Here is a 55,889-nt window from a genome sequence, read left to right as displayed (position 1 = left end):
AGGTCTTCACTTCCTCGTCGCTCATCGGTGCGTAGGTGCAGATGATCAGTTGGTCGCCCAGGTGCGCGCGGCGCGCGGCGGCGCCGTTCAGCGAGATCTCGCCGCTGCCGCGTGCACCCTTGATGATGTACGTGGAGAAGCGCTCGCCGTTCTGGACGTTGTACAGCTCGATCTTTTCGAACTCCTTCATGTCGGCAGCTTCGAGAAGATTCTCGTCGATGCCGCACGATCCCTCGTAGTGGAGGTCCGCCTGCGTCACGGTGACACGGTGGAGCTTGGCGCGGAGCATGTTGCGTTGCATGGGTGATACGTCCTTGGTTGAGGCTGGGTGGGCTGCCCGCCGGTGTCCTGGCGTGGCGGCCCGGTTGGGAATCTAGGCGGCCTGCCTGACGAGCTGGCCGTCCTTGCACATCAGGCAGGCGGCGACGATGTCGTCTTCGAGGTTGAGCGTGTAGCGCGCGTCCTTGTCGACGATCAGCTTGAGGAAATCGAGCACGTTGCGCGCGTAGAGCGCCGAGGCGTCCGCGGCGACCATGCCGGCCAGGTTGGTGTAGCCGATCAGGACCACGCCGTGGCGTTCGACGACCTCGTCGGCCACGGTCAGCGGACAGTTGCCGCCCTGGGCGGCGGCCAGGTCGACCACCACCGAGCCGGGCTTCATCTGCTTGACGGTGTCTTCCTGCAGCAGCACGGGCGCCTTGCGGCCCGGGATCAGCGCGGTGGTGATGACGATGTCGGCCTGCGTGGCGCGCTGGTGCACCAGTTCGGCCTGGCGGCGCATCCAGTCTGCCGGCATGGGGCGGGCGTAGCCGCCCACGCCCTGGGCGATCTCGCGTTCCTCGTCGGTCTCGAACGGGACGTCGAGGAATTTGGCGCCAAGTGACTCGATCTGCTCTTTAACGGCGGGGCGCACGTCCGAGGCCTCGATCACGGCGCCCAGCCGCTTGGCGGTGGCAATGGCCTGGAGACCGGCCACGCCAGCGCCGAGGATCAGCACGCGCGCGGCCTTCACCGTGCCGGCGGCCGTCATCAGCATCGGCATGAAGCGCTGGTAGTGGTGCGCGGCCACCAGCACGGCCTTGTAGCCGGCGATGTTGGCCTGCGACGACAGCACGTCCATGCTCTGCGCGCGCGTGGTGCGCGGCGCGGCTTCGAGCGCGAACGCGGTGATGGCCGCACTGGCCATGCGCGCGTTGTTCTCGATATCGAAGGGATTGAGCATGCCCACCAGCACGGCGCCGGGCTTGATCTGGGCGCGCTCTGCGTCGTCCGGTGCACGCACCTTCAGCACCAGCTCGGCGCCGAAGGCATCGGCAGCTGTGCCGATGCGCGCGCCGGCGGCTTCGAACGCCGCGTCGGGAATGCTGGCGCGTACGCCTGCGCCAGCCTGCACCGTGACCTGATGCCCTTGGGCAACGTACTTCTTGACGGTCTCCGGGGTGGCGGCGACGCGTGCCTCGCCTGCCCGCGTTTCCTGCGGGATGCCGATATGCATCGTCAATTTCTCCTTTAGCTGGCGTCGTATCTGATTGGGCGGGCAGACGTCCTGGCCCGTTGGTCCACCGCGGCGCGGCGCACCAATTTTTGCGCAGCTTACCCGAAACTTACGTTCGGTGGTGACCGCATGGTCGGCGATTTGTGCGGTCGCCACGACTCATTTTTGCGGCGCATGAAACGACTCGTTTTATGCAGGCTGGATTCCCTCTTGATTCGAACATGTTGCTGCGAGGCCCAATCTTGATGCCGATTTGATGCGCCGCTCCGTATCGTGACGGGTACGCCGCTTTCCCCGCCTTTTTCGGGGAAGGGCGCCTTCAAACACCCGTCCACCATCATGATCGCTACCCGCCTTACCGCTCTCGTCCTCCTTGCCGCCCCATGCGCCACGGCGCTCGCCCAGGAGGCGGACGCTTCGCCGCACACCTTCACCGCCAATGTCACGCTGGCCAGCGAATACCGCTACCGCGGCCTGATGCAGACCAACCGTCGCCCGGCTATCCAGGGCGGATTCGACTACACCCACGCCAGCGGCCTCTACCTCGGCAACTGGAACTCGAACATCAGCTGGCTTTCGGACAGCAACGCGGAAGTCTCCGCCCCGGTGGAGATGGATTTCTACGGCGGCTTCCGCAACACGTTCAAGCTGGCCGACGCCGAATTCAACTATGACCTCGGCGTGCTCGAGTACTACTACCCTGGCGATTATCCGAGTGGCTTCACGCGTCCCTACACCACGGAGGTCTACGCCGGCATCGGCTACGGTCCCTTGTTCCTCAAATACTCGCACGCGCTGACCAACCTGTTCGGGTTTGCCGACAGCAAGAACAGCTACTACATCGACCTCACGGCCAACGTGCCGCTCAACGTGTGGGACCTGACGGTCAACGCGCATGTGGGCTACCAGGGCGTGAAGAACCTCAGCGATGCCTCGTATACCGACTGGAAAATCGGCGTGACCAAGGACTTCGGCAAGGGCCTGAGCGTGGCCGTGGCCTACCTCGACACCAATGCCAAGCGTGGCACTTATACGAATTCGCACGGCCGCTACATGGGCAAGGCGACTGCGCTCGCGTCCATCACGAAGACGTTCTGACCGGCTCGACGACGCGGCGTTGATGCGTTGTTGATACCGGGCGCCGCGATTGCTGCATCAATTTGAGACGCCGCTCCCTAGCATGGAGCCATGTTCCACAGACGATCCGCCCCGCGCGGATTCAAGCGTAATGCGACAGTCGCGACAGTCCTCGAGCCTCGCCGTTGCCTTTGCCACCGTCCCGCGCCGCCGCGCCGGGCGTGACGCCCTGCCAGCCTCCGCCGCGAGCGATGGCCACTGGATCCGTCTGCGCCTGGCGGTGGCCTCGGCGCAGGTCTTCATGCTGCGTCAGACGCTGCACCGGGCCATCGGCCAACTGGCGCGCGTGTATGTGGTGGAGGTAGACCATCGGCACGGGGAAACCACGCTCCATGTGGAAGTGGAACGCGCCGGCCGCGATGCCGCCATGCACGCCATCATGAGCGCGCTGCCGGCCGCCGAGTTCGGCGTCACGACGATGCTGGGGAGCGATCATGCCGCGCACTGACCCGGTCATTGGCGATGGCCTGTGGCTGCCGCTGGTCACGCCATTGCGCCACGGCGCGCCCGACCTGCGCGCCGCCCAGCAGCTGGCCGCGCACTATGCCGGCGCCGGCGTGGACGGCCTGATCGTGCTCGGCACCACGGGCGAAGGCGGCCTGCTGACCGAAGCGGAACGGCTGATGGTCACCGCGGCCGTGCTTGAGGTAGCGCAGGGCAGCATGCCCGTAATGGCAGGCGTGGGCGGCGTGGATACGCGCTCGGTCTGCGAGCAGGTGCGCACGCTCGATCGATTCGACCTGGCCGGCTACCTGGTCCCGCCGCCATACTACCTGCGTGTGTCGGACGAGGGCATCGCCTGGCACGTGCGCCGCGTGGCCAGCCAGACGGCGCGCCCGCTGATGCTCTACAACGTGCCGAAGCGCACCGGCTCCACGATCTCGCCCGCGCTGGCGCTGCGGCTGGCTGACCATCCGCAGGTCGTGGCGATCAAGGAATGCGACCGCGCCGGGCTGCGTGCGCTGGCCGGGCAGGATGCCCTGCGCGTGTTCTGCGGCGAGGATGCCGCGATGCTCGACCACCTGCTGGCTGGTGGCGCGGGCGTGGTGCCGGCCGCCGCCCATATCCGCCCGGACCTGTTCGTCCGGCTGCTGCAACTGGCCCGCACCGGCCGCGACGAAGCCGCGCGCGCGCTGTTCCGCCAGCTCTCGCCGCTGATCGACCTGATGTTTGCCGAGCCGAACCCCGCGCCGGTCAAGGCGGCGCTGGCGCTGGCAGGGCTGGCTCGCGCCGAGGTGCGCCAGCCGCTCACGCCGGCCACGCGCGCGCTGACGGCACGGCTGGAAGCCACCATGGCGCTGCTGCCGCCTGCTGCTTTCCCGACCTTTCCGCCTTCCCCCATGCACATTCCGACGGCAACCGGTAAAATGCCGGATTGCCTAAAAAATGTGCATCATGTCACGTGAATGGAACGCCAGCGTCACGGTTGCCGCTGTCATCGAACGCGGCGGCCGCTTCCTGCTGGTTGAAGAGGAAACGCGCGACGGCCTGCGGCTGAACCAGCCGGCCGGCCACCTGGAAGCGGGCGAAAGCCTGATCCGCGCCGTCGTGCGCGAGACCCTCGAGGAAACCGCCCACACCTTCGAGCCGCGCGCGCTGCTCGGCTGCTATATGAGCCGGGGCCTGTCGTCGCGCGACCAGGGCGACACCACCTATATCCGCTTCGCCTTCACCGGCGACCTCGGCACGCTCGATGAGGGCCGCCAGCTCGATACCGGCATCATCCGCACGCTGTGGATGACGGCCGAGGAACTGCGCGCCTGCCCCGAGCGCCATCGCACCCCGCTGCTGATGGCCTGCGTGGACGACTACCTCGCCGGCAAGCGCTTCGCGCTGGATGTGCTTTATACGCATCCCACGAGCGTGGCGACCACCACGGGAGACGCATCGTGAGCGGCAAGCGGGTGGTCGTGGGCATGTCGGGCGGGGTCGATTCGTCGGTCACCGCGTGGCTGCTCAAGCAGCAGGGGTACGAGGTCATCGGCCTGTTCATGAAGAACTGGGAGGACGATGACGACAGCGAATACTGCTCCACGCGCGAGGACTGGCTCGACGTGGTGTCCGTGGCCGACCTGATCGGCGTGGACGTGGAGGCGGTGAACTTCGCCGCCGAGTACAAGGACCGCGTGTTCGCCGATTTCCTGCGCGAGTACTCGGCCGGCCGCACGCCCAACCCGGACGTGCTCTGCAATGCCGAAATCAAGTTCAAGGCGTTTCTGGACCACGCGATGTCGCTGGGCGCCGACACCATCGCCACGGGCCACTATGCGCGCGTGCGGCAGGCGGACAACGGGCGCTTCGAGCTGCTCAAGGCGTTCGACCACACCAAGGACCAGAGCTACTTCCTGCATCGGCTGAACCAGGCGCAGCTGTCGCGCACGCTGTTCCCGCTGGGCGAGATGCCGAAGACGCGCGTGCGCGAGATCGCCGCCGAGATCGGCCTGCCGAATGCGAAGAAGAAGGATTCGACCGGGATCTGCTTTATCGGCGAGCGGCCGTTCCGCGACTTCCTCAATCGCTACCTGCCGACCAAGCCGGGGCCGATGAAGACGCCCGAGGGCAAGGTGGTGGGGGAGCACATCGGGCTGGCGTTCTATACGCTGGGCCAGCGCAAGGGCATCGGCCTGGGCGGCAGCCGCGATGGCAGTGGCGATGCCTGGTATGTGGCGCGCAAGGACATGGCCAGCAACACGTTGTACGTGGTGCAGGGGCATGACCATCCGTGGCTGCTGACGCCGGTGCTGGAAGCGGCGGACCTGTCCTGGGTGGCGGGTGAGCCCCCTGCGGCCGGCGCCGGGATGGCGGCCAAGACGCGCTATCGCCAGAGCGATGCGGCATGCCGGGTAGAAGCGGCCAATGGCGACGCGCTGAAGCTGGCCTTCGCCGAGGCGCAATGGGCGGTGACGCCGGGCCAGTCCGCCGTGCTCTACGACGGCGACGTCTGCCTGGGCGGCGGCATCATCCAGTGAAACCGGCGGCTGGCGCACATCTGGCGCCAGCCAACTGAGCCTGCGCTCAACCTGCCGAGGGCAGGGCGGTGTCGATGAACGACTGGCGCTTCTCGATCTTTTCCTGGAACGCGACGAGGTTCGGGTATTGCTCGCGCCAGCCGATGTTCGGGAAACGGAAGTCCAGGTAGGCCAGTGCGCAACCCACGGCCACGTCGGCCAGGGTGAAGTGGATGCCGGTGCACCACGGGCGCTCGCCCAGGCCCGAGGCCATCGCGGCCAGTGCGGCGTCGATCTTGGTCCGCTGGCGTTGGACCCATGACTCGCTGCGCTGGCCTGCCTCGCGCTGGGTGGTTTCCAGGCGTACCAGCAGCGCGGCGTCGAGCAGGCCATCGGCCAGGGCTTCCCAGCAGCGCACCTCGAGCCGCTCGCGGCTGCCCTGCGGAATCAGGCGGCCAACCGGCGACAGCGTATCGGCGTATTCGGCGATCACGCGCGAATCGAAGACCGCGCCACCGTCCTCCATGACCAGGCAGGGCACCTTGCCGAGCGGGTTGAACTGGCCGATGGTGGTTTCGGGCGACCAGACGTTTTCCTCGATCATCTGGTAGTCGACCTTCTTTTCCGCCAGCACCACGCGCACCTTGCGCGCGTACGGGCTGGTGTGGGACGCATACAGCTTCATGTTCTCCCCTTGAGCTTGTTATGAAGTGCATCGACGCTCTGCGGCTGCCATGGCGCCCTGGCGGGCGGCATGTCGATGGACTTCATAACAGGCTACTGGAACGGCGAGCGCGAGTATACCCGCGCCGGCCCGCGCATGCCGTGTCAATGCGGCGCTTCGCACGCTCGGTGTCGCCTGACCCATGGCGCACCGCACAGGCGCGGTGGGCGATGGTAAAATCCCGCGTTGCGCGATGCCGGCCAGCCCTTTGTGGCGTGCCGGCGGCAGGTCCGATGGCGCGCCCGGCGGCTCGCCCCGTGCGGCGCATCGGTCGCTTGAAGCCGCCCGCTTCGCCAGTCTTCGCATGGTTACCGCGCCCCCGCGGAACCCCGTCTTCCCCTCTTTCTCCCGGTTGCCAGCATGTCCACCCCATCCCTTTCGCCGCTCACCGCACTGTCTCCCATCGATGGCCGTTATGCCGCCAAGGCCGACGCGCTGCGCGAGTGGCTCTCCGAGGCGGCCTTCATGCGCAACCGCGTGAAGGTCGAGGTCAACTGGCTGATCGCCCTGGCCCAGTCCGGCCTGCCCGACGTGCCGAAGTTCTCGGCCGATTCCGAGGCGAAGCTGCAGGCGCTGGTGGAGAACTTCACCGAAGCCGACGCCGCCCGCATCAAGGACATCGAGGCCGTAACCAACCACGACGTCAAGGCCGTGGAGTATTGGCTCAAGGAGCAGGTCAAGGGCAACGCCGAGCTGGAGGCCGCGAGCGAGTTCATCCACTTCGCCTGCACTTCGGAAGACATCAACAACACCTCGCACGGCATGATGCTCAAGGGCGCCCGTGACGGCGTGCTGGTGCCCACGCTCCAGCGCGTGCAGGCCCGCCTGGTGGAACTGGCAAAGGCCAACGCCACCCAGCCGATGCTGTCGCGCACGCACGGCCAGCCGGCCAGCCCGACCACGCTTGGCAAGGAAATGGCCAACGTGGCCGCCCGCCTGGCGCGCGCCATCGAGCGCATCCAGCGCGTGGAACTGCTCGGCAAGATGAACGGCGCGGTGGGCAACTACAATGCCCACCTGTCGGCCTACCCGACGTTCGACTGGGAAGCGTTCTCGAAGCAGGTGATCGAGTCGCGCCTGGGCCTGAGCTTCAACCCGTATACCATCCAGATCGAGCCGCACGACTACATGGCCGAGCTGTTCGACGCCATCGCGCGCGCCAACACGATCCTGCTGGACCTGAACCGCGACGTGTGGGGCTATATCTCGCTGGGCTACTTCAAGCAGCGGACCAAGGCTGGCGAGATCGGCTCGTCGACGATGCCGCACAAGGTCAACCCGATCGACTTCGAGAACTCGGAAGGCAACCTCGGCCTGGCCAACGCCGTGCTGCGCCACCTCTCGGAAAAACTGCCGGTTTCGCGCTGGCAGCGTGACCTGACGGACTCCACCGTGCTGCGCAACATGGGCGTGGCGTTCGGCTACAGCCTGCTGGCCTACGAGGCCTGCCTGCGCGGCCTGGGCAAGCTGGAAACCAATCCGGAACGCCTGAACGAAGACCTCGACAACTGCTGGGAAGTGCTGGCCGAGCCGGTGCAGACCGTGATGCGCCGCTTTGGCGTGCCGAACCCGTACGAGCAGCTCAAGGAGCTGACGCGCGGCAAGGGCATCTCGCGTGAGGCGCTGCAGACCTTCGTGTCGGGCCTGGCGATTCCGGACGATGCCAAGCAACTGCTGCTGGACATGACGCCGGCCAGCTACATCGGCAAGGCCGTGGAACTGGCGAACAAGATCTGACCACGCCTGGGACCCGTAAGGGTCTGGAGCGATGTGGAAGAAGGGCTGGCATTGCGCCGGCCCTTTTTTTGCCCCTGCGACAATGCGTCACATCAAATCATTTGAATGACTTCATGAAGTTCCGCATCTCACAGCACCCGGACGAATGCCAATAATGCGAGAATTCCTGCCAGCAGGGTAGGGCGAGACAAGCCCCCGCTGGCGAATCGCCCGGTCCGGACGATCGCAAAAAGAAAAATCGAAGGGATTCACAAACATGACTTCATACGGGGTGCACAGCGTCGCGCGCAGTCGCGGCGGCAAGGGTGCCAATGGCTACACGGCGACCGCAATCGGCCTGCACTGGCTGATCGCGTTCGGCATTTTCGCGGCGTTCGGGCTGGGCCTGTACATGACCGGCATTCCAGGCCTGACGCCGACCAAGCTCAAACTCTTCTCGTGGCACAAATGGCTCGGCGTGACGATCTTCGCCGTGGCCGTGCTGCGCGTACTGTGGCGCGCCACCCACGCCGCGCCGCCTGTGGCAGCCGGCACGCCGGCCTGGCAGGCCCGCGCCGCCGCCGCCGCGCACCATCTGCTCTACCTGCTGATCCTCGTGGTGCCGCTGACCGGCTATTTCTACAGCCTCTCTGCCGGCGTGCCCGTGGTCTACCTGGGCCTCTGGAAGATGCCGGTGCTGATCGAGGCCAATACCACGCTCAAGCCGATCCTGCAGGCCGTCCACGCCTGGCTCAACTACCTGATGGCGGGCATCGTGCTGCTGCACGCGGCCGCCGCCATCAAGCACCAGGTGATCGACCGCGACGGCACGCTTGCCCGGATGATTCCGTTCCTGCGCTGAATGACATCGTATTTTCCTGAGAGGAGTGCACCGATGAAACGCATGACCCGTCCCGGCGCCATCGTCGTGGCCGCCGCGCTGGCCACGGCCGGCCTGGCCGCCAACCTGGCCTGGGCGCAGATCGACACGGCCAAGAGCACCGTCACCGCCACGGCACGGCAGATCGGCGTGCCGATGGAAGGCAAGTTCAAGAAGTTCGATGCCGCGGTCGATTTCGACCCGGCCAAGCTGGCCACGTCGTCCGCCAAGGTGGAAATCGACGTGTCGAGCTTCGAAATCGGTGATGCCGAGACCACCAAGGAGGTCAAGGGCAAGGATTGGTTCGACGCCGCAAAGTATCCAAAAGCCGTGTTCCAGTCCACCGCTATCAAGGCCGGCGCGGCCGGCAAGTACGATGTGGCCGGCAAGCTGACCATCAAGGGCAAGACCCTGGACGTGGTGGTGCCTGCCACGTACAAGCAGGACGCGGCAGGGCAGGTGTTCGACGGTGTGCTGCCGATCAAGCGCACCGTGTTCAATATCGGCGACGGCGAATGGAAGGACACTTCCGTGGTGGCCGACGACGTGCAGATCAAGTTCCATATCGTGACCCCGGCGAAGAAGGGCTGAGGCGGGCCGCGTGCCCGCCCACCGATTTTTCGCTGAATTTCGACTTTCCTCTCCAACCTTTTGACGGGAGACCCAGACATGAAGATGCGCACCCTGTTCGCGGCCGTTGCCGCTGCCTCCGCCACGCTGGCCGCCGGCGCCGCCATGGCCAACGCCGTGACCTACAACGTGGACCCGACCCACACCTACCCGAGCTTCGAGGCCGACCACCTGGGCGGCCTGTCCAACTGGCGCGGCAAGTTCGACAAGTCGACCGGCGTGGTCACGCTGGACCGCGCGGCCAAGGCCGGCACGGTCGAGATCAAGATCGACCCGTCGTCGATCGACTTCGGCAACGCCAAGCTGAACGAGCACGCCAAGGGCCCGGAAATGTTTGACGTGCAGGCCTTCCCGGAAGCCACGTACAAGGGCAAGTTCTCGAAGTTCAAGGGCGACGTGCCGACCGAGGTGGATGGCGTGCTGACGCTGCGCGGCGTGTCGAAGCCGGTGAAGCTGGAAATTCGCCAGTTCAAGTGCATCGAGCACCCGATGCTCAAGCGCGAGGCATGCGGCGCCGATGCGGTGGGCCAGTTCAACCGCGCGGACTTCGGCATCGACTACGGCGCGAAGTACGGTTTCAAGCAGGACGTCAAGCTGGCGATCCAGGTGGAAGCCGTCAAGGCCGACTAAGTCAGGCGTTTGTTACAAGACGAGAAGGGCCGGCAACATGCCGGCCCTTTTTTCGTTCCTGCCGATACCCCTCTTTATGGCGCGGAAGCATTGTTGTATGGTTTCCGGCAGCCACAGTACAATGGCTCGCCGCAGTCCCACCCTCGGGGGCGCCGCGCCTGCCACTCCCGGCGTGCGTCTGCCCCATAACCGGTCACGCGCATCGTTATGAGTATTGGCTGCATTCCCTGATTCCAGTATCCCCGCCGCAAGCTTCTTGCCTGAGCTGTACCCGGCCTGCCCCTTTGGGCGCCCCGGCCCACAGCGTTCCCTGGATTTCCCTGGCGCGATACCGTGTACTCCAAAACGCAAATCGATCCGGTAGTTAGCTTCCGCAACTCGCAGGGCGAGCAGGTGCGGGGCACGATCATCAATCTTCAGCGCAAGTCGCTGGTGATGGAAATCTACAATCCTTATTCGATCGTTCAGGTCAGCGAGGTGCTCAGTGAGCTGAGCGTGCGGATGGGGGCGAAGAACGCCTACCTCGGCAAGGCCGTGGTCATGAGCCTGGTGAATACCGGCCTGACCGCCGTGGTCTCCCTGACGCTGATCGACGAATGGCGCGAGCTGACCGACGTCAACGACGCACCGAAATCGGTCGCGCGGGAGGCCGAGCTGTTCGTGCAGGACTGGGACACCCGTTTCAATATCCGCCGCGACTACCAGATCGTGGTCAACGAGATGCGCGCCTACCTCTCGGAGGTGTCGCGCTGGGTCGAGCAGGTGGACCTGACCGAGTCGCTGCCCAAGACCGAGGGGCGGCTGCGCGAGGACGTGTTCTACGAACTGGCCTTGCCACTGATGGGCAAGGTCAAGGTGTACCTGGACTGGCTCGAAGGCGAGGCCCAGCAGGTGGACCCCGAGATCGCCCCCGTGCACCGTACCTACGCCCAGGCGGCCCTGCACCCGCTGCTGCTGCGCGCGCCGTTCGTCTATCGGACGTTTACGAAGCCGCTCGGCTATGCCGGCGACTACGAAATGGTCAACCAGATCCTGAGCGACCCGCAGCAGGGGCCGACCACGTACTTCCAGATCGTCAACACGGCGTTCCTGAAGGCGGCGGTGGCCACTGCGCACCGCAACCGGATCGACCTGCTGGTCGATTACCTGACCCGCCAGGCCGAGCGCGCGCGCGCCGAAGGCCGGCCGTTCCGCGTGCTGAACGTGGGCTGCGGGCCGGCGTTCGAGATCCAGCGCTTCGTGCGCGAGTATCCGAATCCGGAACTGCTGTCGTTCCAGCTCGTGGATTTCAGCGAGGAAACGCTCGCGTACACGCGCAATTCCATCGAGCGCTCGGCGGCTTCGGCCGGGCACAAGGTGTCCGTCGAAATGGTCCACCAGTCGGTGCATGACCTGCTCAAGCGCCGGATCTCGCCCGACGACCCCACCACGCGCACATTCGACGCGGTGTACTGCGCCGGGCTGTTCGACTACCTGTCGGACAAGGTCTGCTCGCGGCTGCTGACCTACTTCGCCTCGCGCACGCGTCCGGGCGGCCATCTGCTGGTTACCAACGTCCACTCCGACAACCCCGAGAAGTTCGGGATGGAGCACCTGCTGGAGTGGTACCTGATCTACCGCGACGAGGCCGGCATGGCCTCGCTGCTGCCGGAGAACTCGAATGCCCACCGACTCTATGTCGATGAAACCGGCGTCAATGTCTTCGCCGAAGCCGCTATCCAGTGACGCCGAGGCGGCGCCGCCTGCCCCGGCCCCGCGTGGCAACGAGCTGTACGCCGGCTACCAGTCCGAGTTGGCCGACTTCCGCCTGGCGTTCAGCCGGGGCGGCGCCTACACGGCCATCGTGCTGGTGTTGCTGGGCGTAGGGCTAGATTACGGCCAGTATCCGGACAAGCAGCTGCCGTTCGCCGTGGCGCGGATCGTGGTGTCGCTGCTGATCGCCGGGGTGATCGTGGCGCTCTACAGCAACGCCGGCCGCCGCTTCGCGCCGTGGCTGACGATGTCGTGGCTGCTACTGCCGCAGATCATGATTGCGTGGATGATCTCGCAGACCGAGGGCGTGGAGTCGCCGTACTACGTGGGCCTGAACCTGGCGATCTTCGCGTCCGGTATCGCGCTGCCGTTCGGGCTCTGGCAGAACCTCGTCTTCGGCGTGCTCTCGTACCTGCTCTATGCGGCAGCCTGCCTGCTGCACTCGGGCGGCGTCGAACCGATGGGCACCTTCATCGTCAATTCGCTGTTCCTGCTGTTTGCCGCGGCGGCCAGCGGCGTGTACACGTTCTTTAATGAACGGGCGCGCTTCATGCTGTTCCGCCTGAAGGCCGAAGTGGCCGACAAGAACACCGAACTCGAGGTCATCAACCGCAAGCTGGTCGATATCAAGGGCCAGATGCTCCAGCAGGAGAAGATGGCCGCCATCGGTACGCTGGCGGCGGGTTTGCTGCACGAAGTCAACAATCCTGTGAACTTCTGCCTGATGGCGATCGAGGTGGCCATGGAGGAACCGGTCACCAAGAACGAGCCGGGGCTCCAGGAGTGCCTGGTCGATGCCAAGCAGGGCATGCAGCGTATCCAGCATATCGTCTCCGACCTGAAGACTTTCGCCTACCGCAAGCCGGGAGCCGAGGTAGAGGGCACCCCCTTCCTGTTCGAGAAGGCGCTTGACTCATCCGTCCGGCTGACCGCGCACGAACTGCGCGGCGTGAAGGTGACGCGCGAATTGCCCGACGATACGCTCGTGATGGGCGACGAAGCGGCCATCATCGGTGTGCTGATCAACCTGTTCTCGAATGCCGCGCTGGCCATGCGCAAGGCCGGCACGCAGCAGCCGGCCATCCACACCACGGTGAAGTGGACCGACGGCCGGCTGCACGTGGCCGTACGCGACAACGGGCCGGGTATCGCGCCGGAGCATCTCGCGCGCGTGTTCGAGCCATTCTTCACCACCCGCGAAGTGGGCCAGGGGCTGGGCCTCGGGCTGTCGATCAGCTACGCGGTCATCGAGCGCCACGGCGGTGTGCTGTTTGCCGAGAGCGAACTGGGTCAATGGGCCGCGTTCAGCTTCGACCTGCCGCGCGCGGAGTGAGGGGGCAATGAGCGATACCAGCCAGCCGCGCCCGACCGTCCTCTACGTCGATGACGAGGAGATGGCGTGCAAGTACTTCGCGCGGGCGGTCGGCAACGAATACGAGGTGCTGTCGGCCACGAGTGCCGATGACGCCATGGCAGTGCTGCACGCGCATCATGCACAGATTTCGATTTTGGTGACCGATTTCCGCATGCCGGGGCGAGATGGCGGCGATTTGCTGCGTCAGGTGTCGCAGGAATATCCGCATATCGTGCGCCTGCTCGTGACGGCCTACGCCGACAAGGACATGCTGCTGAAGACCGTGAACAGCGGCGAGGTCTTCCGCATTCTTGAAAAGCCGCTGGCCGTGGCCGAGATCCGCGACGTGCTGCGGCTGGCCGGCGAGCGGAGTCGGGAGCGTGCGGTCCGTCAGCAGCGGCTGATGGCCATCGACGAGACGCTGGCGTTCCTGGCACACGAACTGAACACCCCGCTGGCGGCCATCGCCAACTTCGCGCGCGGCATTGGCTCGCGCGTGGCAGGCGAGTACAGCCCGCAGCGCAACGCCGAGATCGGCCATGCGGCCGGCGCGATGCATGACAACGCCCAGTATTGCCTGGCGGTGCTGTCGTCGTTCCTGCAGTCCGTGCGCAGTAGCGCGGGCACCGCGACGCCCAGGCCCGGTGTCGGGCAGGAGGTCAGCGCGGGCGCGCTGGTGGCGTCGCTACTGGATACCTATCCTTTTGCCGATAGCCAACGTGACTGGGTGCAAGTTGAGCTGCATGGCGATTTCCCGGTACCAACGCTGCCGAATTGCGTGGCGCTGGTGCTGTCATCCGTCATGAGCAACGCGCTGCGGGCGCTGGGCGACGTGCCCACGCCGGCGCTGCGCTTCGTGGTGGTGGCCGGCGAGCGCCCCGAGATCCGTATTGCCGACAATGGTCCCGGCATCCCCCCGGAAGTGATGGACCGGCTGCTCGTGGACCCGGTCACGACGCACGCAGCGGCCGGCGGCAGCGGCATGGGCATGATTTTCTGCAACCGCGTGATGCAGTCGTTCGGCGGCGGCATCCGCATTGCGTCGGCAACCGGCGCCGGCACCACCGTTACCCTCGATTTCCCAAATTTCAAGAATCGTATGCACAGGAGTGATCGATGAGCGAACTGAATACTACGCAGGCACCCCCGGCGATTCTGTTCGTCGATGACGAGGCCACGGCCGTCAAATACTTCCAGCGCGCCATCGGCCAGCTGGCCCCGGTGGTGACCGGCGGCTCGGTGGAGGAGGGCAAGGCCCTGCTCGACGCCCATGCCGGCAGCCTCGCCGTGCTGGTTTCGGACCAGCGTATGCCGGGCGAGTATGGCAATGAACTGCTGCGCTACGCGCGCGAGCGCTACCCGCATATCGTGCGCATCCTGACCACGGCCTATTCGGAACTGGACCAGACCGTGGAAGCGGTGAACCAGGGCCAGATCCACCGCTATATCAAGAAGCCGTGGGATATCACTGCGCTGCGCATGGAGCTGAAGCAGGCGCTGGAGCTGGCCGGGCTGCGCAAGGAGCGTGACCAGTTGCTGCGCGAGAAGCTGTCGGTGCTGCAAAAGCAGACCGTGGCCACACGCGTCGGCATGGTGCAGGCGCTGTGCGCTAGCCTGATTGGCCCCGGCCGCTTCCAGCCGGTGGAAACCTACCTGGCCGGCACCTCGCTGGCTGGCGCGCGCAACGCGGAGCCTGACTGGCAGCGGCTGGACTACGCCGACCTGGTCGGCGCGGAAAGCCAGCGCAGCGGCACGTTCGGCCACGCAGTGGGCATGCGGCTCGCCGAATTGCGAGGCCGGCTGACCGGGAAGGGCGCCGCCGACGCAGTGGCTGTCCTGGCCGAAACGCTGGGCGACAGCGCCGTGCGGCGCGACGGCGATACCGTGACCTGGCTTGCCCCGGCGGCGCTCGGCGAGTTCGTCGGCAACCCGGTGGGCGAGGCGGTTTCGGCCGGGCACGCCGACTGGCTGGCCGTTCTGCTATGGATCGAGGAGGCGGGTGGCGCGCTGCGGCTGCAACGCGAGGGCGATGCCATCTCGGCACGTGCCGGCGTGCGGACCGAGACCTTCGCCTCGGACCGCCTCGCGGTGTGGATCGAGCAGCTGTCGGACTGAGTCCGGCCATGGCAAAGAAAAAGGCGCCCGAGGGCGCCTTTTTCGTTTCCAGCGTGCCAGCCGTCAGGCCTGCGCGCCGAAGTTCGGGTCGTTGCGGTCGTTGGTATCGCCGGGTTTCTTCTCGCCCTTGATCAGGTCCTCGCGCTTCACGCCCAGCCACATCGCCAGCGCCGCAGCCACGAATACCGACGAATAGATACCGAACAGGATACCCACCGTCAGGGCCAGCGCGAAGTAATGGAGCGTCGGGCCGCCGAAGAAGAACATCGACAGCACCATCATTTCGGTCGAACCGTGCGTGATGATGGTCCGCGACATCGTGCTGGTGATCGCGTTGTCGATGACTTCGTGCGTGCTCATCTTGCGGTATTTGCGGAAGTTCTCGCGAATCCGGTCGAAGATCACGACCGACTCGTTGACCGAGTAGCCGAGCACCGCCAGCACCGCCGCGAGCACCGACAGCGAGAATTCCCACTGGAAGAACGCGAAGAACCCCAGGATGATCACGATGTCGTGCAGGTTGGCGATGATGCCCGCCACCGCGAACTTCCACTCGAAGCGGAACGACAGGTAGATCACGATGCCGGCCACCACGCACAGCAGCGCCAGCAGGCCGTCCGTGGCCAGTTCCTTGCCCACCTGCGGGCCGACGAACTCCACGCGCTGGAGCTTCACGTCCGGCGTGGCAGCCTGCAGCGCGCCCATCACCTGCTCGCTCTGCTGGGCCGAGGTCACCGTCTTGCCATCCGGACCCTTCTGCAGTGGCAGACGGATCATGATGTCGCGCGAGGTGCCGAAGTTCTGCACCTGCACGTCGGTGTAGCCAAGCTTGCCGACCTGGCCGCGAATCTTCTCAAGGTCGGCCGCCTGCGAGTAGGTCACCTCCATCACCGTGCCGCCGGTGAACTCGATCGACAGGTGCAGGCCCTTCTGCCAGAGGAAGAAGACAGCTGCGGCAAACGTCAGGAAGGAAATCACGTTGAAGACCAACGCGTGCTTCATGAACGGAATGTCGCGCTTGATGCGGAAAAATTCCATGATGTTGTCCTGATGTGTCCGTGCTTACTTGGCGACCGGCGTTTCGGTGTCCGGCTTCCAGATCTGGCCGATGGCCACGCTCTGGAGCTTCTTCTTGCGGCCGTACCAGAGGTTGACCAAGCCGCGATTGAAGAACACCGCCGAGAACATCGAGGTCAGGATGCCCAGACAGTGCACCACCGCGAAGCCGCGCACCGGGCCCGAACCGAAGGCCAGCAGCGCGAGGCCGGCGATCAGGGTGGTCACGTTGGAGTCCAGGATGGTGGCCCATGCGCGGTCGAAACCGACCGCGATGGCCATTTGCGGCGAGGCCCCCGAGCGCAGTTCCTCGCGGATACGCTCGTTGATCAGCACGTTGGCGTCGATGGCCATGCCCAGCACCAGCGCGATAGCCGCGATACCCGGCAGCGTCAGCGTGGCCTGCAGCATCGACAGCACGGCAATCAGCAGCAGCAGGTTCACGCCCAGCGCGGCCACCGAGAACATGCCGAACAGCATGTAGTACAGCACCATGAACACGGCGATGGCGCCGAAGCCATAGGCCACCGAGTCGAAGCCTTTCTGGATGTTATCCGCGCCCAGCGACGGGCCGATCGTGCGTTCCTCGATGATTTCCATTGGAGCCGCCAGCGAGCCGGCGCGCAGCAGGAGCGCCAGGTCATTGGCCGCTTCGGTCGAGTACGAGCCGGTGATCTGGAAGCTCGAACCCAGTTCCGACTGGATCGTCGCCACGGTCAGTACTTCACCCTTGCCCTTTTCGAACAGCACGATGCCCATCGGCTTGCCGATGTTCTCGCGTGATACGTCGCGCAGCACGCGGCCGCCCTGGGCGTCGAGCTTGATGTTGACGGACGGGCGCTGATTCTGGTCGAAGCCGGCCGAGGCGGACTCGATGCGGTCGCCGGTGAAGATCACCTGCTTCTTGAGAATCACCGGCGCGCCGTTGCCCTGGGTGAACAGCTCGCTGCCGAACGGCACCGGGTCGCCCGGACGCGGGTTGCGCGGCGCATCGTTGTCGGCCAGGCGGGCCTCCAGCGTGGCGGTGCGGCCGATGATGTCCTTGGCCTTGGCGGTGTCCTGCACGCCGGGCAACTGCACCACGATGCGGTCCGCGCCCTGTTGCTGGATCACCGGCTCGGCCACGCCGAGTTCGTTCACACGATTGTGCAGCGTGGTGATGTTCTGCTTGACGGCAGCGTCCTGCACGGCCTTGCGGGCCGCTTCGGTGAACGTGCCGACCACGTTGTTGCCGTCCATCGTGAACGACAGTTCGCGCAGGCTGTCTGCCAGCACGCTGCGCGCGCGGTCGCCGTCGGCGGCACTGCCGAAGCGCACGATCAGGCGCGCGCCGTCGCGGTCGATGCCGCCATGGCGGATGTTCTTGTCACGGAGCAGGGTGCGGGCATCGCCGGACAGGCTGTCCAGCTTCTTGTCCACCGCGCCCTTCATGTCCACCTGGAGCAGGAAGTGCACGCCACCGCGCAAATCCAGGCCCAGGTACATCGGCAGCGCGTGCATCGCGGTCAGCCAGCGCGGCGAACCGGACAGCAGGTTCAGCGCCACCACGTAGGTGGGGTCGGCCGGATCCGGGTTCAGCGCGCGGCTCAGCGCATCCTTGGCCTTGAGCTGGTCGTCGGTGGTGCGGAAGCGCGCCTTGACCGAGCCGGACTGGCCGGACACGTCGAAGAACACGCCGTCAGGCTGGAGCTGGCTCTGCGCCAGCACCTCTTCCACGCGCTTCTGCATGGACAGGTCGACCTTGACGGTGGCCTTGGCGGACGAGACCTGCACGGCCGGGGCCTCGCCGAAGAAGTTCGGCAGGGTATAGATGATGCCGATGGCCAGGGCCACCAGGATCACGATGTACTTCCAAAGCGGATAACGATTCATCTCTGGCCAGTCATTGCGGTTGGCGTGGCCGACGGGCGCGCTGGGGGCGCGCCGATCCGGCCGGACCGGTTGGCAAACAGCCGCCTGGCAGCCCTGGCCGGGTCCGGTGCGGACCCGCGGGCTGGTGCAGGCGGCTGCTGGGGCATGCGCACGGCAAGATGAACAGCCGTGCTGACGAACATGCCGGGAAAATCAGGCGGGTTCAGGCGCCGCATGCGTGGCGCCCGGCGGGCCCGGTCAGAGCGACTTCAGCGAGCCCTTCGGCAGCACCGTGGTCACTGCGTTCTTCTGCACGGTGACTTCGGTGCCTTCGGAGATTTCCAGCACCACGTATTGCTCGTTGACCTTGACTACGCGACCGAGGATGCCGCCGGCGGTGACGACTTCGTCATTCTTGGCCAGCGCTTCCATCATCGCCTTCGCTTCCTTCTGGCGCTTCATTTGCGGGCGGATCATGATGAACCACAGCACCGCAAACATCAGGATGATGGGCAGGAAGCTCATCAGGCCACCCGCCGCGCCACCGGCGCTGGCAGTCTGGGCAAAAGCGTTCGAAATCAGCACGTTACTTCTCCGTCACAAAGGTCTATCAGGGAATCGGGCATTCTATCACCCGTGTTTGTCCCGCCAGAGCATTCTAGGTTCGAATTGCGGGTTTGTTCGGGGTGATTTGCAGGCCCTTTTCCAGACGTTGCAGACACCCGCCAGCATTCGACCATTCCATCGCCCGAAGTTCATTCGGTTGTCTGGTTTTCAGAACATTCTCAAGCGGCGCCTACTTGGTTCCGCGCGCGCGGTGCTCGGCGAACTGACGCCGGAACGGTTCGAAGCGGTGCTCCTCGATGGCCGCGCGCATCTCGCGCATCAGTTCCAGGTAGTAATAGAGGTTGTGGATCGTGTTCAGGCGCGCCCCGAGGATCTCGCCCACGCGGTGCAGGTGGTGCAGATAGGCGCGCGAGAAGTTGCGGCAGGTGTAGCAGCCGCAGGTTTCGTCCAGCGGGCGCGGATCGTTGCGGTGGGCCGCGTTGCGGATCTTCACATCGCCAAAGCGCGTGAACAGCCAGCCGTTGCGGGCGTTGCGGGTTGGCATCACGCAATCGAACATGTCCACACCCGAGCCCACGCCGGCCACCAGGTCTTCCGGCGTGCCCACCCCCATCAGGTAGTGTGGCTTGTTGGCCGGCAGGCGCGGGCCCACGTGTTCCAGCACGCGCATCATGTCTTCCTTGGGCTCGCCCACGGACAGCCCGCCGATGGCGTAGCCGTGGAAGTCCAGTTCGGACAGCCCGGCCAGCGACTCGTCGCGCAGGTCTTCGAACATGCCGCCCTGGACGATGCCGAACAGCGCGTTCGGGTTGGCCAGGCGCTCGAATTCGTCGCGCGAGCGCTTGGCCCAGCGCAGGCTCATGCGCATCGAGCGCGCGGCCTCGTCGTGCGTGGCGGGGCGGCCATCGATCTCATACGGCGTGCACTCGTCGAACTGCATGACGATGTCCGAGTTCAGCGTGCGCTGGATCTGCATCGAGATCTCGGGCGACAGGAACAGCTTGTCGCCATTCACCGGCGACGCGAACGTGACGCCATCTTCCGTGATCTTGCGCAGTTCTCCGAGCGAAAAGACCTGAAAGCCGCCCGAATCGGTCAGGATCGGCTTGTCCCAGCCGACAAAGCGGTGCAGGCCCTCGTGCGCCTCCACCACGTCCAGCCCGGGGCGCAGCCACAGGTGGAAGGTGTTGCCGAGGATGATCTGCGCGCCGATCTCGTTCAGTTCGAGCGGCGACATGGCCTTGACCGAGCCATAGGTGCCCACGGGCATGAAGATCGGCGTCTCCACGACGCCATGGTTCAGGGTGACGCGGCCGCGGCGGGCGTTGCCATCGGTGGTCAGCAGTTCGAAATCGAGCATTTGGCGGGTCTCAGGTCAGTCCAGGCGGGTCAGCAGCATGGCGTCGCCGTAGCTGAAGAAGCGGTAGCGTTGCTCCACGGCGTGGCGGTAGGCGGCGCGGATGGCCTCCACGCCGGCCAGCGCCGAGACCAGCATCAGCAGCGTGGACTTGGGCAGGTGGAAGTTGGTGATCAAGGCATCGACCAGCCGGAAGCGGTACCCCGGCGTGATGAAGATGTCGGTGTCGCCGCTGTGGGCGGCCAGCGTGCCGTCCGCCGCCGCGGCGGATTCGAGCGCGCGCAGCGAAGTGGTGCCCACCGCAATCACCCGGCCGCCGCGCGCGCGGGTCTCGCGCACGGCCTCGGCCAGTTCGGGCGTGATGGCGTACCACTCCGCATGCATCTTGTGCTCGGCGAGGTTCTCCGTCCGCACCGGCTGGAACGTGCCGGCGCCCACGTGCAGCGTCAGGAACGCCCGGCGCACGCCCTTTGCATCGAGCCGCGCGAACAGCGCGTCGTCGAAATGAAGGCCGGCCGTCGGCGCGGCCACGGCGCCCGGGTTGCGGGCATACACGGTCTGGTAGCGGGTCTCGTCGTAGGCGTCGGGATCGTGCGTGATGTAGGGCGGCAGCGGTAGCCGGCCGTATTGCTCGATCAGGTCCAGCGCCGGCTCAGGAAAGCGCAGCGTGAAGAACTGGTCGACGCGCGGCCCCACCGTCACGGCGAAGGCATCGTCGGCCAAGTGCAGTTGACTGCCCTCGGCGGGTGTCTTCGAGGCGCGCACCTGCGCCAGCACCGTGTGGCTATCGACCACGCGCTCCACCAGCACCTCCACCCGGCCACCGCTCGGCTTCTGGCCGAAGAAGCGCGCCTTGATCACGCGGGTGTCGTTGAAGACCAGCAGGTCATTGGGGCCTAGGTAGTCCAGGATGTCGCTGAACGCGCGGTCGACCAGACGCACGGCGTCGGCACGGTCTTCCGGCGCGGTCCGCTCCACCACGAGCAGACGGCTGGCGCTGCGGTCGGGCAGGGCGGACTGCGCGATCAGCTCGGGCGGCAGGGGAAAATCGAAGTCGGATAGCGTCAACATTGCTTCAGAATAGCGGGCACGGCAAGCGGGTGGCGGCACCGGGTTAGGGCGTCGTCACAGGGCATGGGTACAATCGGCGAATCCGACATTGTAAGGCTTGGGACGTCCGCGCATCGGCCAGTCCCCCGTTTACCGCCCATATTCCCGCGCTGATGCCAGGCACCTCCACCGACTCCCTCGACCGTCGCGACGATAGCGAACCCAGCGAACCCAGCGGCTCCAACGACACGTCCCTCGGGCGTGCCCCGAAGGGCAAGCCGGCCGCGCCGGCCAAGCCGTCCTCCGCCGTGGCCCGCCTGGCCAAGCTGGGGCTGCGCCGCCCGGTGGACCTCGTGCTGCACCTGCCCATGCGCTACGAGGACGAGACCGCGCTGGAAACCATCGGCGAGGCCATTCGGCGCGCCGGCATGGGTCTGGCCGCGCAGGTGGAGGGCGAGGTCATCTCGAACGAAGTGACCTTTCGCCCGCGCCGGCAGCTGGTGGTCAAGATTGCCGACGAATCCGGCGAACTGACGCTCCGCTTTCTCAATTTCTATGGCAGCCAGACCAAGCAGATGGCCGAAGGCGTGCGCCTGCGCGTGCGCGGCGAGGTCCGCGGCGGCTTCTTCGGCGCCGAGATGGTCCACCCGCAGGTGCGCCCCGTGGTGCCCGGCGAGGCCCTGCCAGACCGCCTGACGCCGGTCTACCCGGCCACGGCCGGCATCTCGCAAGCCTATCTGCGCAAGGCGATTGGCGGGGCGATGTCCCGCACGCCGATGCCGGAGACCCTGCCGCAGGCCGTGCTGCAGGGCCCGCTCGCCCAACTGAAGCTGGCGCCGCTGGCCGATTGCCTGCGCCTGCTGCACAACCCGCCGCCACAGGAAAGCGAGGCCGCGCTGGCGGACCGTTCGCACCCGGCCTGGCAGCGGATCAAGTTCGACGAATTGCTGGCCCAGCAGATTTCGCTGCGGCGCTCGCAGGCCGCGCGGCGCGAGAAGAACGCGCCGTCGATGCCGCGTCGCGCGGACGGCCTGCTCACCAGATTCCTGGCCGCGCTGCCGTTCCGGTTGACCGGGGCGCAGCAGCGCGTGGTGGAGGAGATCGCCGCCGACATGACGCGCCCGCACCCGATGCACAGGCTGCTCCAGGGCGACGTCGGCAGCGGCAAGACCATCGTGGCCGCGCTGGCCGCCTGCCAGGCCATCGACGCCGGCTATCAGGCCGCGCTGATGGCACCCACCGAAATTCTCGCCGAGCAACACTTCCGCAAGCTTTCCGCGTGGCTGGAGCCGCTGGGCGTGCCCGTGGTCTGGCTGGCTGGCAGCCTCAAGGCGAAGGAGAAGCGCGAGGCCGCCGCACGTGTGGAATCGGGCGAGGCGCAACTGGTCATCGGCACCCATGCGCTGATCCAGGACACCGTGCGCTTTGCGAGGCTCGGGCTGTCCGTGGTCGATGAACAGCACCGCTTCGGCGTGGCGCAGCGGCTGGCGCTGCGCGGCAAGGCCGGGGAGGCGGAAACGAAAGCCGCGCCGGACAAGGTTCCGCATCAATTGATGATGTCGGCCACGCCGATCCCGCGCACGCTGGCGATGACCTACTACGCCGACCTCGATGTGTCCGTGATCGACGAACTGCCGCCGGGCCGCACGCCGATCGTGACCCGGCTCGTCAACGACGCGCGGCGCGACGAGGTGATCGAGCGCGTGCACCACGCCGCCGCCGAAGGCCGCCAGGCCTACTGGGTTTGTCCGCTGATCGAGGAATCGGAGGCGCTACAGCTCCAGACCGCGGTCGAGACGTATGAAACGCTGGTCGCCGCGCTGCCGGACCTGCGCGTGGGGCTGGTCCACGGCCGCCTGCCGCCTGCCGAGAAGGCTGCGGTCATGGGCGATTTCAGCGCCAACCGGCTCCAGGTGCTGGTGGCTACCACGGTGATCGAGGTGGGGGTGGACGTGCCCAACGCCTCGCTGATGGTGATCGAGCATGCCGAGCGCTTCGGCCTGGCCCAGCTGCACCAGTTGCGCGGGCGCGTGGGGCGGGGCAGCGCGGAATCGGTCTGCCTGCTGATGTATCAGGCGCCGCTCTCGCCCACGGCACGCGAGCGGCTGGCCACGATGCGCGAGACCACCGATGGCTTCGAAATCGCCCGGCGCGACCTCCAGATCCGCGGTCCCGGCGAATTCCTGGGCGCGCGCCAATCCGGCGAAGCCATGCTGCGCTTTGCTGACCTCAACACCGATGCCTGGCTGGTGGACTATGCCCAGGAAGCCGCCGAACTGATGCTGGCGCGCTTCCCCGAAGCCGTGGAGGCGCATCTCTTGCGCTGGCTGGGCGGCCGGGAGCACTTTTTGAAGGCGTGACGGCGCGTGAGACAGGTTTTATATGTGCCTAAGACGATACATTGCAGTGCCGATCTGACAGACGGCGCAATCGAAGTTAAAATCTATCGCCTAACCGAACCTGATAAGTCATGACGCTCACCGAACTCAAGTACATCGTCGCCGTGGCGCGCGAGCGCCATTTCGGCCGGGCGGCCGAGGCGTGCTTCGTTTCGCAGCCGACGCTGTCGGTGGCCATCAAGAAGCTGGAAGACGAGCTGACCGTGCAGATCTTCGAGCGCGGCACCTCCGAGGTGTCGGTGACGGCGATTGGCGAGCAGATCGTGGCCCAGGCCCAGCGCGTGCTGGAGCAGACCATGGCCATCCGCGAAATCGCCAAGCAGGGCAAAGACCCGCTGGCCGGGCCGCTGCGCGTGGGCGTGATCTATACGATCGGACCGTACCTGTTGCCGATGCTGGTCAAGCAGATGATCGGCACGGTGCCGCAGATGCCGCTGATGCTGCAGGAAAACTATACGAACAAGCTGATCGAGCTGCTCAAGCAGGGCGAGATCGACTGCGCGATCATGGCCGAGCCGTTCCCGGATTCGGGCCTGACCGTGCGTCCGCTGTACGACGAGCCCTTCGTGGTGGCCGTGCCGCGCGGCCATCAGCTGGCCGAGCAGCGCAGCGTCGATCCGGACGAACTCAAGCAGCAGACCATGCTGCTGCTGGGCAGCGGGCACTGCTTCCGCGACCACGTGCTGGGCGTGTGCCCGGAGCTGTCGCGCTTCTCGCAGGCCGCCGACGGCATCCAGAAGACGTTCGAAGGGTCGTCGCTTGAGACGATTCGCCATATGGTGGCCAGTGGCGTGGGCATCACCGTGCTGCCGCGCACCTCAGTGCCGGACCTGAAGCCGCGCAACGACATGCTGGCCTACGTGCCGTTCGCCGACCCGGTGCCGGATCGCCGCGTGGTGCTGGCGTGGCGCAAGAGCTTCACGCGCCTGCCCGCCATGGAGGCGCTGGCCAATGCCGTGGCGGCGTGCGACTTGGCCGGCGTGAACCGGATTGGCGATGCGGCGTCCGTGGAAGCAGTCGCCGCCTGAGCGGATTCTCACGACATCGGCATCGCATCGGCAAAAAACGGCAGGGGCGCTCCCTGCCGTTTTTGTTTGGGCCCGTCCGTGCATAGGGATTGGCTATTCAATAGGTTAAAATTATCAAATGTGAAGTTTGATAGATTTCCCTATACTTCAGCCATTGATACCCGCCTCGCGGGGCATCCACCGACTGAAGCGGAGAAACACCATGACGATGCTCGACCTTTTCGTGACCGAATTCCGGCAACTGCGCGCGGCCGCCGACGAGGGTCCGCGCAACGAGGAAGGCAGCCGCCTGCGCCGCAAGCTGGTGCGCAAGGAGATCGGCATGGGCATCGTGGCGCTGGGCGCGATGGCGATGTTCTTCCACGCGGCACAGGGTTTTGCCTTCCTCGGCACATAGACCTGATGCGATAATGGCCGCCGACTGCCCCCGACCTTGCAAATGGCGCGGGCTGGATTCCTCGTGGCGACAAACGGAGCTGAACGACCATGGCAAAGAAAAATGAGATGAGCGTGAACATCGGCATGTCCGACAAGGACCGCAAGAAGATCGCGGAAGGCCTGTCCAAGCTGCTGGCGGACACCTACACCCTCTACCTCAAGACCCACAACTTCCACTGGAACGTGACGGGGCCGATGTTCAACACGCTGCATACGATGTTCGAGACGCAGTACACCGAACTGGCACTGGCTGTGGACGCCATTGCCGAGCGGATCCGCGCGCTGGGCTACCCGGCGCCGGGCACGTACAAGGAGTACGCGAAGCTGTCGTCGATCGCCGAGGAAGAGGGCGTGCCCGACGCGACCGAGATGATTCGCAAGCTGGTGGAAGGCCAGGAAGCTGTGGTGCGCACCGCGCGCTCGCTGTTCCCGGCCATCGATGCGGCGGGCGACGAGCCCTCGGCTGACCTGCTGACCCAGCGCATGCAGACGCACGAAAAGACCGCGTGGATGCTGCGCGCGATGCTGGCCTGAGTCTGTCTCGCCAGCGCACAACGCGTCACGGCTTTCCACGCCGCGACGCGTTTTTTGTTTTGTCTCGCCAGAAGTGAACGCAGTCCCAATGTCCGAACATTCCGCCGCCCCGCCGCATCCCCGCCGTCCCGGCCGCCTCGCGCTCTACGCGCGGCTGGTGCGGATCGACAAGCCCATCGGCACCTTGCTGCTGCTGTGGCCCACGCTGTGGGCGCTGTGGATGGCTGCCGAGGGCCCGCCCGCCTGGGGCATTTTCTGGATTTTCTTCGTCGGCACGTTCCTGATGCGCTCGTCGGGCTGCGCCATGAACGACTGGGCCGACCGCGACTTCGACAAGCACGTGAAGCGCACCAGGGAGCGGCCGCTGACCGCCGGCTACATCGCCGGCTGGGAGGCATTGGTGGTGGCCGCGGTGCTGGCGCTGGCGGCGTTCGCGCTGATCCTGCCGCTGAACGGGCTGACCAAGGCGCTGGCCGTGGTGGCGGCCGTGGTGGCCGGCACCTATCCGTTCTTCAAGCGGTTCTTCGCGATTCCGCAGGCCTACCTTGGCATCGCCTTCGGGTTCGGGATTCCGATGGCGTTCGCGGCGGTGCAGGGGCAGGTGCCCGCCGTGGCGTGGCTGATGCTGCTGGCCAACGTCTTCTGGTCCGTGGCCTACGACACCGCCTATGCGATGGTCGACCGCGACGATGACCTGCGGATCGGCATCAAGACCTCGGCGATCACCTTTGGTCGCTTCGACGTGGCGGCGATCATGCTCTGCTACGCCGGCTTCCTGGGCCTGATGGCCTGGGCCGGCGCGCTGCTGGGGCTGGGCTGGCCGTATTACGCCGGGCTGGTGGTGGCGGCCGGGCTGGCCGGCTACCACTACACGCTGATCCGCGACCGCGACCGCATGAAGTGCTTCGCGGCGTTCCGGCACAACAACTGGCTGGGCGGGGTGGTGTTCGCGGGGACGGCAATCGCCTACTGGCTGAAGTAGGCGGCCGTCCGGACGGATTTCTCAGTCCTTGCCGAATTCGGCGCCCATCTCGCGGCCCCGCGCCGCCGCCGCGTGCATGGCGCGGACGAAAGCGTCCTGCATCTTGTCCGTGTCCATCGATACCAGCGCCGCGTAGGTGGTGCCGCCCTTGGACGTCACGCGCTCGCGCAGCAGGGACACCGGCTCCGACGACTCGGCGGCCAGCGCGGCCGCGCCCCGGAAGGTCTCCACGCCCAGCTGGCGGCCCTGTTCGGCGGTCAGGCCCATTTCCTTCGCCGCGCGCTCCATGGCTTCGATGAAATAGAACACGTAGGCCGGGCCGCTGCCCGAGAGGGCCGTCACGGCGTCGATCTGGTTGTCGTCATCGACCCAGACGCACTGGCCCACGGCTTGCGCCACGGCCGTGGCGATGGCGCGGTCCGCTCCGCTCAGGCCCGGCGCGGCGGCCAGGCCGGTCATGCCCATGCCGGCCAGCGCCGGCGTATTCGGCATCGCCCGCACCAGGCGCGACGTGTTCAGCCAGCGACCCATGTCCTGGAGCCGGATGCCGGCCGCCACGCTGATGATCAGGTTGCCCTGGCCGGCGGCCAGATGCGGCACGAGCGGCGCCACGGCGCCGCGGAACTGCTGCGGCTTGACGGCCAGCACGATGACGTGGCTGGCGCCGAACCGGGCGTCCGGCGCGGCCTGGGTCCGTACGCCGAGCGTCTGTTCCAGCCGCTGGCGGGCATCGTCCGACGGATCGATGACGCAAATGGCGCGCGCGGGCACGCCGCGGGCCACCAGGCCGCCGATCAGGGCGGACGCCATGTTGCCGCCGCCGAGGAAGCCGAAGGTGAGCGTATCGAGCATGTCTTTCCTTGTCTTTTCCGATGTTGCCGGGTCGATGCGTGTCGCCCGGCGTTCTTGTGGGTGGGGTGTGGCGCTGCGCCGTCAGGTGCGCGCGCCGAAAATCGCGGTGCCGATGCGCACCAGCGTGGCGCCCTCGGTGATGGCCGCGTCCATGTCTGCAGACATGCCCATGGAGAGCGTATCCACGTGTAGCCCGGATTGCCGCAGTTGATCAAGCAACCCGCCCAGCGCCGCAAACGGCCGGCGCTGGGCGTCCGCGTCGTCGGCCGGCGCCGGAACCGCCATCAGCCCGCGCAGCCGCAGGTTCGGCAGGGCGGCGATGGCCTGCGCCAGCGGCAGCACCTCCGCCGGCGCCACGCCGCTCTTGCTGGCCTCGTCGCTGATATTGACCTGGATGCAGACCTGGAGCGGCGCCATGCCCGCTGGCCGCTGGGCCGACAGCCGCTCGGCGATCTTCAGCCGGTCGATGGCGTGGACCCAGTCGAAATGCTCGGCCACTGGCCGGGTCTTGTTACTTTGCAGCGGACCGATGAAATGCCAGGTGATCCGGTCGCGCAGGTCGGCCAGGGCGGCGATCTTGTCGAGGCCTTCCTGGACGTAGTTTTCCCCGAAAGCGGCCTGCCCGGCCTGGAAAGCCGCCCGCACGGTGGCCGGCGCGACGGTCTTGGAGACGGCCAGCAGCGTGACCGCAGACGGGTCCCTGCCGGCTTGTTGTGCAGCCGCCGCGATGGCATTTAGCACGGCTTGCAAGTTGGCGGCGATTACAGACATAATCCAGCGGACATACCAAAGAAGTACACAACAACAAGTCGTATATTAGGGTGGGGTCATTATAGATGGACATCGCGCAGCTATTGGCTTTTGCGGTCAAGAACAAGGCATCCGATCTCCACCTCTCGGCAGACATGCCGCCGATGGTGCGTATTCACGGGGATATGCGTCGGATCAACGTGGCGGCCATGGGCCACAAGGACGTCCACGCCATGGTGTACGACATCATGAGCGACGTTCAGCGCAAGAGCTACGAAGAACGCCTCGAGGTCGACTTCTCGTTCGAGATTGCCGGCCTGTCACGGTTCCGGGTCAATGCCTACACCACGCAGCGCGGTTCTGCCGCCGTGTTCCGGACCATTCCGTCGAAAGTCCTGACGCTCGATGACCTCCATGCACCGGCCGTGTTCGCGGACCTCTGCATGAAGCCACGCGGCCTCGTGCTCGTGACCGGCCCGACCGGCTCGGGCAAGTCGACCACGCTGGCGGCCATGGTCGATCACCGCAACAACGAGGACATGGGTCACATCCTCACGGTGGAAGACCCGATCGAATTCGTCCACAACTCCAAGAAAAGCCTGATCAACCAGCGCGAACTGGGCCCGCACACGCATTCGTTCGCGAACGCGCTGCGCTCGGCACTGCGTGAGGATCCGGACGTGATCCTGGTGGGCGAACTGCGTGACCTGGAAACCATCCGGCTGGCGCTGACCGCCGCCGAAACCGGCCACCTGGTCTTCGCCACGCTGCACACAAGCTCCGCCGCCAAGACTATCGACCGGGTCGTGGACGTGTTCCCGCCCGAGGAAAAGGACATGGTGCGGACCATGCTGTCGGAATCGCTCGAGGCCGTGATCTCCCAGACCCTGCTCAAGACGCGCGACGGCAACGGCCGGACCGCGGCGCACGAGATCATGATCGCCACGCCCGCCATCCGCCACCTGATCCGCGAGAACAAGATCGCGCAGATGTATTCGATGATGCAGACCTCGAGCGGCATGGGCATGCAGACGCTCGACCAGTGCCTGAGCGACCTGATCAAGCGCGGCATGATCAACTACAACGACGCGCGGGCGATTGCCAAGAATCCCGACGCCTTCATGGGCTAAGGGGAGGCCGACGCCATGCTCGACCGCGAATCCGCCGCGAAGTACATCAACGACCTGCTGGAGCTGATGGTCAACAACCGCGGCTCGGACCTGTTCATCACGTCCGAATTCCCGCCGGCCATCAAGGTGGACGGCAAGATCACGCCCGTCTCGCAGCAGCCGCTCAACCCGGCACAGGCGCTGGGCCTGGTCCGCTCGATTATGAACGAGCGCCAGGTGAAGGAATTCGACGAAAGCCGCGAGTGCAACTTCGCCATCACCGCGCCGAATGCCGGGCGCTTCCGCGTCTCGGCCTTCATCCAGCAGGGCAAGGCCGGCATGGTGGTGCGGACGATCAACACGCGCATCCCGTCGGTGGAAGACCTGGACCTGCCCACGTCGCTCCATGAGATCGTCATGGCCAAGCGCGGGCTGGTGATCGTGACCGGCGCCACGGGCTCGGGCAAGTCCACCTCGCTGGCGGCCATGCTCGACCACCGCAACGCGCACTCGTACGGCCACATCATCACGATCGAGGACCCGATCGAGTACGTGCACGCGCACCAGAACTGCATTGTCACGCAGCGCGAGGTCGGCATCGACACCGAGTCGTGGCACGTGGCGCTGAAGAACACGCTGCGCCAGGCGCCGGACGTGATCCTGATCGGCGAAATCCGCGACCGCGACACCATGGAATACGCGATGCAGTACGCCGAGACGGGCCACCTGTGCCTGGCCACGCTGCACGCCAACAACGCCAACCAGGCCATCGACCGGATCATCAACTTCTTCCCCGAGGAGAAGCGCCAGCAACTGCTGATCGACCTGTCGCTGAACCTCAAGGCGATGATTTCGCAGCGGCTGCTGCCGCGCGCCGGCCGCAAGGGCCGCGTGCCGGCCGTGGAGATCATGGTGGGCACGCCGCTGGTGGCCGACCTGATCTTCAAGGGCGAGATCCACGAGCTCAAGGAAGTCATCAAGAAGTCCCGCGAGCAGGGCATGATCTCCTTCGACCAGGCGCTGTTCGAGCTGTACGAGGAAGAGAAGATCACCTACGAGGACGCGCTCAAGAACGCCGACTCGCTGAACGACCTGCGCCTGATGATCAAGCTCCACAGCGCCCGCCACCGCGACGCCGACCTGGGCGCCGGCACCGAGCACCTGAACGTCATTTGATCGGGCGACCGGCGGGCGCGGTATGCTCGCGGTTGTCTGCAATGCATTCTCCGGAGCCGCCATGAGCAACGTCTACCAGTTCGAAGCGAAGTCCCTGTCCGGCCAGCCGGTGCCGCTGGCCGATTTCCGCGGCAAGGTGCTGCTGATCGTCAACACGGCCAGCGAGTGCGGCTTCACGCCCCAGTACGCCGGGCTGGAGGCGCTGCACGAAGCCTACGAGGGGCGCGGCCTGGCGGTGCTTGGCTTCCCCTGCAACCAGTTCGGCAAGCAGGAGCCGGGCGACGCCGCGCAGATCGGCCAGTTTTGCGAGACGCGCTTCCAGGTCAAGTTTCCGATGTTCGAGAAGATCGAGGTCAACGGCGCCGGCGCGCATCCGCTCTACAAGTGGCTGACCTCGGAAAAGCCCGGCGTGCTCGGCACCCAGGGCATCAAGTGGAACTTCACCAAGTTCCTGCTGCGCCGCGACGGCACGGTCTTCAAGCGCTACGCGCCGACGACCAAGCCCGAGGACATCCGTGCGGACATCGAGACGCTCCTGAGCGATCCGGCGGCCTGAGGGGTTTGAGGGGCCTGAGCGACGTCAGCCCGGCATATCGGGCTGCACCGCGCGCAGGAAGCCGTTGAGCGAGCGGTCCGGCGTTTCGTGGAACTGCTCGTCGAGGATCTCGATGGTGCGGCAGCGGTCCAGCCGGAAGCTGCGATAGTCGGACCGCGCCGTGCACCATGCCGCCAGCAGCCAGACATTACCCCAGAAGAACAGCCCCAGCGGCTGCACCACGCGCTCGGTGACGCGCTGCTGGGCATCGATATAGTCGAGCCGCAGCAGCCGTTGCGCGCCGATGGCGCCATGCACGGTGTCGAAGGCCTCGCGCACGGCCGGGTGGTTGAGGTACTCGGGCGCGAAGATCCGGCTCTGCTGCGCTGCCACGCGGCGCGGGGGCGGCAGGGCGGCCATCAGCTTCTCGAGCGCCGGGTCCGCCGCCGCGGCCAGCGCGCCGCCACCCCAGGCCTTGAGCAGGCGCAGGCCGGCGACCATCGCCTCCACTTCCATCGCGGTGAACATCAGCGGCGGCACGTCGTAGTCCGGCCGCAGCCGGTAGCCGATGCCGGCCTCGCCCTCCACTGGTACCCCCGACAGAGACAGCGCCTGGATGTCACGGTAGACCGTGCGCTCGGACACGCCCAGCCGCTGCGCCAGCAACGCTGCCGTGGTCAGCCGGCGGCCGCGCAGAACCTGCACGATCTGGAAGAGGCGGTCGGCACGGCGGCTCATGGGCGGCTCATTGGCAGGGGCGGGAGGGGAAGGATGGAGGGGGCGGGGTGCCGGATGGGCGCATCATGCCCGCCGGCTCCTGACAGCGTACTGTCAGGAGGGTGTCAGGGGTGTCAGGGTGTCAGGGGTGGCATGGGAATGTGCCCCGGTCAGTGGGGCATCCATGCTGCCAGCACGGGCACCACGATGGCGGTCAGCACGCCGTTCAGGCCCATGCCCAGTGCGGCGAAGGCGCCTGCCTCCTGGTTGACCTGGAACGCACGCGCCGTGCCGATGCCGTGTGCCGCCACGCCGGTGGCGAAGCCGCGAATCACGTAGTCCCGCACGCGCAGCATATTGAGCAGGCCGGTGGCGCTGACCGCACCGATGATGCCGGTGGCCATCACCAGCACAGCGGTCAGCGAGGGCAGGCCGCCGATCTTCTCGGACACTCCCATGGCGATGGGGATCGTGACCGACTTGGGCGCCAGCGAGCGCACCACCTCGGGCGATGCCCCCAGCGCGTAGGCGATACCCACCGCCGACACCACCGCCACCAGCGACCCCGCCACCAGCCCGCAAAGCAGCGGGAAGGCGTGCGCGCGGAGCTTCGGCAACTGGGTGTAGAGCGGCACCGCCAGCGCCACCGTGGCCGGCCCGAGCAGGAAGTGGACGAACTGCGCCCCGTCGAAGTAGGTCTTGTACGGCGTGCCGGTCACCGTCAGCACGGTGACGAGGATGGCCACCGAGATCATCACCGGGTTGGCCAGCGGCGAGTACCGCGCGCGCTCGTAGATCCGGAAGGCGAAGACGTAGGCGATCAGCGTGGCGGTGAGCCCGATCAGCGGGCTGGCCGCCAGGTAGACCCAGATTTCGTTCAGACGCGGCGACATCATGGCTGCGCTCCGCTATCCACTGCTTCTGCCGCCTCGGCGGCTTCGGCCTGGGGCGGTGCCGGCTTGCGCATCAGCGCCCGGGTGACCAGTGCGGTCACGACGATCGCCAGCCAGGTGGAGATGACCAGCGCGACGACAATCGGCATCCACTCACCGCCAATGCGGTTGGCGTGGACCATGATGCCAACGCCGGCCGGCACGAACAGCAGCGACAGGTGCTTGAGCAGCTCGCTGGTGGTGTTCTGGATGATTGGGAGCAGGCGGTTGTCGAAGACCAGCCAGCCGAACAGCAGGAGCATGCCGATCACAGGACCGGGCACGGGCAGGCGCAGCGCGTAGCTGATCACCTCGCCCACGGTCTGGAAGACCAGCAGGATGGCAAACGTCTGGAGCATGGGGGCGCATCAGGGTCGAAATGTGCCGACATGGTACTCCGAGCCGCCCTCCCGCGCAGTTCAGGCGCAGACCATGCGCTCCACCAGCTCCACCCAGTGCATCACCGGCGTCTCGGTGCCGCTTTGCAGGTGCGTGATACAGCCGATATTGGCCGAGACGATGGCATCGGGCTCCGTGGCCTGGAGCTTGGCGAGCTTGTCGTCGCGCAGCGGATAGGACAATTCCGGCTGCAACACCGAGTACGTGCCCGCCGAGCCGCAGCACAGGTGGCTGTCGGCGCAGAGCCGCACCTCGATGCCCAGTCCGGTCAGCAGCGCCTCCACCTTGCCCCGGATCTGCTGCCCGTGCTGCAGCGTACAGGGCGGATGCCAGGCCACGCGCCGGCCGTCGCGCGGCACGGCGCCGGCCAGCCGGTGCAGGTCGTCGGCGAAGTCGGGCAGGATCTCGGACAGGTCGCGCGTCATCGCCGACACCCGTGCGGCCCGCTCCGCGTAGGCGCGGTCGTGGCGCAGCAGGTGGCCGTAGTCCTTCACCATCACGCCGCAGCCGGAGGCCGTCATGACGATGGCCTCCGCGCCGGATTCGATATACGGCCACCAGGCGTCGATGTTGGCGCGCATATTGTCCAGCCCGCCGTCGTGGTCGCCGGTATGGAAGCGGATCGCGCCGCAGCAGCCGGCCTCGCTCGCCACCACCAGCTGCACGCCGAGCTTGTCCAGCACGCGCGCGGTGGCCACGTTGATGTTGGGCGACATTGCTGGCTGCACGCAGCCGTCCAGCAGCAGCATCTTGCGGGTGTGGGTGGTGCGCGGCCACGGCCCGGTGGGCGGGGTGATGGCCGGTACCTTGTTGCGCAGCGCCACCGGCAGCATCGGGCGCACCATCTGGCCGAGCTTCAGCGCCGGGCCGAACAGCTTGGGCCGGGTCAGCCCCTCGCGCAGCAGCCAGCGCGCCATCCGCTCCTTCGCGGGGCGGTGGATACCCGCGGCCTCGAGCCGCTCATCCACCACCTTCCGTCCGATATCGACCAGCCGCCCGTACTTCACGCCGGACGGGCAGGTGGATTCGCAGTTGCGGCAGGTCAGGCAGCGGTCCAGGTGCAGCCGCGTGCTTTCCGTCACGGGCTGGCCTTCAAGCATCTGCTTCATCAGATAGATGCGGCCGCGCGGGCCGTCCAGCTCATCGCCGAGCAACTGGTAAGTGGGGCAGGTGGCGGTGCAGAAACCGCAGTGCACGCACTTGCCGACGATGGACTTGGCTTCTTCGCCTTCGGGCGTGTTGCGCAGGAATTCGGCCAGTGTGGTTTGCATGGTTCGGGGGCGTAGACGGTAGACGGCTCAGAGGCCGGTGTACAGGCGCTGCGGATTGAAGATGCCGGCGGGGTCGAAGGTGGTCTTGAGCCGCTTGTGGATGGCGGCCAGCGGGGCCGACAGCGGCGTGAACACGCCGACCGCCTTGTCGCCATTGCGGAACAGCGTGGCGTGGCCGCCGGCGGCCTGGGCAATGGCGCGCACCGATTCGGCCGAGACCGAGGCCGGGTCGCCTTCTGGCGCCAGCCACCACCGCTGGCCGCCGCCCCATTCCACAAGCTGCGCGCCGGGCAGGTCCAGCGGCGGGGCGATGGTCGGCACGGCAATGCGCCACAGCGCGCGGCCATGGTCTTTGGCGTGGGCCGGGGCGAAGAAGGGGTGCGACTGTTCGCGCAGCGCGGCCCAGAGCGCGCGTGCCTCGCCGGGCTCGACGCGATCGCCGCCCAGCTTCTCGCACGCGGCGCGCACGGCCGCCGTGGCGCCCGAGAGCCGTACGTCGAGCACGCCGTCCTGCCACGCCGACGCCGCGATCGGCAGCGGCTGACCGCCCCAGCGGTTCAGGCGCTCGATGGCTTCGGCCTGCGGCAGCGCAAAACGCAGCGTGGCGTCGTCGAACGGCATCGGCAGCACCTTCAGCGAGACCTCCAGGATCAGGCCGAGCGTGCCGAGCGAGCCGGTCAGCAGCCGCGAGACGTCATAGCCGGCCACGTTCTTCATGACCTGCCCGCCGAAGTGCAGCACCTCGCCGCGCCCGTCCATCAGCTGCACACCGAGCACGAAATCACGCAGCGCGCCCACCGATTGCCGGCGCGGACCGGACAACCCGGCCGCCACGGCGCCGCCAAGCGTGGCCGTGCCGGACGGGGCGAAATGCGGCGGCTCGAAGGCCAGCATCTGGCGTCGTTCGGCCAGCGCCGCCTCGATTTCGGCCAGCGGCGTGCCGCAGCGCGCCGTGACCACCAGCTCCGCCGGGTCATAGTCGACGATGCCGGCGTGCGGGCGCGTGTCGAGCACGGTGCCGACCAGCGCCTGGCCGTAGAAGTCCTTGCTGCCGCCGCCGCGCAGGCGCAGCGGGGCGCGGCTGTCGCCGGCCTGGCGGATGGCATCGCGAAAGGCGTCGAGGGTGGCTTCCATATGGGGGACCTTTGGCGTTTTTGTTGGGGGGCGGCTCAGGGCCGGTTCGGCGGCGCCCGGCGGGGGCCGCCGGCTTCGTCCAGCCCGGCACGGTCCTCGGCCTGGTACGCCGGCAGGACGGTGCCGCAATGCTTGCAGAAGCCCGCGTCGGGGTCGTGCCCCTCGGTCAGGCAGTGCTCGCACGAGCGCGTGGTCAGCGGCCGCCGGATGATGCTGGCCGCCAGTTCCGCGCCGACGATGCCGGTCGGGAAGGCGATGATCCCGTAGCCGAGCAGGATGGTCAGCGAGGTAATGAACTGCCCGACGGGCGTGCGCGGCACGATGTCCCCGAAGCCCGTCGTAGTCAGCGTGACGATGGCCCAGTACATGCTCACCGGGATGCTGGTGAAGCCGTGCTGCGGGCCCTCTACCACGTACATGATGGTGCCGAGGATGATCGTGATGATGAACACGGTGCCCAGGAACACGAATATCTTGCGGCGGCTGTTGGACAGCGCCATGGCCAGGATCTGGGCTTCCTCGAAATAGACCGTGAGCTTGAGGATCCGGAACACGCGCAGCAGCCGCAGCAGCCGCACGTCGATCAGGAAGGCCAGTTCCGGCACGAAGAACGCCGCCCAGGTCGGGATGATCGAGATGAAGTCGATGATGCCGAAGAAGCTGAACGCGTAGCGCAGCGGCCGCCGCACCACCAGCAGCCGCATCACGTACTCGGCCGTGAACAGCAGCGTGAACATCCACTCCAGCAGCGTGAACGTCCGGCCCGCGTGCGCGTTGATCGACGGCACGCTGTCCAGCATCACGATGGCCACGCTGGTCACGATGGCGATCAGCAGCACGATGTCGAACAGGCGCCCCTGGCGCGTGTCGGCCTCGAAGATGATCGTGTACCAGCGCTGGCGCCAGCCGGCTTCGGGCTGGCCCAGACGCTGCCGCAGGCGCGCGTTGAGGTAGCGCTGCTGGCGGGCGTCCTGGGCGTCCTGTTGGCGGGTGTTCGGGCTGGGCATGGGGGTGGCGATGGTGAGCGGGTATCGGTGGGGCGCGTGGCCCGCCCGGTACCCGCCCGCGCTCAGAAGCGCGGCAGGTCCGGATGCGGCAGCAGGCCGCGCCTGACGTGCATCTTGCCGTACTCGGCGCAGCGCGCCAGCGTCGGGATGGCCTTGTCCGGGTTCAGCAGCCGGGCCGGGTCGAAGGCGGCCTTCACGCCGAAGAACGCGTCGCGCTCGGCCGGCGAGAACTGCACGCACATCGAATTCAGCTTCTCCACGCCCACGCCGTGCTCGCCGGTGACGGTGCCGCCCAGTTCCACGCAGGACTCCAGGATGTCGGCGCCGAACAGCTCGGCGCGATGCCATTCGTCGAGGTCCTCGCCGTTGAACAGGATCAGCGGGTGCATGTTGCCATCGCCGGCATGGAAGACGTTGATGCAGCGCAAGGCGTACTTCTGTTCCATCGCCTCGATCCGCTTGAGCAGCGTGCCGATGTGCTTGCGCGGAATCGTGCCGTCCATGCAGTAGTAGTCGGGCGAGATCCGCCCGGCGGCGGGGAAGGCGTTCTTGCGCCCGCTCCAGAAGCGCAGCCGTTCGGCCTCGCTTTGCGACACCGTGATGCGCGTGGCGCCCGAGCGGCGCAGCACCTCGCTCATCCGCTCGATTTCCTCGGCCACTTCCTCGGGCGTGCCGTCCGATTCGCACAGCAGGATGGCGGCGGCGTCGAGGTCGTAGCCCGCCTTGACGAACTCCTCCACGGCAGCCGTGGCGGGTTTGTCCATCATCTCCAGGCCGGCCGGGATGATGCCGGCGGCAATCACGTCGGCCACGGCGTTGCCGCCTTTTTCCACGTCGTCGAAGCTGGCCATGATGACCTGCGCGAGCTGCGGCTTGGGAATCAGCCGGACCGTGATCTCGGTGGCGACGGCCAGCATGCCCTCGGAGCCGATCAGCGTGGCCAGGAGGTCCAGGCCCGGCGCGTCTGGCGCCTCGGAGCCGAAGACCACCACATCGCCCTCCATCGTCACGGCGCGCACGCGCAGCACGTTGTGCACGGTCAGGCCGTACTTGAGGCAATGCACGCCGCCCGAGTTCTCGGCCACGTTGCCGCCGATGGAGCAGGCGATCTGCGAGGACGGGTCGGGTGCGTAATAGAGATTGTGCGGCGCGGCAGCCTCGGAGATGGCCAGGTTGCGCACGCCGGGCTGGACCACGGCGGTGCGCGAATAGGCATCGACCGAGAGGATGCGCTTGAACTTGGCCAGCGACAGCACCAGCCCGCCGGCGATGGGCATCGCCCCGCCCGAGAGGCTCGTGCCGGAACCGCGCGGCACCACCGGTACCCCGAGTTCGTGGCACAGGCGCAGGATGGCGCAGACCTGTTCCTCGGTGTCGGGCAGCACTACGGCGTCGGGCACCTGGCGGTAGGCGGCCAGGCCGTCGCACTCGTACGGCACGGTGTCCTCGGCCTTCCAGAGCACGGCGGCGGGCGGCAGGATACGGGCCAGGCCGGCCAGCAGTGCGGCGCGGGGGCCGTCGGCCTGCGTGGGGGCGCCGGCCAGGGTGTGGGCGTCTTGCGGGGCGTTCATGGCAACTCCTTGACGAGCCGGCCGCCGCGCATCACTTCACGCACCCGGCCGGGACGGCAGACTATAGCGCAGGCCCCTTGCCACGGGAGCCTCCGCCCACGTGAATTCGGCATGGCAGGCCGATCAAAACTGCTCATGCCATGCGCCCCGGTCCGGCTGGCGCGCTTTATATATATCCAGCCTAGTGGCCCGGACGCTACCAGTCCAGCCCGAGCAGCCAGTCCACGAAGTAGCGCGCCTCCGGCTGGAGCGGCGCCTGCTCGCGCTCGACGATGTAGTAGCCGTGCGGCGAGACCGACTCCACATCCAGCAGCTTCACCATCTGCCCGGCGGCCAGCCACTGGCGTGCCATGCGCTGGCGCACCAGTCCCACGCCCTGGTTCGAGACGATGGCTTCCAGCATCAGGCCGATATCGTTGAATTGCGGGCCGGTCTGGGGCTCCGGCCAGTCCAGCCCGGCAGTCTCGAACCACGGCCGCCACGGCTCCAGCGGGCTGCGCAGCAGTACCAGGTTGTGCAGGTCGTCCGGGCGGGCGATGGCGCGCCCGTTGACCCGCTCGTAGTACTCCCGCCCGCACGCCGGGAACACCGGTTCGACTAGCAGTTTCGTGGTTTTCAGGTCCGGATAGCGCCCCGTGCCGTAGCGGATCTCGACGTCGGTGTCCTCGGCCTTCACATCGAGGAAGGGCACGGACAGGTGCAGTTCCAGGTCGATATGGGGGTAGAGCGCGCCGAACTCGGGCAGGCGCGGCACCAGGTGCTGCCGGCCGAACGTGGGCGGAATGGCCACCCGCAGCCGCGTGCGCAGCTTGTTGTACTCGGGGCGGGCCAGTTCGTTGAGGGACTTCAGCGCGTCCTGCACATTGCGCTGGTAGCGCGTGCCGGCGGCGGTGAGCCGCAGCGCGGCGTTGGAGCGCACGAACAGGTCGTCGCCCCACAATTCCTCCAGATTCTTGATGCGGTGCGAGACCGCGCTGGGCGTGACCGACAGTTCTTCCGCCGCGCGCGCGAAGCTGCCAAGCCGCGCGGCGGCCTCGAACGCGATCAGCAGGTGCAGGGGCGGGACGCGGTGGAACACCGAAGCCATGGCGCGGGCCCCCGGTCAGCGCGCCGCGCTGAAGATCTTGCCCGGATTCAGAATCTGATTGGGATCGAGCGCCGCCTTGATCGCCCGCATCAGGTCCAGTGCGTCCTCGCCGTGCTCCTGCACGAGGAACCCCATCTTGTGCAGCCCCACGCCGTGCTCGCCGGTGCAGGTGCCGCCCATGGCCAGCGCCCGTTCGACGATGCGGCGGTTGATGTCCTCCGCCTCGGCCATTTCCTCGGGCTTGTCCGGGTCGACGAGAATCGCCACGTGGAAGTTGCCGTCGCCGACATGGCCGACGATGGGGCAGGGCAGCTGCGAGGCGTTCAGGTCGCGCTCGGTCTCGGTCACGCAGTCGGCCAGGCGGGAAATCGGCACGCAGACGTCGGTCGTCACGGACTTGCAGCCGGGCTTCAGCTGCAGCATGGCGAAGTAGGCCGTATGGCGCGCATTCCAGAGCCGGCTGCGGTCCTCGGGGCGTGTGGCCCATTCGAAGCCCTGGCCGCCGTGCTCGTCGGCAATCTGCTGCACGGTTTCGGCCTGCTCGCGCACGCCGGCCTCGGTGCCGTGGAATTCGAAGAACAGGTGCGGGGTTTCCGGCAGCGTCAGGTTGTCGTGGCGGTTGATGGCGCGGATGGCCAGCGCATCGACGAATTCCACGCGGGCCACTGGCACGCCAAGCTGGATGGTCTGGATCGTGGCGCGCACGGCATCGCCCATGCTCGGGAACGCGCACACGGCGGCCGAGATCGCCTCCGGCTGGGGATAGAGCCGCACGGTGACCTCGGTGATGATGCCGAGCGTGCCTTCGCTGCCGACGAACAGCCGGGTCAGGTCATAACCGGCCGACGACTTGCGCGCCTGGGTGCCGGTGCGGATCACCCGGCCGTCCGCCGTGACCACGGTCAGCGCCAGCACGTTATCGCGCATCGTGCCGTAGCGGACCGCGTTGGTGCCGGAGGCGCGCGTGGCGCACATCCCGCCCAGCGAGGCATCGGCGCCCGGATCGATCGGGAAGAACAGCCCGGTATCCTTGATCTCCTGGTTCAGCTGCTTGCGGGTCACGCCCGGCTCCACCGTCACGGAGAGGTCCTCGGGATGCACCGCCAGCACGCGGTTCATCTGGGAGAGGTCCAGGCTGATGCCCCCGGCCACGGCCAGCAGGTGGCCTTCGAGCGACGAACCGGCGCCGTAGGGGATCAGCGGCACCCCATGCTGATTGCAGAGGCGGGCCAGTTCGGCCACTTCCTCGGTGGTGTGGGCGAAGACCACGGCGTCCGGGGCGGCGGGCGGGAACGGCGATTCGTCGCGGCCATGGTGGGCGCAGACGCCAGCCGAGGTGGAAAACCGTTCGCCGAAGCGGGCGGCCAGCGCATCGGCCAGGGCAACGGGAAGGGGACGGCGCGCCAGGGCGGCGGCGGGCGTGGGGTGGTTCATGCTTTGTCTCCGGCGAATCCCGCCATTCTACGCCGTCCGCGTCACGCGGCGGACCGCATCGCAGTGCCCGGAACCTGCCCCGGAACCCGCCCCGAAGCCCGGGTTCGGGGCCATAATTGCGCCACTTCAAACCAAGACGAGGGAGACCGGCATGGGTAACCGCCTGTCCAAGATCGCCACCCGCACCGGTGACGCCGGCACCACCGGGCTGGGCGACGGCAGCCGCACGGGCAAGAACAGCGAGCGCATCGCCGCCATTGGCGACGTGGACGAACTGAATTCCCACATCGGCCTGCTGCTGACCGAGCCTGACCTGCCGGATGATGTGCGCGGCGCGCTGCTCCATATCCAGCACGACCTGTTCGACCTGGGCGGCGAGCTGTCGATTCCGGGCTACACGCTGCTCAAGGAAGCGCAGGTGATCCAGCTGGACGACTGGCTGGCGCACTACAACGCCAGCCTGCCCCGGCTGGCGGAGTTCATCCTGCCGGGCGGCAGCCGCGCCGCCGCCCAGGCCCACGTCTGCCGCACGGTCTGCCGCCGGGCGGAGCGGGCGCTGGTGGCGCTGGGCGCCACCGAGGCCCTCAACGAGGCGCCGCGCCAGTACCTGAACCGGCTCTCTGACCTGCTGTTCGTGCTGGCCCGGGTGCTGAACCGGGCCGGTGGCGGCACCGACGTGCTCTGGCAGCGCGAACGCCAGTCCTGAAATCCTTAAAAAGATAACAATAATCCACTTTAAGGCCGCTTCCGAGGCTGGCACGGCACGCACCGGCAAAACCGAGAAAATTACTCGGAATTGCCAGTTCTGCCCTTGAAATGCCCCCGGACGGCCACATTTCGCACTCAGGTTGAATTGCAGCCGCTGCGCCAAAGCAGGGCTCAATAGGAGAGAACACAAATGGGTAAGATCATTGGTATCGACTTGGGTACCACCAATAGCTGCGTAGCGATCCTGGAAGGCAACACGCCGAAGGTCATCGAGAACGCCGAAGGCACGCGTACCACCCCGTCGATCATCGCCTACATGGAAGATGGCGAGATCCTGGTCGGCGCGCCGGCCAAGCGCCAGGCTGTCACGAACCCGCGCAACACGCTGTACGCCGTGAAGCGCCTGATCGGCCGCAAGTTCGAAGAAAAGGAAGTGCAGAAGGACATCGGCCTGATGCCCTACGCCATCGTCAAGGCCGACAACGGCGACGCATGGGTGGGCGCGCGCGACCAGAAGCTGGCCCCGCCGCAGGTGTCCGCCGAAGTGCTGCGCAAGATGAAGAAGACCGCCGAGGACTACCTGGGCGAGCCGGTGACCGAAGCCGTGATCACCGTGCCGGCTTACTTCAACGACTCGCAGCGCCAGGCGACCAAGGACGCCGGCCGCATCGCGGGCCTGGACGTCAAGCGCATCATCAACGAGCCGACCGCCGCCGCGCTGGCGTTCGGCATGGACAAGAACGAGAAGGGCGACCGCAAGATCGCCGTGTATGACCTCGGCGGCGGCACGTTCGACATCTCGATCATCGAGATCGCGGACGTGGACGGCGAGAAGCAGTTCGAAGTGCTGTCGACCAACGGCGACACCTTCCTCGGTGGCGAGGACTTCGACCAGCGCATCATCGACTACATCATCGGCGAGTTCAAGAAAGACCAGGGCGTCGACCTGTCGAAGGACGTGCTGGCGCTGCAACGCCTGAAGGAAGCCGCTGAAAAGGCCAAGATCGAGCTGTCCAGCTCGCAGCAGACCGAGATCAACCTGCCGTACATCACGGCGGATGCCTCGGGCCCGAAGCACTTGAACCTGAAGATCACGCGCGCCAAGCTGGAAGCGCTGGTGGAAGACCTGATCAAGCGCACGATCGACCCGTGCCGCACCGCCATCAAGGATGCGGGCGTCAAGGTGGGCGACATCGACGACGTGATCCTGGTCGGCGGCATGACCCGCATGCCCAAGGTGCAGGAGCAGGTGCGCGAGTTCTTCGGCAAGGAAGCCCGCAAGGACGTGAACCCGGACGAAGCCGTGGCCGTGGGTGCCGCGATCCAGGGCTCGGTGCTGTCGGGCGACCGTACCGACGTGCTGCTGCTGGACGTGACGCCGCTGTCGCTGGGCATCGAGACGCTGGGCGGCGTGATGACCAAGATGATCAGCAAGAACACGACCATCCCGACCAAGCACGCACAGGTCTTCTCGACGGCTGACGACAACCAGCCGGCGGTGACGATCAAGGTGTTCCAGGGCGAGCGCGAGATGGCCAGCGGCAACAAGCTGCTGGGCGAGTTCAACCTGGAAGGCATTCCGCCGTCGCCGCGTGGTACGCCGCAGATCGAGGTCTCGTTCGACATCGACGCCAACGGCATCCTGCACGTGGGCGCCAAGGACAAGGCCACCGGCAAGGAAAACCGCATCACCATCAAGGCGAACTCGGGTCTGTCGGAAGACGAGATCCAGCGCATGGTGAAGGACGCCGAGGCCAACGCCGAGGAAGACAAGCGCGCCCGTGAGCTGGCCGATGCCCGCAACCAGGCCGATGCGCTGATCCACTCGACGCGCAAGGCCGTGGCCGAGCATGGCGACAAGCTGGAAGCCGGCGAGAAGGAAAAGATCGAAGTCGCGGTCAAGGAACTGGAAGACGCCGCACGCGGCGGCGACAAGGCCGAGATCGAAACCAAGATCAACGCGCTGTCCGAAGCGAGCCAGAAGCTGGGCGAGAAGGTCTACGCCGACATGCAGGCCAAGGCCGGTGAAGCCGGCGCCGGCGGTGCGGCCGGTGCCGCAGGCGGCCAGCAACAGCAGTCCCAGGCGCAGCCGCAGGACGATAACGTCGTGGACGCCGAGTTCAAGGAAGTGAACGACAAGAAGTAAGCGGGATCAGCGGGAGTGGCGCAGGTGCATTCAGCGCCACTCCCGCCCCGACGCCGGGCGTTGGTGTTCAGACACAGGGTGAGAAACCATGGTCGAACACCTCGCTCGGCTTTTTTGCTATTTCAGCCATTCGCGCCTGGCCGGTGATTCCTTGCCGGCCAAGCCAATCAGGTAAGAGCCACCATGGCAAAACGTGACTATTACGAAGTGCTCGGGGTAGGCAAGAACGCGAGCGACGACGAGATCAAGAAGGCTTATCGCAAGCTCGCGATGAAGTACCACCCGGACCGCAATCCGGACAGCAAGGAAGCGGAAGATAAGTTCAAGGAGGGCAAGGAAGCCTACGAGATGCTCTCTGACCCCGAGAAGAAGGCGGCCTACGACCAGTATGGCCACGCCGGCGTGGACCCCAACATGGCTGGCGGCTTCGGCGGCGGCCAGGGCTACGGCGGGTTTGCCGAAGCCTTCGGTGACATCTTCGGCGACATCTTCGGCCAGCAGGGCGGCCAGCGGCGCGGCAACGGCCCGCAAGCCTACCGTGGCGCCGATCTGCGCTACAGCATGGAAATCTCGCTGGAGCAGGCCGCGCATGGCCACGAGGCGCAGATCCGCGTGCCGCACTGGGACGACTGCGAACACTGCCACGGCAACGGCGCCGAGCCGGGATCGTCGGTGGAAACCTGCCCGACCTGTAACGGCGTGGGCCAGGTGCGCGTGTCGCAAGGCTTCTTCACGATGCAGCAGACCTGCCCGAAGTGCCACGGCAGCGGCAAGTTCATCCCCAAGCCGTGCGTGAAGTGCCACGGCCAGGGCAAGCTGAAGTCGCAGAAAACGCTGGAAGTGAAGATTCCGGCCGGCATCGACGAAGGCATGCGCATCCGCTCGTCGGGCAATGGCGAGCCGGGTATCAACGGCGGCCCCCCGGGCGACCTGTATGTAGAAGTGCATATCAAGGCGCACGAGGTCTTCGAGCGTGATGGCGATGACCTGCACTGCCAGATGCCGATCTCCTTCGCCACGGCAGCGCTGGGCGGCGAGCTGGAAGTGCCGACGCTGGGCGGCCGCGCCAGCTTCCCGGTGCCCGAGGGCACGCAGGGCGGCAAGACGTTCCGGCTGCGCGGCAAGGGCATCAAGGGTGTGCGCTCGGGCTATCCCGGCGACCTCTACGTCCATGTGAACGTGGAAACGCCGGTCAAGCTGACCGAGGCCCAGAAGGACATGCTGCGCGAGTTCGACCGCTCGGTGCACGAGGGTGGCTCGCGCCACAGCCCGCAGGAGCAGTCCTGGCTGGACAAGGTGAAGAGCTTCTTCAGCTAAATCGCCGGATTGCCCGGCAGGCAGGACGATGAAACCGGCCACGTGACCAGCGTGGCCGGTTTTTTCATGCCCGTCGCGGCGATAATGCGGCATTGATGCACCCTGCCGAGTTTCCGTGGTTCCGCCGTCCCCCGCCCCCTCCAGCGCCAGTTTCGACCCCTTCGTCCTGCTCGACGACGCCGCCGCCGCACCCGGCGTGGCGGCGTCGCGCCTCTATACGGGGTTTGTCCGCGCCGATGTCCTGCCCGCCGGCACCGATCCCGCCACGCTGGACGCGCTGCTGGCCGCCGGCTGGCGCCACGGGCTGCAGGCCACGCTGTTCGCGCCGTACGAGTTCGGCGGGGCGCTCGTCGGGGCGCCGGTCCATTGCGGCGATGCGCTGCCATTCCATGACGGCGCGCTGCACCTGCTCTGGTTCCGGGACATGGCCCGTCTCGATGGCGACGCCGTAGGAGCATGGCTGGCCGCCCGAGCAGAATCCGCCCCGGCCGGCGCGATGGACGTGCGCGCCGAGCCGCCGCACGCCGCCTACGCAGACGCCATCGCACGCATCCATGCCTATATCGAGGCCGGCGATACCTATCAGGTGAATTTCACGCAGCGGCTCCGCTTCTCCGCCTTCGGCGACCCGGTGACGTTCTACGCCGCGCTGCGGGCCGCGCAGCCGGTGCCGTTCGGCGTGCTGGCCTGGCTGCCCGGCGATGGCTGGGTGCTGTCGCTGTCGCCCGAACTGTTCGTCGAGCATGACGGCGCCGGGCATCTGGTGACCCGGCCGATGAAGGGCACCGCGCCGCGCAGCGGGGACGCCGGGCAGGACGCCCGCGCCGCGCGCCGGCTGGCCGCCGACGCCAAGAACCGGGCCGAGAACGTGATGATCGTCGACCTGCTGCGCAACGACCTGGGCCGCATCGCCCAGCCCGGCAGCGTGGCCGTGCCCGACCGCTTCGTGGTGCAGCCGTTCGGCCGCGTGCTCCAGATGACTTCCACGGTGACCGCCACGGCGCGGCCCGGCACCGGCTTTGGCGCGTTGATGGCGGCGCTGTTCCCGTGCGGCTCGATCACCGGCGCGCCCAAGCGGCGGACCATGCAGATCATCGCCGAACTGGAAACCACGCCGCGCGGCCTCTACACGGGCGCCATCGGCTGGCTCGATGCGCCGGCAGACGACCAGCCCTGCGGCGCTATCGGCATGTCCGTGGCGATCCGCACGCTGGTGCTGGGGCCGCAGGGCGACGACGGCCTGCGCCGGGGCGAGATGGGGGTGGGCGGCGGCATCGTCCATGACAGCGTGGCCGCCGACGAATTCGCGGAATGCGGCTGGAAGGCGCGCTTCCTGACCGCGCACGATCCCGGCTTCACGCTGTTCGAGACCATGCACGCGCGCGATGGCGTGGTGCCGCACCGCGAGCGCCATCTGGCGCGGCTGGCGCAATCCACGGCAGTGTTTGGCTTCGCATTCGACCAACCGGCGGCGCGGGCGGCCATACAGGCCGAGGCGGGACGGCTGGGCGACGGCGACTGGCGGCTGCGCATGGCCGTCGACAAGGCCGGCGCGCTGGTCTTCGCGAGCGGTTCGCTGACGCCGCGCGCCGAGCCGGTGGCGCTGCTCGACCTGTCGACCACGCGCCTGCCGGTAGCCGACCCGATGCGCCGCCACAAGTCCAGTGCCCGCGCCGCGTTCGATGCCGGCTGGCAGGCGGCCGAGCGCGAGGGCGGCTTCGACGCGCTGTTCTTCAACACGCGTGACGAGTTGCTCGAAGGCGGGCGCAGTTCGGTGTTCGTGAAGGTGGGCGGGCGCTGGCTGACGCCGCCGTTGTCGGCGGACATCCTGCCGGGCGTGATGCGCGCCGTGGTGCTTGAGGTGGGCGATGCGCTGATCGACGGCCCGATCGAACAGGCCGTGGTCACGCGCGATATGGTGCGGCGCGCCGAGGCCATCGTCATCGCCAACGCGCTGCGCGGGACGATGCGGGCGCGGCTGCGCTAACAGGAAGGTAGGCAAAGCCGCCTACCTGTGCTGCCTACCTGTGCCGCGTGTCGAGCCGGCCGTCTCCCAGCTTCCACCTGACCACCCCGGGCAGGTTGATCAGTTCCCGGTCGTGGCAGACCATCACCACGGAGCGGCCTTCCGCCGCCAGTTCCCCGATCAGCGCAATCACCTGCTCGCGCGCGTGGCCGTCGAGATTGGAGGTGGGTTCGTCGAGCAGCAGCAGTTCCGGCTCCAGCACCTTGGCCCGCGCCAGCGCCACGCGCTGGACTTCGCCGCCGGACAGCTTCTCCGGCGCGGTGTCCTGCACATGGACGATGCCGGCCCAGCCCAGCGCCGCGCCCACGCGCCGCTCGATCTCGTCGTGCGCCACGCCTCGGGCCCGCAGGCCATAGGCGATGTTGTCGCGCACCGAGGTGCGGAACAGGTAGGGGTGCTGGTGCATGTAGGCCACGCGCTGGCGCAGCGCGGGCGGCAGCGGCGTCAGCGGCGCCTCGCGGCGCGTGCCGCCTTCGTCCTCCCACGCCACGGTGGCGCCCGGCGCCGGCTCCAGCCCGGCCACCATCCGCAGCAGGGTGGACTTGCCCGCGCCGTTCACGCCGGTCAGCGCCACGGCGGTGGCGCGCGGGAACACCAGTTCGGGGATGTCGAACAGCTGGCGAGCGCCAACGCGGCGCACCAGGCCCCGCACCGTCAGCAGTGGCGACAAGGCAGGGGTGGTCATCGCCGGAACCCTCCCGCGCCTTGCAGCCAGGCGAGCATGACGTTGACCGCCAGCGCCAGCGCCACCAGCACGATGCCGAGCGCGATGCCCTGCGCGAACTCGCCCTTGCTGGTCTCCAGCGCGATGGCCGTGGTGATGGTGCGCGTGGAGCCTTCGATATTGCCGCCGATCATCAGCGCCGAGCCCACTTCGGCAATCACGCGCCCGAAGCCGGCCACCACGGCCGCCATCAGGCCGAAGCGCAGCTCGCGCAGCACGGTGAAGAAGGTGCGCCAGCGGCCGGCGCCGAGCACCCACGCGGTCTCGCGCAGGCGTGGGTCCGCCGCCTGCATGGCCGCGAGCGAGAACGCCAGCACTACAGGGAAGCCGATCACGGCCTGCCCGAAAACCATGCCGGACGGGGTGAACAGCAGGGAGAAGCTACCCAGCGGCCCCTGCCGCGTGAACAGCAGATAGAGCACCAGGCCGACCAGCACGGTCGGGAACGACAGGAAGGCCTGCGCCAGCACCACCACCACACGCCGGCCCGGAAAGGCATGGTTGGCGATCAGGTAGGCGGCGCCGATGGCCGGCACGGTGGCCAGCGCCAGGCCGAGCACCGCCACCATCAGCGAGGTCCAGACGATGAACCATAGCGCGCCGTCGCCGCTGCCCAGCAGGCGGAAAGCGTCCAGCGTGGCCGTGCCGATCTCCACGTGGGCGCGCTCAGGCGGAGAACGTGTGCTCGACGGCCGGGAAGCTACCGTCCTTTACAGCGGCGACGTAAGCGCGCACGGCAGCCTCGATCGAGGTCTGGCCGTCCATGAAGTTGCGCACGAACTTGGCCTTGCGGCCCGGATAGATATTGAGCATGTCCTGCAGCACCAGCACCTGACCGGAGCAGTCCACGCCAGCGCCGATGCCGATGGTCGGCGTCGTCAGCTGCGCCGTGATTTCGCCGGCCAGCGCGGCCGGCACGGCTTCCATGAGGATCAACTGCGCACCGGCGGCTTGCAGCGCCAGCGCGTCGCGCTTGAGCTGCGCGGCACCGGCGTCGGTCTTGCCCTGCACCTTGAAGCCGCCCAGCGCGTGTACCGACTGCGGGGTCAGGCCGATGTGGGCGCACACCGGAATGCTGCGCTCGACCAGGAATTTCACGGTGGGGGCGAGCCAGTCGCCGCCTTCCAGCTTCACCATCTGCGCGCCTGCGCGCATCAGTGCGGTGGCGCTCTCGAAGGCCTGCGTTGGCGTGCCGTAGGTGCCAAACGGCAGGTCCGATACCAGCAGCGCGGTCTGGTTGCCGCGCGCCGCGCATTCGGTGTGATAGACCATGTGCTGCAGCGTGACGGGCAGCGTGGTCTGCTGGCCCTGCATCACGTTGCCGAGCGAATCGCCGACGAGGATCACTTCCACGCCGCAGTAGTCCAGCAGCGCGGCGAAGCTCGAGTCGTAGGCCGTGAGCATGACAATCTTGTCATTCGCGGCACGCATGGCCTGGAGCTTGGGAATGGTGACGGTCTTGCGGGAGGGGTCGAGGAGGTAACTCATGGCAGTGCCCGTGGGGGTGTATGGCTGCCTGGGCCTGAGGCGGGCAGGGCGGTCAGGGGGCCGCGAGATTCAGGAAGGCCTTGCGGCCCCGCATGTTCTCGATGCGCGACAGTAGTGTACGGAAATCGCCGTCGTTGTCCACCGGATTGAAGCGCGCGGTGTCCACGATCAGGACCGGCGCCTCGTCGTAGCGGTGGAACAGCTCGCCGTAGGCGTCGGTCAGCCGCTGTAGGTAGGTTTCGTCGATGCCGGACTCGCCCGGCAGCCCGCGCCGCGCAATGCGCTCGCGCAGCAGCGACGGCGTGGCCTGGAGCATGATGACCAGGTCCACGCGCTGGGCCGGCACCTGGAGCCGGGCGGCCAGCGCGTCGTAGAGCGCGAGTTCGTCGGCTTCGAGCGTCAGGGCCGCATAGAGGCGGTCACGTGCGTAGAGGAAATTGCCGATCATGCGCTGGCCGGCGAGCAGTGCGGCCTGCCAATGCTGGATCTGGGTGGCACGCTGGTCCAGGCAGTGCAGCTGCATCGGCAGTGCATAGCGCTGGGGCTCGCGGTAGAAGCGTTCGAGGAAGGGGTTCTGGCGGGCGCCGTCAGGCAGTTCGCCGGCCTGGAGCGTGCGGGCCAGGCGCTGCGCCAGCGAGGTCTTGCCGGAGCCGACAGGCCCTTCGACGACGATGCGGCGCAGATGGTCGAGCATGGCTCGTGGGGTGCCGATGGATCAGGCGTGGATCACGCCTGCGTGCCGCCTTCCTGCAGGCGGGAGCATTTGCATGAGGAAAACTTCTCGATGCGCTGGTCGCGCACGCCGGGCAGGAAGTCCGCCGCGCGGCCGCGGCCCGGGATGGCGACCTCGCCATCCAGCTCCACCAGCGGCACCAGCACGAAGGCGCGCTCGGTGATGCGCGGATGCGGCACGGTCAGGGCCTCGGAGTCGATCCGGTCGGTGCCGAACAGCAGCAGGTCGAGGTCCAGCGTGCGCGGCGCGTTGTGAAACGGGCGCTCGCGGCCGAACTGGTCCTCGATGTGGTGGCAGATGCGCAACAGCTGCGGCGCGGTGAAGGACGTCTCCACCTTCACCACGGCGTTGAAGTAGTCGTCGCCGCTGGCGTCGACGGGTGCGGTGCGGTAGAACGAGGACTTGGCCAATACCGTGATGCCGACCTGCTGGGCCAGGCACACGATGGCGTCCTTCAATGCCTGGCGGGCATCGCCGAGATTGGCGCCGATGCCGATAAAGGCAAGTGTCATGTTATTCCTCCGGCTGGGCGCGGCCGGACTCTGATGCGGCCTGACCCCCCTCCGCCGCGTCCGTGTCGCTCCGGGAAGAAACTTTATCCGATTTCCGCGGACCGCGCCGACGACGCTTCTTGCGCACCGGACCCTCGCCCTCGACCCCGGCGAAACCTTCGCCTTCGTCGGCACCGTGGGCACCGTGGCCGCCCGAGGCGCCCGAGCCACCCTTGCCGCGCTTCGGGCGGGAGGCCTCAATCATGTCTTCGCGCGTATCGGGCGGTGCGTTCTGGAAGTCGGTCCACCATTGGCCGACTTCGGCCGGCTGTTCGCCCGATTCGCAGCGCAGTTGCAGGAAGTCATAGCCGGCGCGGAAGCGCGGCGATTCCAGCAGGCGGAACGGCATGCGGCCGACGCGCTTCTCGAAGCGCGGCTGCATGCCCCAGATGTCGCGCATGTCGGTGACAAAGCGGCGCTGGATCGCCAGCTGGCCGGTCTGCTTCTCCAGCACCATGTCCATGGCCGTGTTGAGCGCGGCAATCGCGTGCTCACCCTCGTCGCGCAGCTTGTTCCAGCGCTGCAGCACGTGGTGCCACAGCAGCGCGGCGAACAGGAAACCGGGCGAAACCGGCTTGCCGGCCTGCACGCGGCGGTCGGTGTTGTCGAGCGCCAACTGCACGAAGCGCTGGCCCATCGGCTGCTCCAGCGCCACGTCCAGCAGCGGCAGCAGGCCCTTGTGCAGGCCGGCCTTGCGCAGCTCCTGCAGCGAGGCCCAGGCGTGCCCGGACATCAGCAGCTTCAGCATTTCGTCGAACAGGCGCGCGCTCGGCACGTTGTGGATCAGCGGGGCCAGTTCGGCGATCGGCTCGCGCGTTGCCTCGTCGATCGAAAAACCGGTCTTGGCCGCGAAGCGCACCGCGCGCAGCATGCGCACCGGGTCTTCGCGGTAGCGCGTGACCGGGTCGCCGATCATCCGCAGCGTGCGTGCGCGGATGTCTTCCATGCCGTGATGGTAGTCATGCACGGTCTGGGCGGCCGGGTCGTAGTACATCGCGTTGATCGTGAAGTCGCGGCGCTCGGCGTCCTCGGCCTGGGAGCCCCAGACGTTGTCGCGCAGCACGCGGCCGCTGGCGTCGATCGCGTGCGTCTTGCTGTCCAGCTCGGCGCGCTTCAGGCGGCGGCCTTCGGGCAGCGTCTCGCTGGCAATCGCGTCCACCAGCGCGCGGAAGGTCGAGACCTCGATGATCTCCTGCTCGCGGCCGCCGTAGAACGTCACGTGCACGATCTGGAAGCGCCGGCCGATGATGCGCGAGCGGCGGAACAGCGCCTGCACTTCCTCGGGCGTGGCGTTGGTGGCCACGTCGAAGTCCTTCGGCTTGATGCCGAGCAGCAGGTCGCGCACGGCGCCGCCGACGATGAAGGCCTGGAAACCGGCCTGCTGGAGCGTGGCGGTGACCTTGACGGCATTGCGCGAGAGCAGCGTGGGATCGATGCGGTGCTCGTCCACGTTGACGATGCGCTGCGTATGGGCGCGCCCGGTGCGGCGCAGCTTGGGGCCAGGCTTGCCGAGCAGCCGGTTGATGAGTTTCTTGATCACGTCAGAACAGGTCCATGATGCGCCAGCCGGCCGCGGCCGCATGGTTGCGCAGGCGGTCGTCGGGATTGGCGGCGATCGGCTCGCTGACCTTTTCCAGCAGCGGCAGGTCGTTGGCGGAATCGCTGTAGAACGTCGTGGTGCCGAAGTCTTCCCACTGGGTGCCGAGGCCCTTGAGCCACTGCTCCACGCGGGCGATCTTGCCCTCGCGGAAGCTCGGCACGCCGAAGACCTCGCCCGTGAACGCGCCATCCGGCTTGCCGTCGGACGTGGCCGGCTCGGTCGCGATCAGATGCTTGATGCCGAAGGCCTGGGCGATCGGGGCGGTAACGAAGCTGTTGGTGGCGGTCACCACGGCGCACAGGTCGCCCGCCTCCAGGTGCTTGTAGACCAGCGCCTTGGCCTGCGGGGTGATGACGGGGTCGATCACCTCGCGCATGAAGCGCTGGCGCCAGGCGTCCAGCCGGTCGCGCGGATTGGCGGCCAGCGGGGCCAGCGCAAAGCGCAGGAACGCCTGGATGTCCAGGGTGCCCGCCTTGTATTGCCCATAGAACTCGTCGTTCTTGCGACGATAGGATTCCTCGTCGACAACGCCCATGCGGACCAGGAAGCGGCCCCATTCGTGGTCGCTGTCGGTGGGGATCAGGGTGTGGTCGAGGTCAAACAGTGCCAGATTCATGGGCGGCGATTTTACATTAAGGTACGCATGGCGGTCGGCGCGCCGTGGCGCGCCAGGACCAATTTGGAGCGGATTTCGTGCCAGCTTCGGCGCGGATTCGCGTTATTCGCGGAATTCCGCAAACATCTCGCGCAGCAGCGGCAGGGTGACCGCGCGCTTGCGCTCGAGCGAATAGGTGTCCAGCGCGTCCAGCAGGGCCATCAGGCTGGGCATGTCGCGGTAATGCCGCGTCACCAGCCAGTGGGGGATTTCCGGCGACAACTGCAACCCACGCTCGCGCGCGGCCTGCAGCAGGGCGGCCATCTTGTCGTCATCGGACAGCGACGCCACCTGGTAGACCAGCCCCCAGCCAAGCCGGGTGCGCAGGTCTTCACGTACCGGCATGGCACGCGGCGCCAGGCCGCCCGCCACCACCAGCGCGGTGCGCACGTGGGCGCGCACCTCGTTATACAGCGAAAACACGGCGATCTGTCGCGCTTCGTCGAGCAATTCCACATCATCGACGGTGTAGAGCCGGCAGGACGGATCGAAATTGAAGTCGGCCAGCGCGTGGTGCGGGCTCAGGTAGCGGCAGTTCAGGCCGGTATGGAGCGCCGCGTCGCACACCGCGTGCAGCAGGTGGGTGCGCCCCGAGCCGACCTCGCCCCACAGGTAGATCAGCCGGTCGTTGGCGTGTTCCTGGGCGATAGCGGCCGGCAGCTCGCGCAGGCGCTGCACCGGCTCGCGGTTCGAAGCCACGAAAAAGTTCTCGAACGTGGACGGCGGGGGGCTGCCGAGCTCGAGCGAAAGCTGCTTATGACGCGAAGACATGACGTTTTCGTAACTTCCTACCTCGGTTCCATCAGTTTCTGTGGGCTTCGATCAGTTGCGGTACAGCTCGCTAGCCATATAAACGCGCCGGACCTGCCGCGCGCCGACCAGCAGCACCGCGCAGGTCGGCAGGGCCAGCAGCACGCCGAAGAAGCCAAACAACTGGCCAAAGGCCAGCAGCGCGAAGATCACCACCAGCGGGTGCAGCCCGATGCGCTCGCCCACCAGCCGCGGCGTCAGGTAGAAGCTTTCCACGAACTGCCCGATGCCGTATACCACGGCCACGGCGCCCAGCCCGTACCAATTGCCGAATTGCAGCAGCGCCGCCACGATCGCCAGCGCCAGCCCCAGCCCGAAACCAATGTACGGGATGAACACGGCCAACCCGGTGAACACGCCCACCGGCACGCCCACCTCGAAGCCGGCGATGGTCAGCCCGATCGAATAAAGTGCAGCAAGAATCACCATAACAAGGATCTGCCCGCGCAGGTACTGGGAAAGTAGCGCATCGGTCTCATTCGACAACTCGCGCACCTTCGGCACCCAGCGGCGCGGCACCAGCCGCTCGATCCGCCGCATGACCATATGCCAGTCCATCATCAGGTAATACATGACGATGGGGATGATGAACAGCATGCCGGCCACGCTGATCAGGGCCGAGCCGGACACCTTCGCATAATTCAGCAGCACCTGGAACAGGTCTTCCGGGCTGGCCGCGAAGCGGTCCTGGAGCATATTGCGCAGGCCGGGGAAGTCAAAGCGCACGCGCACCCCCAGTTCTGCCAGGCGGGGCGCCACCACATTGTTGAGCTTTTGCAACAACATCGGCACCTGCTCCCGGATCTGCGGGATCTCGCGCTGGAGCACGGCAATCAGCAACAGCACCAGCAGCACCACGATAATCGTCAGCAGGCCGATCATCAGCGTCACGCCGATGAAGCGCGGCACGCGGCGGCGCTGGAGCCAGTCCACGCCCGGCGTGAGAATGTACGCAAAAATGAACGCGAACAGGAAGGGCGTGAGCACCGGCGCCAGCGCCACGATGGCGGCGAACAGGCCGGCAGCCACGACCACCCAGATCAGGATACGTTTGGAGTCTGGCGAGAGCAGGGGAGCGTTCATCGAAAGGGTCCGGAAACCGCCGGGCGGGGCACTTTGGCCGGTCTGGTGACCGGGTGTCGCCGCGAAACTGGTAGCCGGGAGCCTGTATCCGTTAAAATCGCGATTCTAACGGACTCGCGCCCGCCCTCCGTGGCGCCGGGCGCCGTAATCCACACTTTACCTCGTCAAAGACAAGCAGGATCTCATGAGCGCATCCCAGAACGCCGGCCAGGCAGGCCTTTCCTACCGCGATGCCGGTGTTGACATCGACGCCGGCGACGCGCTGGTAGACCGCATCAAGCCGTTCGCCAAGCGCACCATGCGTGAAGGTGTGATGGCCGGTATCGGCGGATTCGGCGCGCTGTTCGAACTCTCGAAGAAGTTCCAGGAGCCGGTGCTGGTATCCGGCACGGACGGCGTGGGCACCAAGCTCAAGCTGGCATTCCAGCTGAACCGCCACGACACCGTGGGCCAGGATCTGGTGGCGATGAGCGTCAACGACATCCTGGTGCAAGGCGCCGAGCCGCTGTTCTTCCTCGACTACTTCGCCTGCGGCAAGCTGGACGTGGACACGGCTGCCACCGTGATCCAGGGTATCGCCCACGGCTGCGAACTGGCCGGCTGCGCGCTGATCGGCGGCGAGACCGCCGAGATGCCGAGCATGTACCCGGACGGCGAGTACGACCTGGCCGGCTTCGCGGTGGGCGCCGTGGAAAAGCGCAAGATCATCGACGGCAGCACGATTATCCCGGGCGACGTGGTGCTGGGCCTGGCCTCGTCGGGCGCGCATTCGAACGGTTACTCGCTGGTGCGCAAGATCATCGACGTGGCGAAGCCGGACCTGAACGCCGACTTCCACGGCCAGCGCCTGCAGGACGCCATCATGGCGCCGACGCGCATCTACGTGAAGCCGCTGCTCTCGCTGATCGAGACGCTGCCGGTCAAGGGCATGGCCCACATCACCGGCGGCGGCCTGACCGAGAACGTGCCGCGCGTGCTGGCCGACAACGTCACCGCCGTGATCCAGAAGGATGCCTGGACCCTGCCGCCGCTGTTCCAGTGGCTCCAGGAGCAGGGCCGCGTGGCCGACGCGGAAATGCACCGCGTGTTCAACTGCGGCATCGGCATGGTCGTGATCGTGGCGAAGGAAGATGCCGAACGCGCCATCCGTCACCTCCAGGCAGCTGGCGAAGCCGTGTGGCAGATCGGCGAAATCCGCGAGCGCGAGGAAGGCCAGGCCCAGACCGTGGTGGTCTGAGCGGGGTCCGATTGCCTCGCAGGATGGCAAAACGCCCGATGGCAACTGAACTGACCCCCAGAAGTTGGACGGTTGATGGCTAGGCCGGAAAGGGCTGAGTCCTGTATTGCACGGGACTCAGCCCTTTTAGTTTGAGCTTGATGCGGTCATGATTGTAGTAGTGAATGTATTGGCGCAGTCCATCCTGCAGTTGC

Annotated in this window: 55 protein-coding genes (1 of these 55 running past the window's edge); 26 read left to right on the top strand and 29 right to left on the bottom strand. The window is 67.0% G+C overall.

All coding sequences use genetic code 11. The features are described from left to right. Positions 1-301, bottom strand: the 5' portion of a protein-coding gene (gene panD / locus AB4120_RS26035; protein WP_144201435.1) for an aspartate 1-decarboxylase. Its footprint begins 65 nt before the window's first position; the window shows 301 of its 366 coding nt (coding positions 1-301); the start codon lies at positions 299-301; the stop codon falls past the left edge of the window. Between the two features lie 72 nt (positions 302-373). Beyond that, entirely contained in the window at positions 374-1,495 is a 1,122-nt protein-coding gene (locus AB4120_RS26030; protein WP_144201437.1) for a Re/Si-specific NAD(P)(+) transhydrogenase subunit alpha, read from the bottom strand. 339 nt (positions 1,496-1,834) lie between these two features. Between AB4120_RS26030 and AB4120_RS26025 the strand changes: the two genes are divergently transcribed. The 5 genes from AB4120_RS26025 to mnmA all read left to right on the top strand — a co-directional run bounded on the left by AB4120_RS26025 (position 1,835) and on the right by mnmA (position 5,601). Further along, positions 1,835-2,593: a TorF family putative porin gene (locus tag AB4120_RS26025; RefSeq protein ID WP_149137422.1), complete on the top strand. Its 759-nt coding sequence runs from the start codon at positions 1,835-1,837 to the stop codon at positions 2,591-2,593. A gap of 130 nt (positions 2,594-2,723) precedes the next feature. Then, positions 2,724-3,080, top strand: a complete 357-nt coding sequence (locus tag AB4120_RS26020; RefSeq protein WP_149137423.1) for a hypothetical protein — start codon at positions 2,724-2,726, stop codon at positions 3,078-3,080. Beyond that, positions 3,067-4,038 (top strand): 4-hydroxy-tetrahydrodipicolinate synthase, encoded by a 972-nt coding sequence (gene dapA / locus AB4120_RS26015; RefSeq protein WP_149137424.1) that lies wholly within the window; start codon positions 3,067-3,069, stop codon positions 4,036-4,038. The genes AB4120_RS26020 and dapA overlap by 14 nt, the downstream gene beginning before the upstream one ends. Further along, positions 4,019-4,525 carry an NUDIX hydrolase gene (locus AB4120_RS26010; RefSeq protein WP_149137425.1) on the top strand — a complete coding sequence of 169 codons (507 nt, stop codon included), beginning with the start codon at positions 4,019-4,021 and terminating at the stop codon, positions 4,523-4,525. The genes dapA and AB4120_RS26010 overlap by 20 nt, the downstream gene beginning before the upstream one ends. Beyond that, positions 4,522-5,601, top strand: a complete 1,080-nt coding sequence (gene mnmA / locus AB4120_RS26005; RefSeq protein WP_441643017.1) for a tRNA 2-thiouridine(34) synthase MnmA — start codon at positions 4,522-4,524, stop codon at positions 5,599-5,601. Before AB4120_RS26010 ends, mnmA begins: the two co-directional genes overlap by 4 nt. A 46-nt stretch (positions 5,602-5,647) precedes the next feature. Here mnmA and AB4120_RS26000 read toward each other — a convergent pair whose 3' ends face one another. Further along, positions 5,648-6,265: a glutathione S-transferase C-terminal domain-containing protein gene (locus tag AB4120_RS26000; protein WP_144201449.1), complete on the bottom strand. Its 618-nt coding sequence runs from the start codon at positions 6,263-6,265 to the stop codon at positions 5,648-5,650. A gap of 399 nt (positions 6,266-6,664) precedes the next feature. Between AB4120_RS26000 and purB the strand changes: the two genes are divergently transcribed. The 8 genes from purB to AB4120_RS25960 all read left to right on the top strand — a co-directional run bounded on the left by purB (position 6,665) and on the right by AB4120_RS25960 (position 15,381). Next, positions 6,665-8,041 (top strand): adenylosuccinate lyase, encoded by a 1,377-nt coding sequence (purB, locus tag AB4120_RS25995; RefSeq protein WP_149137427.1) that lies wholly within the window; start codon positions 6,665-6,667, stop codon positions 8,039-8,041. Between the two features lie 256 nt (positions 8,042-8,297). Then, complete coding sequence (locus tag AB4120_RS25990) at positions 8,298-8,882, top strand: cytochrome b (protein WP_149137428.1); 585 nt, start codon at positions 8,298-8,300, stop codon at positions 8,880-8,882. Between the two features lie 33 nt (positions 8,883-8,915). Then, complete coding sequence (locus AB4120_RS25985; RefSeq protein ID WP_149137429.1) at positions 8,916-9,491, top strand: YceI family protein; 576 nt, start codon at positions 8,916-8,918, stop codon at positions 9,489-9,491. A gap of 78 nt (positions 9,492-9,569) precedes the next feature. Beyond that, positions 9,570-10,160 carry a YceI family protein gene (locus tag AB4120_RS25980; RefSeq protein ID WP_092298839.1) on the top strand — a complete coding sequence of 197 codons (591 nt, stop codon included), beginning with the start codon at positions 9,570-9,572 and terminating at the stop codon, positions 10,158-10,160. A gap of 333 nt (positions 10,161-10,493) precedes the next feature. Beyond that, positions 10,494-11,885 (top strand): class I SAM-dependent methyltransferase, encoded by a 1,392-nt coding sequence (locus tag AB4120_RS25975; protein WP_149137430.1) that lies wholly within the window; start codon positions 10,494-10,496, stop codon positions 11,883-11,885. After that, on the top strand, positions 11,857-13,245 hold the full coding sequence (locus AB4120_RS25970) for a sensor histidine kinase (RefSeq protein ID WP_262389696.1): 1,389 nt from the start codon (positions 11,857-11,859) through the stop codon (positions 13,243-13,245). The genes AB4120_RS25975 and AB4120_RS25970 overlap by 29 nt, the downstream gene beginning before the upstream one ends. 7 nt (positions 13,246-13,252) lie before the next feature. Beyond that, positions 13,253-14,386 carry an ATP-binding protein gene (locus AB4120_RS25965; protein ID WP_441643016.1) on the top strand — a complete coding sequence of 378 codons (1,134 nt, stop codon included), beginning with the start codon at positions 13,253-13,255 and terminating at the stop codon, positions 14,384-14,386. Next, the gene (locus AB4120_RS25960; protein ID WP_441643015.1) at positions 14,383-15,381 is read left to right on the top strand and encodes a response regulator; all 999 of its coding nucleotides are present in this window, start codon (positions 14,383-14,385) and stop codon (positions 15,379-15,381) included. The genes AB4120_RS25965 and AB4120_RS25960 overlap by 4 nt, the downstream gene beginning before the upstream one ends. Positions 15,382-15,444: 63 nt before the next feature. Here AB4120_RS25960 and secF read toward each other — a convergent pair whose 3' ends face one another. From secF to queA, 5 genes are all read right to left on the bottom strand, one after another. Continuing rightward, positions 15,445-16,419 (bottom strand): protein translocase subunit SecF, encoded by a 975-nt coding sequence (gene secF / locus AB4120_RS25955; protein ID WP_144202504.1) that lies wholly within the window; start codon positions 16,417-16,419, stop codon positions 15,445-15,447. 24 nt (positions 16,420-16,443) lie between these two features. Then, a complete protein-coding gene (secD, locus tag AB4120_RS25950) occupies positions 16,444-18,309 on the bottom strand; it encodes a protein translocase subunit SecD (RefSeq protein ID WP_149137433.1) in 1,866 nt (621 codons plus the stop codon). Between the two features lie 237 nt (positions 18,310-18,546). Continuing rightward, on the bottom strand, positions 18,547-18,873 hold the full coding sequence (yajC, locus tag AB4120_RS25945) for a preprotein translocase subunit YajC (protein ID WP_149137434.1): 327 nt from the start codon (positions 18,871-18,873) through the stop codon (positions 18,547-18,549). A gap of 211 nt (positions 18,874-19,084) precedes the next feature. Then, positions 19,085-20,215, bottom strand: coding sequence for a tRNA guanosine(34) transglycosylase Tgt (gene tgt, locus AB4120_RS25940; protein WP_441643014.1), 1,131 nt, complete (start codon positions 20,213-20,215; stop codon positions 19,085-19,087). 15 nt (positions 20,216-20,230) lie between these two features. Beyond that, a complete protein-coding gene (gene queA / locus AB4120_RS25935) occupies positions 20,231-21,283 on the bottom strand; it encodes a tRNA preQ1(34) S-adenosylmethionine ribosyltransferase-isomerase QueA (protein ID WP_441643013.1) in 1,053 nt (350 codons plus the stop codon). A gap of 152 nt (positions 21,284-21,435) precedes the next feature. On the opposite strand from queA, the gene recG reads away from it, so the two are divergent. The 5 genes from recG (at position 21,436) to ubiA (ending at position 26,643) form a co-directional block, all read left to right on the top strand. Next, complete coding sequence (gene recG / locus AB4120_RS25930; RefSeq protein WP_441643012.1) at positions 21,436-23,622, top strand: ATP-dependent DNA helicase RecG; 2,187 nt, start codon at positions 21,436-21,438, stop codon at positions 23,620-23,622. 110 nt (positions 23,623-23,732) lie between these two features. After that, a complete protein-coding gene (locus AB4120_RS25925; protein ID WP_149137438.1) occupies positions 23,733-24,689 on the top strand; it encodes a LysR substrate-binding domain-containing protein in 957 nt (318 codons plus the stop codon). A gap of 202 nt (positions 24,690-24,891) precedes the next feature. Next, entirely contained in the window at positions 24,892-25,086 is a 195-nt protein-coding gene (locus AB4120_RS25920; RefSeq protein ID WP_149137439.1) for a hypothetical protein, read from the top strand. A gap of 89 nt (positions 25,087-25,175) precedes the next feature. Continuing rightward, complete coding sequence (locus tag AB4120_RS25915) at positions 25,176-25,661, top strand: Dps family protein (protein ID WP_092298875.1); 486 nt, start codon at positions 25,176-25,178, stop codon at positions 25,659-25,661. An 88-nt stretch (positions 25,662-25,749) separates the two neighbouring features. Next, entirely contained in the window at positions 25,750-26,643 is an 894-nt protein-coding gene (gene ubiA / locus AB4120_RS25910; RefSeq protein WP_441643011.1) for a 4-hydroxybenzoate octaprenyltransferase, read from the top strand. Between the two features lie 21 nt (positions 26,644-26,664). Here the strand turns inward: ubiA and proC are convergent, their stop codons facing one another. Further along, positions 26,665-27,495 carry a pyrroline-5-carboxylate reductase gene (proC, locus tag AB4120_RS25905; RefSeq protein WP_149137441.1) on the bottom strand — a complete coding sequence of 277 codons (831 nt, stop codon included), beginning with the start codon at positions 27,493-27,495 and terminating at the stop codon, positions 26,665-26,667. A gap of 81 nt (positions 27,496-27,576) precedes the next feature. Then, the gene (locus tag AB4120_RS25900) at positions 27,577-28,266 is read right to left on the bottom strand and encodes a YggS family pyridoxal phosphate-dependent enzyme (protein ID WP_441643010.1); all 690 of its coding nucleotides are present in this window, start codon (positions 28,264-28,266) and stop codon (positions 27,577-27,579) included. A gap of 65 nt (positions 28,267-28,331) precedes the next feature. Here AB4120_RS25900 and AB4120_RS25895 point away from each other — a divergent pair, with 65 nt between their 5' ends. The 3 genes from AB4120_RS25895 (at position 28,332) to AB4120_RS25885 (ending at position 31,086) form a co-directional block, all read left to right on the top strand. Beyond that, positions 28,332-29,375, top strand: coding sequence for a type IV pilus twitching motility protein PilT (locus tag AB4120_RS25895; RefSeq protein WP_149137443.1), 1,044 nt, complete (start codon positions 28,332-28,334; stop codon positions 29,373-29,375). A 15-nt stretch (positions 29,376-29,390) separates the two neighbouring features. Further along, a complete protein-coding gene (locus AB4120_RS25890) occupies positions 29,391-30,530 on the top strand; it encodes a PilT/PilU family type 4a pilus ATPase (protein ID WP_149137444.1) in 1,140 nt (379 codons plus the stop codon). A 61-nt stretch (positions 30,531-30,591) separates the two neighbouring features. Continuing rightward, positions 30,592-31,086 (top strand): glutathione peroxidase, encoded by a 495-nt coding sequence (locus tag AB4120_RS25885; protein WP_149137445.1) that lies wholly within the window; start codon positions 30,592-30,594, stop codon positions 31,084-31,086. 24 nt (positions 31,087-31,110) lie between these two features. Here AB4120_RS25885 and AB4120_RS25880 read toward each other — a convergent pair whose 3' ends face one another. The 9 genes from AB4120_RS25880 to AB4120_RS25840 all read right to left on the bottom strand — a co-directional run bounded on the left by AB4120_RS25880 (position 31,111) and on the right by AB4120_RS25840 (position 40,617). Further along, on the bottom strand, positions 31,111-31,803 hold the full coding sequence (locus AB4120_RS25880; RefSeq protein ID WP_144202478.1) for a helix-turn-helix transcriptional regulator: 693 nt from the start codon (positions 31,801-31,803) through the stop codon (positions 31,111-31,113). 149 nt (positions 31,804-31,952) lie between these two features. Then, the gene (locus AB4120_RS25875; RefSeq protein ID WP_149137446.1) at positions 31,953-32,678 is read right to left on the bottom strand and encodes an LrgB family protein; all 726 of its coding nucleotides are present in this window, start codon (positions 32,676-32,678) and stop codon (positions 31,953-31,955) included. Next, positions 32,675-33,073 carry a CidA/LrgA family protein gene (locus AB4120_RS25870; protein ID WP_149137447.1) on the bottom strand — a complete coding sequence of 133 codons (399 nt, stop codon included), beginning with the start codon at positions 33,071-33,073 and terminating at the stop codon, positions 32,675-32,677. The genes AB4120_RS25875 and AB4120_RS25870 overlap by 4 nt, the downstream gene beginning before the upstream one ends. Positions 33,074-33,133: 60 nt before the next feature. Continuing rightward, entirely contained in the window at positions 33,134-34,384 is a 1,251-nt protein-coding gene (gene glcF, locus AB4120_RS25865; protein ID WP_144202474.1) for a glycolate oxidase subunit GlcF, read from the bottom strand. A gap of 27 nt (positions 34,385-34,411) precedes the next feature. After that, positions 34,412-35,518: a glycolate oxidase subunit GlcE gene (glcE, locus tag AB4120_RS25860; protein WP_144202472.1), complete on the bottom strand. Its 1,107-nt coding sequence runs from the start codon at positions 35,516-35,518 to the stop codon at positions 34,412-34,414. Between the two features lie 35 nt (positions 35,519-35,553). Further along, positions 35,554-36,525 (bottom strand): ion transporter, encoded by a 972-nt coding sequence (locus tag AB4120_RS25855; RefSeq protein ID WP_441643009.1) that lies wholly within the window; start codon positions 36,523-36,525, stop codon positions 35,554-35,556. A 62-nt stretch (positions 36,526-36,587) separates the two neighbouring features. After that, positions 36,588-38,096, bottom strand: coding sequence for an FAD-linked oxidase C-terminal domain-containing protein (locus tag AB4120_RS25850; protein WP_149137450.1), 1,509 nt, complete (start codon positions 38,094-38,096; stop codon positions 36,588-36,590). Between the two features lie 196 nt (positions 38,097-38,292). Next, positions 38,293-39,183 (bottom strand): LysR substrate-binding domain-containing protein, encoded by an 891-nt coding sequence (locus AB4120_RS25845; protein ID WP_441643008.1) that lies wholly within the window; start codon positions 39,181-39,183, stop codon positions 38,293-38,295. 15 nt (positions 39,184-39,198) lie between these two features. Further along, positions 39,199-40,617, bottom strand: coding sequence for an FAD-binding oxidoreductase (locus tag AB4120_RS25840; RefSeq protein WP_441643007.1), 1,419 nt, complete (start codon positions 40,615-40,617; stop codon positions 39,199-39,201). A gap of 151 nt (positions 40,618-40,768) precedes the next feature. Here AB4120_RS25840 and AB4120_RS25835 point away from each other — a divergent pair, with 151 nt between their 5' ends. From AB4120_RS25835 to AB4120_RS25820, 4 genes are all read left to right on the top strand, one after another. Then, the gene (locus AB4120_RS25835; RefSeq protein WP_144202462.1) at positions 40,769-41,323 is read left to right on the top strand and encodes a cob(I)yrinic acid a,c-diamide adenosyltransferase; all 555 of its coding nucleotides are present in this window, start codon (positions 40,769-40,771) and stop codon (positions 41,321-41,323) included. A gap of 192 nt (positions 41,324-41,515) precedes the next feature. Next, on the top strand, positions 41,516-43,471 hold the full coding sequence (gene dnaK / locus AB4120_RS25830; RefSeq protein ID WP_149137451.1) for a molecular chaperone DnaK: 1,956 nt from the start codon (positions 41,516-41,518) through the stop codon (positions 43,469-43,471). A gap of 183 nt (positions 43,472-43,654) precedes the next feature. Continuing rightward, positions 43,655-44,788, top strand: a complete 1,134-nt coding sequence (dnaJ, locus tag AB4120_RS25825; protein WP_441643006.1) for a molecular chaperone DnaJ — start codon at positions 43,655-43,657, stop codon at positions 44,786-44,788. A 115-nt stretch (positions 44,789-44,903) separates the two neighbouring features. After that, a complete protein-coding gene (locus AB4120_RS25820) occupies positions 44,904-46,775 on the top strand; it encodes a chorismate-binding protein (protein ID WP_441643005.1) in 1,872 nt (623 codons plus the stop codon). 34 nt (positions 46,776-46,809) lie between these two features. On the opposite strand, the gene AB4120_RS25815 is transcribed toward AB4120_RS25820, so the two are convergent. The 9 genes from AB4120_RS25815 to AB4120_RS25775 form a co-directional block, all read right to left on the bottom strand. Further along, positions 46,810-47,499, bottom strand: coding sequence for an energy-coupling factor ABC transporter ATP-binding protein (locus tag AB4120_RS25815; protein ID WP_149137453.1), 690 nt, complete (start codon positions 47,497-47,499; stop codon positions 46,810-46,812). After that, positions 47,496-48,194, bottom strand: coding sequence for an ABC transporter permease (locus AB4120_RS25810; protein WP_149137454.1), 699 nt, complete (start codon positions 48,192-48,194; stop codon positions 47,496-47,498). The genes AB4120_RS25815 and AB4120_RS25810 overlap by 4 nt, the downstream gene beginning before the upstream one ends. Positions 48,195-48,204: 10 nt before the next feature. Further along, on the bottom strand, positions 48,205-49,026 hold the full coding sequence (gene panB / locus AB4120_RS25805; RefSeq protein ID WP_149137455.1) for a 3-methyl-2-oxobutanoate hydroxymethyltransferase: 822 nt from the start codon (positions 49,024-49,026) through the stop codon (positions 48,205-48,207). A 52-nt stretch (positions 49,027-49,078) separates the two neighbouring features. Further along, positions 49,079-49,720, bottom strand: a complete 642-nt coding sequence (locus tag AB4120_RS25800) for a deoxynucleoside kinase (protein WP_149137456.1) — start codon at positions 49,718-49,720, stop codon at positions 49,079-49,081. A gap of 32 nt (positions 49,721-49,752) precedes the next feature. Beyond that, complete coding sequence (folK, locus tag AB4120_RS25795) at positions 49,753-50,271, bottom strand: 2-amino-4-hydroxy-6-hydroxymethyldihydropteridine diphosphokinase (protein ID WP_149137457.1); 519 nt, start codon at positions 50,269-50,271, stop codon at positions 49,753-49,755. 1 nt (position 50,272) lies between these two features. Next, a complete protein-coding gene (gene pcnB, locus AB4120_RS25790; RefSeq protein ID WP_149137458.1) occupies positions 50,273-51,850 on the bottom strand; it encodes a polynucleotide adenylyltransferase PcnB in 1,578 nt (525 codons plus the stop codon). Between the two features lies 1 nt (position 51,851). After that, positions 51,852-52,526, bottom strand: coding sequence for an HAD family hydrolase (locus AB4120_RS25785; protein ID WP_149137459.1), 675 nt, complete (start codon positions 52,524-52,526; stop codon positions 51,852-51,854). A 102-nt stretch (positions 52,527-52,628) separates the two neighbouring features. Further along, positions 52,629-53,336 carry a DnaA regulatory inactivator Hda gene (gene hda / locus AB4120_RS25780; RefSeq protein WP_092298957.1) on the bottom strand — a complete coding sequence of 236 codons (708 nt, stop codon included), beginning with the start codon at positions 53,334-53,336 and terminating at the stop codon, positions 52,629-52,631. Positions 53,337-53,387: 51 nt separating this feature from the next. Beyond that, entirely contained in the window at positions 53,388-54,458 is a 1,071-nt protein-coding gene (locus tag AB4120_RS25775; protein ID WP_149137460.1) for an AI-2E family transporter, read from the bottom strand. Positions 54,459-54,642: 184 nt separating this feature from the next. On the opposite strand from AB4120_RS25775, the gene purM reads away from it, so the two are divergent. Further along, a complete protein-coding gene (gene purM, locus AB4120_RS25770; protein WP_092298963.1) occupies positions 54,643-55,695 on the top strand; it encodes a phosphoribosylformylglycinamidine cyclo-ligase in 1,053 nt (350 codons plus the stop codon). Between the two features lie 79 nt (positions 55,696-55,774). Here purM and AB4120_RS25765 read toward each other — a convergent pair. Next, a partial coding sequence (locus AB4120_RS25765) for an IS3 family transposase (protein WP_441592170.1) occupies positions 55,775-55,889 on the bottom strand: 115 nt, incomplete at its 5' end.

The organism is Cupriavidus sp. 2KB_3 (genome assembly GCF_052115685.1).
In the GTDB taxonomy this organism is placed as follows: Bacteria; Pseudomonadota; Gammaproteobacteria; order Burkholderiales; family Burkholderiaceae; genus Cupriavidus; species Cupriavidus campinensis.
This window is presented reverse-complemented; position numbering and strand designations above follow the sequence as displayed.

Coding starts and splice junctions, on each gene's coding strand:
- AB4120_RS25875 (WP_149137446.1), bottom strand. CDS start 32,678: ATGATGTCGCCGCGTCTGAACGAAATCTGGGTCTACCTGGCGGCCAGC.
- dnaK (WP_149137451.1), top strand. CDS start 41,516: ATGGGTAAGATCATTGGTATCGACTTGGGTACCACCAATAGCTGCGTA.
- AB4120_RS25880 (WP_144202478.1), bottom strand. CDS start 31,803: ATGAGCCGCCGTGCCGACCGCCTCTTCCAGATCGTGCAGGTTCTGCGC.
- AB4120_RS25835 (WP_144202462.1), top strand. CDS start 40,769: ATGGGTAACCGCCTGTCCAAGATCGCCACCCGCACCGGTGACGCCGGC.
- ubiA (WP_441643011.1), top strand. CDS start 25,750: ATGTCCGAACATTCCGCCGCCCCGCCGCATCCCCGCCGTCCCGGCCGC.
- AB4120_RS25985 (WP_149137429.1), top strand. CDS start 8,916: ATGAAACGCATGACCCGTCCCGGCGCCATCGTCGTGGCCGCCGCGCTG.
- AB4120_RS25855 (WP_441643009.1), bottom strand. CDS start 36,525: ATGCCCAGCCCGAACACCCGCCAACAGGACGCCCAGGACGCCCGCCAG.
- AB4120_RS25895 (WP_149137443.1), top strand. CDS start 28,332: ATGGACATCGCGCAGCTATTGGCTTTTGCGGTCAAGAACAAGGCATCC.
- queA (WP_441643013.1), bottom strand. CDS start 21,283: ATGTTGACGCTATCCGACTTCGATTTTCCCCTGCCGCCCGAGCTGATC.
- AB4120_RS25785 (WP_149137459.1), bottom strand. CDS start 52,526: ATGAATCTGGCACTGTTTGACCTCGACCACACCCTGATCCCCACCGAC.
- folK (WP_149137457.1), bottom strand. CDS start 50,271: ATGACACTTGCCTTTATCGGCATCGGCGCCAATCTCGGCGATGCCCGC.
- proC (WP_149137441.1), bottom strand. CDS start 27,495: ATGCTCGATACGCTCACCTTCGGCTTCCTCGGCGGCGGCAACATGGCG.
- AB4120_RS25915 (WP_092298875.1), top strand. CDS start 25,176: ATGGCAAAGAAAAATGAGATGAGCGTGAACATCGGCATGTCCGACAAG.
- secF (WP_144202504.1), bottom strand. CDS start 16,419: ATGGAATTTTTCCGCATCAAGCGCGACATTCCGTTCATGAAGCACGCG.
- AB4120_RS25925 (WP_149137438.1), top strand. CDS start 23,733: ATGACGCTCACCGAACTCAAGTACATCGTCGCCGTGGCGCGCGAGCGC.
- AB4120_RS25990 (WP_149137428.1), top strand. CDS start 8,298: ATGACTTCATACGGGGTGCACAGCGTCGCGCGCAGTCGCGGCGGCAAG.
- glcF (WP_144202474.1), bottom strand. CDS start 34,384: ATGCAAACCACACTGGCCGAATTCCTGCGCAACACGCCCGAAGGCGAA.
- AB4120_RS25970 (WP_262389696.1), top strand. CDS start 11,857: ATGTCTTCGCCGAAGCCGCTATCCAGTGACGCCGAGGCGGCGCCGCCT.
- AB4120_RS26010 (WP_149137425.1), top strand. CDS start 4,019: ATGTGCATCATGTCACGTGAATGGAACGCCAGCGTCACGGTTGCCGCT.
- AB4120_RS25845 (WP_441643008.1), bottom strand. CDS start 39,183: ATGGCTTCGGTGTTCCACCGCGTCCCGCCCCTGCACCTGCTGATCGCG.
- purM (WP_092298963.1), top strand. CDS start 54,643: ATGAGCGCATCCCAGAACGCCGGCCAGGCAGGCCTTTCCTACCGCGAT.
- AB4120_RS25960 (WP_441643015.1), top strand. CDS start 14,383: ATGAGCGAACTGAATACTACGCAGGCACCCCCGGCGATTCTGTTCGTC.
- AB4120_RS25850 (WP_149137450.1), bottom strand. CDS start 38,096: ATGAACGCCCCGCAAGACGCCCACACCCTGGCCGGCGCCCCCACGCAG.
- secD (WP_149137433.1), bottom strand. CDS start 18,309: ATGAATCGTTATCCGCTTTGGAAGTACATCGTGATCCTGGTGGCCCTG.
- AB4120_RS25890 (WP_149137444.1), top strand. CDS start 29,391: ATGCTCGACCGCGAATCCGCCGCGAAGTACATCAACGACCTGCTGGAG.
- AB4120_RS26025 (WP_149137422.1), top strand. CDS start 1,835: ATGATCGCTACCCGCCTTACCGCTCTCGTCCTCCTTGCCGCCCCATGC.
- AB4120_RS25885 (WP_149137445.1), top strand. CDS start 30,592: ATGAGCAACGTCTACCAGTTCGAAGCGAAGTCCCTGTCCGGCCAGCCG.
- AB4120_RS26000 (WP_144201449.1), bottom strand. CDS start 6,265: ATGAAGCTGTATGCGTCCCACACCAGCCCGTACGCGCGCAAGGTGCGC.
- tgt (WP_441643014.1), bottom strand. CDS start 20,215: ATGCTCGATTTCGAACTGCTGACCACCGATGGCAACGCCCGCCGCGGC.
- dapA (WP_149137424.1), top strand. CDS start 3,067: ATGCCGCGCACTGACCCGGTCATTGGCGATGGCCTGTGGCTGCCGCTG.
- glcE (WP_144202472.1), bottom strand. CDS start 35,518: ATGGAAGCCACCCTCGACGCCTTTCGCGATGCCATCCGCCAGGCCGGC.
- dnaJ (WP_441643006.1), top strand. CDS start 43,655: ATGGCAAAACGTGACTATTACGAAGTGCTCGGGGTAGGCAAGAACGCG.
- AB4120_RS25840 (WP_441643007.1), bottom strand. CDS start 40,617: ATGAACCACCCCACGCCCGCCGCCGCCCTGGCGCGCCGTCCCCTTCCC.
- recG (WP_441643012.1), top strand. CDS start 21,436: ATGCCAGGCACCTCCACCGACTCCCTCGACCGTCGCGACGATAGCGAA.
- purB (WP_149137427.1), top strand. CDS start 6,665: ATGTCCACCCCATCCCTTTCGCCGCTCACCGCACTGTCTCCCATCGAT.
- AB4120_RS25900 (WP_441643010.1), bottom strand. CDS start 28,266: ATGTCTGTAATCGCCGCCAACTTGCAAGCCGTGCTAAATGCCATCGCG.
- hda (WP_092298957.1), bottom strand. CDS start 53,336: ATGTCTTCGCGTCATAAGCAGCTTTCGCTCGAGCTCGGCAGCCCCCCG.
- AB4120_RS26030 (WP_144201437.1), bottom strand. CDS start 1,495: ATGCATATCGGCATCCCGCAGGAAACGCGGGCAGGCGAGGCACGCGTC.
- AB4120_RS25920 (WP_149137439.1), top strand. CDS start 24,892: ATGACGATGCTCGACCTTTTCGTGACCGAATTCCGGCAACTGCGCGCG.
- AB4120_RS25815 (WP_149137453.1), bottom strand. CDS start 47,499: ATGACCACCCCTGCCTTGTCGCCACTGCTGACGGTGCGGGGCCTGGTG.
- AB4120_RS26020 (WP_149137423.1), top strand. CDS start 2,724: ATGCGACAGTCGCGACAGTCCTCGAGCCTCGCCGTTGCCTTTGCCACC.
- AB4120_RS25775 (WP_149137460.1), bottom strand. CDS start 54,458: ATGAACGCTCCCCTGCTCTCGCCAGACTCCAAACGTATCCTGATCTGG.
- AB4120_RS25800 (WP_149137456.1), bottom strand. CDS start 49,720: ATGCTCGACCATCTGCGCCGCATCGTCGTCGAAGGGCCTGTCGGCTCC.
- AB4120_RS25870 (WP_149137447.1), bottom strand. CDS start 33,073: ATGCTCCAGACGTTTGCCATCCTGCTGGTCTTCCAGACCGTGGGCGAG.
- AB4120_RS25980 (WP_092298839.1), top strand. CDS start 9,570: ATGAAGATGCGCACCCTGTTCGCGGCCGTTGCCGCTGCCTCCGCCACG.
- panB (WP_149137455.1), bottom strand. CDS start 49,026: ATGAGTTACCTCCTCGACCCCTCCCGCAAGACCGTCACCATTCCCAAG.
- AB4120_RS25965 (WP_441643016.1), top strand. CDS start 13,253: ATGAGCGATACCAGCCAGCCGCGCCCGACCGTCCTCTACGTCGATGAC.